The 57671-nt window shown below is 43.2% G+C and carries 49 protein-coding genes (2 of these 49 cut by a window edge); 36 read left to right on the plus strand and 13 right to left on the minus strand.

All coding sequences use genetic code 11. The annotated features are described in order from the left end of the window. Nucleotides 1-763 carry the 5' portion of a D-amino acid dehydrogenase gene (locus LIN78_RS01335; protein WP_227177702.1) on the minus strand. Its footprint begins 536 nt before the window's first position, so only the first 763 of its 1299 coding nucleotides appear in the window; the start codon lies at nucleotides 761-763; its stop codon lies beyond the left edge, outside the window. Between the two features lie 256 nt (nucleotides 764-1019). Between LIN78_RS01335 and LIN78_RS01340 the strand changes: the two genes are divergently transcribed. Next, nucleotides 1020-1508 (plus strand): Lrp/AsnC ligand binding domain-containing protein, encoded by a 489-nt coding sequence (locus LIN78_RS01340; protein ID WP_227177704.1) that lies wholly within the window; start codon nucleotides 1020-1022, stop codon nucleotides 1506-1508. 79 nt (nucleotides 1509-1587) lie between these two features. After that, nucleotides 1588-2163, plus strand: a complete 576-nt coding sequence (locus LIN78_RS01345) for an ANTAR domain-containing response regulator (RefSeq protein WP_227177706.1) — start codon at nucleotides 1588-1590, stop codon at nucleotides 2161-2163. 91 nt (nucleotides 2164-2254) lie between these two features. On the opposite strand, the gene LIN78_RS01350 is transcribed toward LIN78_RS01345, so the two are convergent. Continuing rightward, nucleotides 2255-2413 carry a hypothetical protein gene (locus LIN78_RS01350; protein ID WP_227177708.1) on the minus strand — a complete coding sequence of 53 codons (159 nt, stop codon included), beginning with the start codon at nucleotides 2411-2413 and terminating at the stop codon, nucleotides 2255-2257. Nucleotides 2414-2488: 75 nt separating this feature from the next. Here LIN78_RS01350 and LIN78_RS01355 point away from each other — a divergent pair, with 75 nt between their 5' ends. The 9 genes from LIN78_RS01355 to LIN78_RS01395 all read left to right on the plus strand — a co-directional run bounded on the left by LIN78_RS01355 (nucleotide 2489) and on the right by LIN78_RS01395 (nucleotide 18051). Continuing rightward, entirely contained in the window at nucleotides 2489-3601 is a 1113-nt protein-coding gene (locus LIN78_RS01355) for a CmpA/NrtA family ABC transporter substrate-binding protein (RefSeq protein ID WP_227177710.1), read from the plus strand. A gap of 383 nt (nucleotides 3602-3984) precedes the next feature. Continuing rightward, nucleotides 3985-5196, plus strand: coding sequence for a nitrate/nitrite transporter (locus LIN78_RS01360; protein WP_227177711.1), 1212 nt, complete (start codon nucleotides 3985-3987; stop codon nucleotides 5194-5196). A 4-nt stretch (nucleotides 5197-5200) separates the two neighbouring features. Beyond that, nucleotides 5201-6868, plus strand: a complete 1668-nt coding sequence (locus LIN78_RS01365) for a bifunctional protein-serine/threonine kinase/phosphatase (RefSeq protein ID WP_227177714.1) — start codon at nucleotides 5201-5203, stop codon at nucleotides 6866-6868. A gap of 34 nt (nucleotides 6869-6902) precedes the next feature. Then, nucleotides 6903-9341 carry a nitrite reductase large subunit NirB gene (nirB, locus tag LIN78_RS01370; RefSeq protein WP_227177716.1) on the plus strand — a complete coding sequence of 813 codons (2439 nt, stop codon included), beginning with the start codon at nucleotides 6903-6905 and terminating at the stop codon, nucleotides 9339-9341. A 77-nt stretch (nucleotides 9342-9418) separates the two neighbouring features. Beyond that, nucleotides 9419-9742, plus strand: coding sequence for a nitrite reductase small subunit NirD (gene nirD / locus LIN78_RS01375; RefSeq protein WP_227177718.1), 324 nt, complete (start codon nucleotides 9419-9421; stop codon nucleotides 9740-9742). A gap of 21 nt (nucleotides 9743-9763) precedes the next feature. Next, entirely contained in the window at nucleotides 9764-12481 is a 2718-nt protein-coding gene (locus LIN78_RS01380; protein ID WP_227177720.1) for a nitrate reductase, read from the plus strand. A gap of 20 nt (nucleotides 12482-12501) precedes the next feature. Further along, nucleotides 12502-13257, plus strand: a complete 756-nt coding sequence (gene cobA / locus LIN78_RS01385; protein ID WP_227177723.1) for a uroporphyrinogen-III C-methyltransferase — start codon at nucleotides 12502-12504, stop codon at nucleotides 13255-13257. Nucleotides 13258-13537: 280 nt separating this feature from the next. Beyond that, complete coding sequence (locus LIN78_RS01390) at nucleotides 13538-16597, plus strand: EAL domain-containing protein (RefSeq protein ID WP_227177725.1); 3060 nt, start codon at nucleotides 13538-13540, stop codon at nucleotides 16595-16597. Between the two features lie 110 nt (nucleotides 16598-16707). Further along, nucleotides 16708-18051 (plus strand): tetratricopeptide repeat protein, encoded by a 1344-nt coding sequence (locus tag LIN78_RS01395; protein ID WP_227177727.1) that lies wholly within the window; start codon nucleotides 16708-16710, stop codon nucleotides 18049-18051. Nucleotides 18052-18211: 160 nt separating this feature from the next. Here LIN78_RS01395 and LIN78_RS01400 read toward each other — a convergent pair whose 3' ends face one another. Then, nucleotides 18212-18364 (minus strand): DUF3563 family protein, encoded by a 153-nt coding sequence (locus LIN78_RS01400; RefSeq protein WP_227177729.1) that lies wholly within the window; start codon nucleotides 18362-18364, stop codon nucleotides 18212-18214. Between the two features lie 288 nt (nucleotides 18365-18652). On the opposite strand from LIN78_RS01400, the gene LIN78_RS01405 reads away from it, so the two are divergent. Together LIN78_RS01405 and LIN78_RS01410 are read left to right on the plus strand one after the other, a co-directional pair. Further along, nucleotides 18653-19477, plus strand: coding sequence for a dienelactone hydrolase family protein (locus tag LIN78_RS01405; protein ID WP_227177731.1), 825 nt, complete (start codon nucleotides 18653-18655; stop codon nucleotides 19475-19477). Nucleotides 19478-19482: 5 nt separating this feature from the next. Continuing rightward, nucleotides 19483-20040, plus strand: coding sequence for a hypothetical protein (locus tag LIN78_RS01410; RefSeq protein ID WP_227177733.1), 558 nt, complete (start codon nucleotides 19483-19485; stop codon nucleotides 20038-20040). Nucleotides 20041-20090: 50 nt separating this feature from the next. Here the strand turns inward: LIN78_RS01410 and LIN78_RS01415 are convergent, their stop codons facing one another. From LIN78_RS01415 to dapD, 7 genes are all read right to left on the minus strand, one after another. Then, nucleotides 20091-20486 (minus strand): FKBP-type peptidyl-prolyl cis-trans isomerase, encoded by a 396-nt coding sequence (locus LIN78_RS01415; RefSeq protein ID WP_227177734.1) that lies wholly within the window; start codon nucleotides 20484-20486, stop codon nucleotides 20091-20093. 81 nt (nucleotides 20487-20567) lie between these two features. Continuing rightward, entirely contained in the window at nucleotides 20568-21356 is a 789-nt protein-coding gene (locus LIN78_RS01420; protein WP_227177736.1) for a peptidylprolyl isomerase, read from the minus strand. 97 nt (nucleotides 21357-21453) lie between these two features. Continuing rightward, nucleotides 21454-21720, minus strand: coding sequence for a BolA family protein (locus LIN78_RS01425; RefSeq protein ID WP_227177739.1), 267 nt, complete (start codon nucleotides 21718-21720; stop codon nucleotides 21454-21456). Then, nucleotides 21717-22016 carry a YciI family protein gene (locus LIN78_RS01430; RefSeq protein ID WP_227177741.1) on the minus strand — a complete coding sequence of 100 codons (300 nt, stop codon included), beginning with the start codon at nucleotides 22014-22016 and terminating at the stop codon, nucleotides 21717-21719. Before LIN78_RS01430 ends, LIN78_RS01425 begins: the two co-directional genes overlap by 4 nt. Before the next feature lie 85 nt (nucleotides 22017-22101). Beyond that, nucleotides 22102-22662, minus strand: a complete 561-nt coding sequence (locus LIN78_RS01435) for a septation protein A (protein WP_227177743.1) — start codon at nucleotides 22660-22662, stop codon at nucleotides 22102-22104. A gap of 21 nt (nucleotides 22663-22683) precedes the next feature. Then, nucleotides 22684-23370, minus strand: coding sequence for a glutathione S-transferase family protein (locus LIN78_RS01440; RefSeq protein WP_227177745.1), 687 nt, complete (start codon nucleotides 23368-23370; stop codon nucleotides 22684-22686). 139 nt (nucleotides 23371-23509) lie between these two features. Further along, nucleotides 23510-24364: a 2,3,4,5-tetrahydropyridine-2,6-dicarboxylate N-succinyltransferase gene (dapD, locus tag LIN78_RS01445; protein ID WP_227177747.1), complete on the minus strand. Its 855-nt coding sequence runs from the start codon at nucleotides 24362-24364 to the stop codon at nucleotides 23510-23512. A 362-nt stretch (nucleotides 24365-24726) separates the two neighbouring features. On the opposite strand from dapD, the gene LIN78_RS01450 reads away from it, so the two are divergent. Beyond that, nucleotides 24727-25620 (plus strand): DMT family transporter, encoded by an 894-nt coding sequence (locus LIN78_RS01450; RefSeq protein ID WP_227177749.1) that lies wholly within the window; start codon nucleotides 24727-24729, stop codon nucleotides 25618-25620. A gap of 1 nt (nucleotide 25621) precedes the next feature. Here the strand turns inward: LIN78_RS01450 and LIN78_RS01455 are convergent, their stop codons facing one another. Next, on the minus strand, nucleotides 25622-26116 hold the full coding sequence (locus LIN78_RS01455) for a PilZ domain-containing protein (protein ID WP_227177751.1): 495 nt from the start codon (nucleotides 26114-26116) through the stop codon (nucleotides 25622-25624). 121 nt (nucleotides 26117-26237) lie between these two features. Between LIN78_RS01455 and smc the strand changes: the two genes are divergently transcribed. From smc to LIN78_RS01480, 5 genes are all read left to right on the plus strand, one after another. Further along, nucleotides 26238-29744 (plus strand): chromosome segregation protein SMC, encoded by a 3507-nt coding sequence (smc, locus tag LIN78_RS01460; RefSeq protein WP_227177753.1) that lies wholly within the window; start codon nucleotides 26238-26240, stop codon nucleotides 29742-29744. 157 nt (nucleotides 29745-29901) lie between these two features. Then, a complete protein-coding gene (locus LIN78_RS01465; protein WP_227177755.1) occupies nucleotides 29902-31158 on the plus strand; it encodes a cell division protein ZipA C-terminal FtsZ-binding domain-containing protein in 1257 nt (418 codons plus the stop codon). A 25-nt stretch (nucleotides 31159-31183) separates the two neighbouring features. Then, nucleotides 31184-33271, plus strand: coding sequence for an NAD-dependent DNA ligase LigA (ligA, locus tag LIN78_RS01470; protein ID WP_227177756.1), 2088 nt, complete (start codon nucleotides 31184-31186; stop codon nucleotides 33269-33271). A gap of 90 nt (nucleotides 33272-33361) precedes the next feature. Next, a complete protein-coding gene (locus LIN78_RS01475; RefSeq protein WP_227177758.1) occupies nucleotides 33362-34138 on the plus strand; it encodes an S-methyl-5'-thioinosine phosphorylase in 777 nt (258 codons plus the stop codon). Nucleotides 34139-34151: 13 nt separating this feature from the next. After that, the gene (locus LIN78_RS01480; RefSeq protein ID WP_227177760.1) at nucleotides 34152-35030 is read left to right on the plus strand and encodes a hypothetical protein; all 879 of its coding nucleotides are present in this window, start codon (nucleotides 34152-34154) and stop codon (nucleotides 35028-35030) included. A gap of 35 nt (nucleotides 35031-35065) precedes the next feature. Here the strand turns inward: LIN78_RS01480 and LIN78_RS01485 are convergent, their stop codons facing one another. Then, entirely contained in the window at nucleotides 35066-36367 is a 1302-nt protein-coding gene (locus LIN78_RS01485; protein ID WP_227177762.1) for a hypothetical protein, read from the minus strand. A 194-nt stretch (nucleotides 36368-36561) separates the two neighbouring features. Between LIN78_RS01485 and LIN78_RS01490 the strand changes: the two genes are divergently transcribed. The 15 genes from LIN78_RS01490 (at nucleotide 36562) to LIN78_RS01560 (ending at nucleotide 55025) form a co-directional block, all read left to right on the plus strand. Further along, entirely contained in the window at nucleotides 36562-37548 is a 987-nt protein-coding gene (locus LIN78_RS01490; RefSeq protein WP_227177764.1) for an SDR family oxidoreductase, read from the plus strand. Nucleotide 37549: 1 nt separating this feature from the next. Continuing rightward, the gene (locus LIN78_RS01495) at nucleotides 37550-38128 is read left to right on the plus strand and encodes an SIS domain-containing protein (protein WP_227177766.1); all 579 of its coding nucleotides are present in this window, start codon (nucleotides 37550-37552) and stop codon (nucleotides 38126-38128) included. A 17-nt stretch (nucleotides 38129-38145) separates the two neighbouring features. After that, nucleotides 38146-39663: a PfkB family carbohydrate kinase gene (locus LIN78_RS01500; RefSeq protein ID WP_227177768.1), complete on the plus strand. Its 1518-nt coding sequence runs from the start codon at nucleotides 38146-38148 to the stop codon at nucleotides 39661-39663. An 8-nt stretch (nucleotides 39664-39671) separates the two neighbouring features. Further along, nucleotides 39672-40772, plus strand: a complete 1101-nt coding sequence (locus LIN78_RS01505; RefSeq protein ID WP_227177770.1) for a radical SAM protein — start codon at nucleotides 39672-39674, stop codon at nucleotides 40770-40772. A 52-nt stretch (nucleotides 40773-40824) separates the two neighbouring features. Beyond that, the gene (locus LIN78_RS01510; RefSeq protein ID WP_227177772.1) at nucleotides 40825-41769 is read left to right on the plus strand and encodes a thiamine pyrophosphate-dependent dehydrogenase E1 component subunit alpha; all 945 of its coding nucleotides are present in this window, start codon (nucleotides 40825-40827) and stop codon (nucleotides 41767-41769) included. Beyond that, nucleotides 41766-42827 (plus strand): alpha-ketoacid dehydrogenase subunit beta, encoded by a 1062-nt coding sequence (locus tag LIN78_RS01515; protein WP_227177774.1) that lies wholly within the window; start codon nucleotides 41766-41768, stop codon nucleotides 42825-42827. The genes LIN78_RS01510 and LIN78_RS01515 overlap by 4 nt, the downstream gene beginning before the upstream one ends. Nucleotides 42828-42841: 14 nt before the next feature. Continuing rightward, on the plus strand, nucleotides 42842-44233 hold the full coding sequence (locus LIN78_RS01520; protein ID WP_227177776.1) for a radical SAM protein: 1392 nt from the start codon (nucleotides 42842-42844) through the stop codon (nucleotides 44231-44233). A 71-nt stretch (nucleotides 44234-44304) separates the two neighbouring features. Next, complete coding sequence (locus tag LIN78_RS01525; RefSeq protein WP_227177778.1) at nucleotides 44305-45183, plus strand: hypothetical protein; 879 nt, start codon at nucleotides 44305-44307, stop codon at nucleotides 45181-45183. Nucleotides 45184-45202: 19 nt separating this feature from the next. Next, the gene (locus LIN78_RS01530; RefSeq protein WP_227177780.1) at nucleotides 45203-49681 is read left to right on the plus strand and encodes a glycosyltransferase; all 4479 of its coding nucleotides are present in this window, start codon (nucleotides 45203-45205) and stop codon (nucleotides 49679-49681) included. 11 nt (nucleotides 49682-49692) lie between these two features. Continuing rightward, entirely contained in the window at nucleotides 49693-51378 is a 1686-nt protein-coding gene (locus tag LIN78_RS01535) for a tetratricopeptide repeat protein (protein WP_227177782.1), read from the plus strand. Between the two features lie 114 nt (nucleotides 51379-51492). Next, on the plus strand, nucleotides 51493-52389 hold the full coding sequence (locus LIN78_RS01540) for a flagellin N-terminal helical domain-containing protein (RefSeq protein ID WP_227177784.1): 897 nt from the start codon (nucleotides 51493-51495) through the stop codon (nucleotides 52387-52389). A gap of 80 nt (nucleotides 52390-52469) precedes the next feature. Beyond that, nucleotides 52470-52880 (plus strand): flagellar protein FlaG, encoded by a 411-nt coding sequence (locus tag LIN78_RS01545; RefSeq protein WP_227177786.1) that lies wholly within the window; start codon nucleotides 52470-52472, stop codon nucleotides 52878-52880. A gap of 34 nt (nucleotides 52881-52914) precedes the next feature. Then, complete coding sequence (gene fliD / locus LIN78_RS01550; RefSeq protein ID WP_227177788.1) at nucleotides 52915-54279, plus strand: flagellar filament capping protein FliD; 1365 nt, start codon at nucleotides 52915-52917, stop codon at nucleotides 54277-54279. A 25-nt stretch (nucleotides 54280-54304) separates the two neighbouring features. Continuing rightward, a complete protein-coding gene (fliS, locus tag LIN78_RS01555) occupies nucleotides 54305-54733 on the plus strand; it encodes a flagellar export chaperone FliS (RefSeq protein ID WP_227177790.1) in 429 nt (142 codons plus the stop codon). A 7-nt stretch (nucleotides 54734-54740) separates the two neighbouring features. After that, the gene (locus tag LIN78_RS01560; protein ID WP_227177792.1) at nucleotides 54741-55025 is read left to right on the plus strand and encodes a hypothetical protein; all 285 of its coding nucleotides are present in this window, start codon (nucleotides 54741-54743) and stop codon (nucleotides 55023-55025) included. Between the two features lie 27 nt (nucleotides 55026-55052). Here LIN78_RS01560 and nadB read toward each other — a convergent pair whose 3' ends face one another. Next, complete coding sequence (gene nadB, locus LIN78_RS01565; RefSeq protein WP_227177794.1) at nucleotides 55053-56618, minus strand: L-aspartate oxidase; 1566 nt, start codon at nucleotides 56616-56618, stop codon at nucleotides 55053-55055. Nucleotides 56619-56785: 167 nt separating this feature from the next. Between nadB and rpoE the strand changes: the two genes are divergently transcribed. Both rpoE and LIN78_RS01575 read left to right on the plus strand, forming a co-directional pair. Further along, entirely contained in the window at nucleotides 56786-57385 is a 600-nt protein-coding gene (rpoE, locus tag LIN78_RS01570; RefSeq protein WP_227177796.1) for an RNA polymerase sigma factor RpoE, read from the plus strand. A 5-nt stretch (nucleotides 57386-57390) separates the two neighbouring features. Continuing rightward, nucleotides 57391-57671, plus strand: the 5' portion of a protein-coding gene (locus tag LIN78_RS01575) for a sigma-E factor negative regulatory protein (protein WP_227177798.1). It continues 199 nt past the right edge of the window; only the first 281 of its 480 coding nucleotides appear in the window; its start codon is at nucleotides 57391-57393; its stop codon lies beyond the right edge, outside the window.

Consider the following 57671-nt stretch of genomic DNA (forward strand, 5'->3'; position numbering starts at 1 on the left):
AGTAACTACCTAGCGCAACCACGTAGTGATCGGCGGTGAGTGTCTCATTGCCACATTTTACTCCTTTGATTTCGTCACCTTCGGTGATAAGTGCATCAATAGCGGTGTTGTAGCGGAATTTAACGCCAAGTTTTTCTGCTTCTTTAGCAAGTTCAGTCGTAAAGATTTGGCAATCGCCGGTTTCATCATTTGGTAAACGTAGGCCACCAACTACTTGGTCTTTTGCTAGTGCAGGTTCGATGCGCGCACAACCTTCACGATCGAGTAATTCGTAGGCAACACCGCAACGCTCAAGTACTGCAACATCTTTGCCTACAGCATCCATTTGATACTGATGGCGGAATAACTGCAGTGTACCTTTACTGCGACCTTCATATTGAATGCCAATATCCTTGCGTAGATCACGGATGACATCGCGGCTATATTCAGATAAACGCATCATGCGTTCTTTGTTGATGTCGTAGCTTTCTGCATTGCAGTTTTTCAGCATGTCGATCATCCACTTCCATTGGTAAAGTGAACCATCGGGTTTGATTGCCAGTGGTGCATGGCGCTGAAATAGCCATTTGAGTGCTTTAAGCGGAATACCTGGGGCTGCCCATGGCGTAGAGTAGCCTGGAGAAATTTGACCTGCATTACCGAAGCTGGTTTCTAATCCCGGGCCTTCTTGACGATCGACAACGGTAACTTCCATCCCGTTTTTAGCCAAGAAATATGCGGTACTAACACCGATAACGCCACTACCTAGTACGAGGACTTTCATTGCTCTCTCCAGCGCTGACATGCAGCAAAAACTTCGAATGCGTCGCTTGCGAGGAATGGTTGCAATCTAAGCTTTGCAGAATTTGAAGAATCTGCCAACCATTCCGAACCCTTATCTTTCTGAAAAAGTTTGATCATTTTTCTAAAAAGATTTTTTACGAAGTATATTTAATAAAAAGCAGTTTTTTTAACTATTTAATTGAATCTATTTAGTGTAGATTTATAAAAAATTATCATTTTTTAGTGATGGAAATATTGTGCGTACTAAACATCAGACGATTAGAGAGTTAGATCGCTTAGACCGGAAGATTCTGCGTGTCTTGCAGCAAGATGGCCGGATTGCGATGACAGATCTTGCGGAAAAGGTGGGTTTATCGACCACACCTTGTAATGAGCGAGTGAAGCGCATGGAGAGAGATGGCGTTATTGAAGGATATTTTGCGAGGCTGAACCCTAAGGCACTAGGGGCAAATTTGCTAGTCTTTGTGGAAATCCGTTTGGCGTCTAAATCTGGTGATTTGTTTGAAGAGTTTAAACGTGAAGTCTTGAAGTTGCCGAATGTAATGGAATGCCATTTAGTGTCGGGTGACTTTGACTACCTGATTAAGGCGCGCATTGGGGAGATGACCCAATACCGTAAACTATTGGGTGATATTTTGTTAAAGCTCCCCGGTGCGACGGAATCTAAGAGTTATGTCGTGATGGAAGAGGTGAAAGAAAGCCTCGCCCTGCCTATTATGGATTAAGTAGGTTTTTTCTCTGTTTTTTGGTTCAATCTTGTTTCTTGCATGGATTTTGCTTTATCTCTAATAAGGAGATGGATGCGTGAAACCCAGCATATTGATTGTAAATGACACCAATCGGCCGATGGATGCAGCAAGACATGCATTAGAAGCGGCCGGTTATGAGGTGATTGATGAAGTCGACTCTGCAAAAGCGTTATTGCATGCAGTGTCTATTCGCATGCCTGATGTGGTGATCATTGATACGAACTCTCCCTCTCGCGATACCCTCGAACAATTGTCGGTGATGCATACAGAAGCGCCACGACCAGTCGTGATGTTTTCTAATGAAGCAGATCGCGACACTATTCGCAAAGCCGTTGCAGCAGGCGTGTCTGCTTATATTGTAGATGGATTATCTACTGAGCGGCTTGCACCCATTTTAGAAGTGGCGAAAGCACAATTTGAGCAAAAACATGAGATGGCCGTTCGGCTTGCTAACGCTGAACAGCAATTAGCTGATCGAAAGTTAATTGAAAAGGCAAAGGGTATTCTCATGGCGAGAAAAGGGCTGAGTGAGCAAGAGGCCTTTGAACAATTGCGCAGTTTGTCGATGAAGCAGGGACAAAAATTAGTCGATTTGGCGCGTCAGTTGGTATCGATGGCGGATTTGTTATGAGTGAATGGATCTGCTTTTTTGCACAATTGCAGTGCGCGCTATGTCGTTTATGCACTATACCGAGTCGTAATTTACTAGTGGTCATACGTATTTATGCGGTTTCTGGCTTGGCACGGGAATTGCTTTTAATCTCTTCAGACAGGAGAGAGTCTCGGACAAGCTCTGCACCATGGCTTCCCCCCATGGTGCATGAGCAGTCTGGTTTTGCTAGCAGTGCAATGAGGTGCTGCGCATGGATGTTTACATTCACAATGAATACCAAAGAAGGTGATAAGTGCCGTGAGCGCTTGTCACCTTTTTTTATGCCGGAAAGGCGTGGTGAGCCATGGTAGATAATGTTTCTGTGATGCGAAGTAAATCGAACCTAGAATTAGAAAAAACGGAATTGGTGATTGGCTATATTCCGTTAACCGATTGTGCACCATTGGTCACTGCTGTGAAGTTGGGGCTTGATCAAAAGCATGGATTGAAGATTCGATTGCAATCTGGCTCTTCATGGGCATCCATCAGAGATCGTTTAATTATTGGTGAATTGGATGCCGCACATATTCTGTATGGCATGGTCTATGGCATTCACCTAGGCATTGGCGGTATTCAGCAAAAAATGTCTGTCTTAATGACGCTGAATCAAAATGGGCAGGGGATTACGCTTTCTAAGCAATTGCTTGGTTTAGGCATTCATGACGGCGCTAGCTTGGCTGAGTATATCCATGCGCATCCTCGCGAGTTACGTTTTGCGCAAACATTCCCAACCGGTACCCACGCGATGTGGTTGTATACCTGGCTAGCCAGTTTAGGTGTCGATCCACTCAATGAGGTGGAGTTAGTGGTTTTACCACCGCCTGAAATGGGGAATCACATGCTGTCGGGCCAAATCCATGGTTTTTGCGCGGGAGAACCGTGGAATGCCAGAGCCATACGAGACGGTGTTGGTTTTTCGGTGGTGGCGTCACAAGATATTTGGCCAAACCATCCTGAAAAGGTGCTGGGTACGACAAAAGAGTTTGTGAGTAAATTTCCAAATACCGCTCAGGCCTTAGTCGAGTGCATTTTAGAGGCGTGTCGATATATTGACGAACCCGCGCACTGTGAAGAGGTGGTGCGTTGGATGGTGGAAGATGGTTATGTTAACGCCACAATGGCGGATATTCTGCCGCGCTTTTTAGGTGTTTATGAAAATGGTTTAGGTGGATGTACGGTGACAAAGCATCCGATTCGTTTTCATGATGAAGGTAGTGTGAATTTTCCGTATTTATCGGATGGCGCTTGGTTTGTAGATCAATTTAAGCGCTGGGGAATGTTTAGTAAGAATAAAGATGCCTTAGCGGTTGCCGCTGAAGTGAGTGAAATTGCGCTTTATAAAAGAGCGGCGCAATCCATGGGGGTTGCGTTACCGGACTCTGAAATGAGATCGGTGAATGTGGTAAATGGCAGTTAAGACCGCTGCTATTAGTTGTATTGCACCATGAATATGCACCAGCTTTGTCGAGAATGCACAAATTCGGAGCGGATTTAGTCAGTTAGTTAAATGCATGTTTCTGAGTGTTTTGTATAAAAGTTAATTAATTCAATAAGTTAGGTGTTTTTATAAAAGCTGGCACAGTTAATGCTTAAGTAAAAGTACTGACGACTTCGAGAGAAGTTTGTTAGCGCCAACGACGGCAACAATTTGAATTTGAAAGTCTGATTGATCAATGAAGATCAATTAAGACAATAAGGACAAAGGCGTCCATTTGTTTCAGGAGGAGAGAACTGAAGCGAATGGACGCCTTTTTTATTTGGCTTCTTTTTCGTGCAGTTTCAACTAAAGGATGGACGAACATGGATAAAAGATTCTGGCAGGCTGGACATACACCCACCTTACTGATGGCTTTTCTATATTTCGATTTAAGCTTTATGGTTTGGTATCTACTAGGTCCATTACAGCTTCAAATTGCTGCAGATCTTCATCTAAACCCACAGCAGCGTGGTTTGATGGTGGCAACACCGATTTTGGCGGGTGCTGTCCTACGCTTATTTATGGGTGTTTTGGTTGACCGAATCAAGCCAAAAATGGCGGGTGCCGTAGGCCAAGTCATTGTGATTGCTGCGTTACTAGGTGCTTGGATTCTAGGTATTCACTCCCTTCAACAGGCTTTGATTTTAGGGGTGTTTCTAGGTGTAGCAGGCGCGTCTTTTGCAGTTGCATTGCCGCTAGCATCTCGCTGGTATCCTGCTGAACACCAAGGCACTGCAATGGGTATTGCTGGTGCGGGTAACTCTGGCACGGTATTGGCGGCGCTGTTTGCACCTGCTTTGGCAATGTTGGCTGGCTGGGGCAATGTGTTTGGTTTTGCGGTGATTCCGTTGGCAATTACCTTTGTGCTTTATATGGTGTTTGCGAAGGATGCGCCTGGTGAAGCACCGAAGAAAACCCTGAATGACTACCTAAAAGTACTTGGTGACAAAGATTCATGGTGGTTCATGTTCTTCTATCTGATTACTTTCGGTGGTTTCTCTGGTTTCGCTAGTGGCTTGCCTGCTTACTTCCACGACCAATTTGGTTTCGATCCGAAAACTGCCGGCTTATATACCGCTGCTTGTGTGTTTGCTGGTTCTGTGATGCGTCCTTTAGGTGGCACATTAGCAGACCGCATTGGTGGTGTGAAAGCGCTACTGATTGTTTATACCGCTGCTTCTCTTTTAATTGCTGCCGCTGGTTTTGGTTTTGGTGGCGCAGGTACCGCTGTGACCTTGTTCGTACTAGCGATGTTGTTCCTAGGCATGGGTAACGGTTCTGTTTTCCAACTTGTTCCTCAACGTTTCCGCAAAGACATTGGTGTGATGACTGGCCTGATTGGTATGGCAGGCGGTGTGGGTGGCTTCTTGTTGGCTGCAGGCCTAGGCGCGGTGAAGCAAGCAACTGGTGGTTACTCGGTTGGTTTGTGGTTATTCGCAAGTTTGGGACTAATTGCCTGGATTGGATTAAGCAGCGTGAAACAACGTTGGAGAACCACATGGGGTTCTGCAGCAGTGACTACTGCTAAGGTCTAAGACCATGCTACCGGTCATCCAGTGGTTTGCTGAAAGTCGTGCGGGTTTAAAAGACCGCAACGAAGATGCCTGGATGGTAGTGGAGCCTGAGGCGCCACTACCAAAAGATAAAGGTGTTCTTGTCTTGCTTGCTGATGGTGTCAGTGATTGTGCCGATGGTGCAGAAGCTGCAACCAGTACAGTGAGACAAATGGCCGCTGATTACTACGCGTTGCCAGACACTTTAGATGTAGTGCCAGCGCTAGAGAGACTAATTAATGCGCAAAACCAGCGCTTAAGAATGTCTCCTATCAAACCACTGATGACCACTTTGTGCGGTGTCATCTTAAGAGGACAACGGTTGACCGTTGTGAACTTGGGAGACACCCGTTGTTACCGTATCCGTAATGGTGCGATTACCCAGTTATCGGTGGATCACAGTTGGGATCAGCCAGGTTTACAGCATGTGTTAAAGCGTGCACTGGGATTGGACTCTCAAGTTATTCCTGATTTTGTTGAGTCAGAGTTGTTAGTTGGTGATCGCTACGTATTGGTTTGCGATGGGGTATGGGAGCCGTTAGGCGATGCTCGCATGCAAGAAATCTTAAGCCACTTTCCCGATGCGAAAGGGGCTGCCCAATCGCTAGTGCGTAACGCCTTGCAGATGGGGTCTACCGACAACGTTTCTGCGATTGTGGTGGATGTAGAAGGCTTACCGGCTAGATCTCTTGGTGATGAGTTGGTTGGCTTAGGTGGTTTACCTGTCCCTGCACGATTGAATGCGGGTGAAAAAATTGATGGCCTGACAGTGAAATCACTGTGGCGTGAATCGCGTAACTGCCTGTTGTACCGCGTAGAAGACGAAACGGGTCAGCCTTGGTTGATGAAAACCTTGCCTCCCATTTCTGCTGGTGATGTGCAAGCAGAACGTGCGTTGCTGACAGAAGAATGGATTCTACGGCGTTTGGGAAGCCATTACTTCCCTGAGTTGTGCGTAAGAACTGAACGTCGTCACTTGTATTTGTTGATGAAAGAGTATCAGGGGAGCTCCTTGGCGGAATCTCCTGAAAACCAGCAGGGCTGGAGTATTCCTGATGTGATCCAACAAGGGATCCGGATGGGGAAGGCGCTTGGTATCTTGCATCGTCGCAATATTTTGCATCGCGATGTCAAACCAGAGAATCTGCATTGGGGCGTAGATAAGCGTTTACGGTTGCTCGATTTTGGTGCGGCGTGTTGCCCTGGTGTGACGGAAGATCGCCCTGACAATATGCCGGGGACCCCTAGTTTTATGGCGCCAGAGTTATTGGCTGGTGAATTAGCTACCGCACAGTCTGATTTGTACGCAGCCGGTGTAACGCTTTACTGGTTATTAACTCACCATTACCCATATGGCGAAATTGAACCGTTTCAAAAGCCAGTGTTTGGAGAGCCAGTGTCACCAGCGCGATACCGTCCAGATACACCTGCATGGTTAGAAAGTGTGTTGCTAAAAGCGGTGGCAACCACCCCAGAAAGACGTTTCGAAACCGCAGAAGAATTTGTCATTGCATTAGAAAGAGGTGAAAGCCTTTCTCTGATGCCAAAACGGTTGCCGCTTATGCAGCGACAACCATTAAGAGTTTGGCAGTCCATCGCATTGGGATCACTTTTACTGAACCTCTTGCTTTTATACACCTTGTTTTTGCAGTAATTGCCGTAGTTAGAACAGAGTCAAAGGAACCGAGATGAGCAAATCTAAACTGGTACTAGTTGGTAACGGGATGGCGGGGGTGAGAACCCTTGAAGAGTTATTTGCTTTAGCGCCAAACCAATTTGAAGTCACTGTATTTGGTAGCGAACCCCACCCAAACTACAACCGCATTTTGCTTTCCCCTGTGTTGGCTGGTGAACAAACCATTGAACAAATCATTTTAAATGAAGTGTCTTGGTATGAAGAAAACGGTATTACGCTACACATGAACAAGACAGTGACAGATATCGACCGTGAGAATAAGCGCGTGATCGCGTCTGATGGTACGGTTGCTGACTATGATTATCTGATTCTTGCTACGGGTTCTAATCCATTTATCTTGCCTGTGCCAGGAAAAGAACTAGCAGGCGTGATTAGCTATCGTGATATCAAAGATACGCACGAGATGATTGATGCAGCAACTAAATACAAGGATGCTGTCGTGATTGGTGGCGGCCTGCTTGGGTTGGAAGCAGCAAACGGCCTAAAACTTCGCGGCATGAACGTTACCGTTATTCACCTAGGCGATTGGCTTCTAGAGCGTCAGCTAGATAAAACTGCCGGTAAATTACTAGAAGCATCATTAGTCGATCGTGGCCTTAATTTCCGTCTTGGTGCACAAACTCAGGCGCTAATTGGTGATGAATCTGGCCGTGTGAAAGCGCTTCAACTAGCGTCTGGCGAAGAAATTCCAGCGCAGTTAGTGGTGATGGCGGTGGGTATTCGCCCTAACTTCGAATTAGCAGCCAAAGCAGGTCTTGAGTGTGATCGTGGCGTGAAAGTCGATGATGCACTTCGTACATCTGACCCAGCCATTTTCGCGATTGGTGAATGCGCAAACCACCGTGGTATTGCTTATGGTTTGGTTGCACCGCTGTATGAAATGGCAAAAGTAGCTGCGAACCATCTATCAGGGATTGGCGAAGCGGCGTATCAAGGTTCGGTGCTGTCTACCAAGCTAAAAGTCACCGGTATTGATCTATTCTCTGCTGGTAATTTCTCTGGTGGGGAAGGCACGGAAGACATCATCTTGTCTGATCCTGCTGCCGGTGTTTATAAGCGCCTAGTCATTCAAAATGAAAAACTAGTCGGTGCTTGCCTATATGGCGATACAGCGGATGGTAGCTGGTACTTCAAGCTACTGCGTGAAGGCCGTGAAATTGCCGATATTCGTGATCATTTGATGTTTGGTGAGCAAAGCAATCTAGGTGATACCGGTCACCAAGGGCAAAACCGTGCGATGGCCATGCAAGATAGCGATGAAGTTTGCGGCTGTAATGGCGTTTGCAAAGGCACCATTGTGAAGGCGATCAAAGAAAAAGGTCTGTTCACGCTGGATGATGTGAAGAAAAACACCAAAGCAGCTAGCTCATGCGGTTCTTGCTCCGGCTTAGTTGAGCAAATCCTAATGAACACTTTGGGTTCTGATTTCCAAGAAACACCAAAAACCAAAGCAGTTTGCGGCTGTACAGATCATTCTCATGCAGAAGTCCGCCAAGCGATTCGTGATCAGCATCTGATTACCATTCCATCGGCAATGAAAGCCATGGGATGGAGAACATCAAACGGTTGTAGCACTTGCCGTCCAGCGCTGAACTACTACCTCATTTCCACTTGGCCAAAAGAGGCGGTGGATGATCCGCAATCTCGTTTCATTAATGAACGTGCGCACGCCAACATCCAAAAAGATGGCACTTTCTCGGTGATCCCTCAAATGAAGGGTGGGGTAACCAATCCTTCTGAACTGCGCAAAATTGCAGATGTGGCAGATAAATACCATATCCCAATGGTGAAAGTGACTGGTGGTCAGCGTATCGATTTACTAGGTGTGAAAAAAGAAGATCTAGTAAGCGTTTGGAAAGATCTGGGTATGAATTCAGGCCATGCTTACGGTAAATCTATCCGTACCGTTAAAACATGTGTGGGGTCTGAATTCTGCCGTTTTGGTACCCAAAACAGTACGCAAATGGGGATCGATCTCGAAACCATGTTGGCCAATATGTGGAGCCCTCACAAGGTGAAACTGGCGGTATCTGGTTGCCCACGTAACTGTGCAGAAGCGGGTATTAAAGACGTTGGTGTGATTGCGGTGGATTCTGGCTGGGAGCTTTACATTGGCGGTAACGGCGGTATCAAAACCGAAGTGGCGCAATTCTTGTGCAAAGTAAAAACTGCAGAAGAGGTGAAAGAGTTTAGCGGTGCTTTCTTGCAGCTTTACCGTGAAGAGGCATTCTATCTAGACCGCACGGTTCACTATCTACATCGCGTGGGCATGGACTACATCAAAGAACGCGTGGTGGACGATAGCGAAAACCGTAAAGCCCTGTACGACCGGTTGTTATTCGCACTAGACGGTTTGCAAGATCCTTGGAAAGCGCGGATTGAAGGGGCACGTAAGGAAGAATATACCCCGATTATCCCAATGCCTGCCTAAGCAAGTATTGAAAAGCAATTTCACCAAAATAAGCATACAACCCTCTATCTGATTCGATAGAGGGAAGGAGTAAAAAAATGAGCGAATGGTTCAAAATTTGTTTGGTAACAGAAATCCCGGTGTTGGGCGCACGCGTGGTGCAAATCAATGGTCATGACGATATTGCAGTGTTTAGAACAGAGAACGATAAAGTCTTTGCCTTAACAGACAAATGCCCGCATAAAGGCGGCCCGTTGTCTCAAGGCATTGTGTATGGCGAAAACGTTGCCTGCCCACTTCATAACTGGCATATCCAGTTAGAAACAGGTGAAGCATGTAAGCCAGACGAAGGTTGTACCGGTAAGCACCCTCTAAAAGTAGAGGGTGGCATGGTGTACTTGAAGTCTCCTTTGTCTCGTTAAGCGTTTGCTGGGGTGAGTCGTATGAATCAACGCACAGAATTTGAAACCCGTTCAACCTGTTGCTACTGCGGTGTGGGTTGCGGCATGGTGATCCGTTCGGATGGTGAGAAAATCATCAGTGTAGAGGGAGATGCGTCTCATCCTGCTAACCTTGGCAGGTTATGTACCAAAGGCCGCACGCTGCCATTAACCATGGCCAATGATGGTCGTGCGCTTTACCCAGCGCTTCGAGCCTCTCGCGACGAAGCTCGCCAGCGCGTTAGCTGGGATGTTGCGCTAGATACCGCGGTAAATCGTTTTGCCGATATTATCGAAGCACACGGTCCTGACAGCGTTGCTTTTTACTTGTCTGGTCAATTGCTGACCGAAGACTATTACGTCTTCAATAAATTGGCTAAAGGCTTAATTGGTACAGCGAATATCGATACCAATTCTCGTCTCTGTATGTCGAGTGCGGTGATGGGCTATAAAAAAGCCTTTGGTGCCGATGCTCCTCCAGGCAACTACGAAGACCTGGAATTAGCCGATTTGCTCATTATTGCCGGTAGCAATATGGCTTACGCGCACCCAGTGCTTTTCCGCCGTATCGAAGCCGCAAAACAAGCCCATCCAGAAAAACGCTGGATTGTGATTGACCCAAGACGTACCGACACTGCCGCAATGGCCGATTTGCACCTTGCGATTAACCCAGGTACGGATGTGGCACTGTTTAACGGTATGCTGCATCTACTGTTATGGGATGGTTACGCAGATCGTCGGTATATCGATGCTAGCACCACCGGTTTTGACGACGTAAAAGCATTGGTTCGCGACTACACACCAAAGCTGGTAGCGGATATTTGTGGCATTGCCGAACAAGATTTAATTCTTGCCGCGAAGTGGTTTGGCGAATCAAAAAATGTCACTTCTTTGTACTGCATGGGGTTAAATCAGTCTGTTCAAGGCACAGATAAAAATCTTGCCTTAATCAACCTACATTTGGCGACTGCTCAAATTGGACGACCAGGCGCAGGCCCATTCTCCTTAACTGGCCAACCAAACGCGATGGGCGGGCGGGAGGTTGGCGGTATGGCAACGATGCTGGCAGCGCATCGTGATTTACAAAATCCCGAGCACCGTGCAGAGATGGCCAAGTTCTGGGCATCTGATGTTATTCCTTCCCAACCAGGGCTTTCTGCAGTTGGTTTATTTGATGCGGTGAAATCCGGCAAGGTCAAAGCGGTTTGGATTGCCTGTACCAACCCGGTTCACTCTATGCCTGATCAACAGTTAGTCGAAGCCGCCCTAAAGAATGCTGAGTTTGTTGTTCTACAAGAAGCCTTTACGACTACCGATACTGCACCATTTGCTGATTTGTTATTGCCAGCCACCAGCTGGGGAGAAAAAGAAGGATCGGTTACTAATTCAGAGCGACGCATTTCTCGTGTACGTCCAGCCATTGCGGCACCAGGAGAAACTAAAGGAGATTGGTGGATTGCCACTCAATTTGCCAAACGCCTAGAAGCTAGACTTAGCCCGCTTTCCACTGGTCGCTTTGAATATGAAAACACAGAAGCAATCTTTGCTGAACATTGCCTGACTACCGAAGGTAGAGATCTTGATATCTCTGGTCTTTCATACGAAATTTTGGAAGCAAAAGGCCCGCAACTGTGGCCATTCCCTAAAGGGGCGACAGAAGGACTGGCCAGAAGATATACCGACGGTCAATTTGAAACTGCAGACGGTAAAGCCAAATTCCATGCAGTAAGACACTTGGGTACCGCAGACAAAACTAGCGCCCGTTTCCCATTTCACCTGCTAACTGGCCGTTTGCGTGATCAATGGCACGGAATGAGTAGGACGGGGCGTGTTAGCCAATTGCTGGAACACGTTGCATCCGCCGCTGTTAGCATGAATCCAAGCGATATGGAACGCCGTGGTATTAAAGCTGGCCAGTTATTAAAAGTATCCAATACGCGTGGTGCGATTCTTTTGCCGGTTGAAGCATCTGATGAACTGGCTTCAGGCTCAATATTTATCCCTATGCACTGGAATACTCGCTTTTGGAGCGAAGCAGGGGTAAATCGCTTAACAACAGCCAAAGTGGATCCTATTTCCTTTCAGCCAGAATTAAAGCACGCAGCCGTTCGTGTGGAAGTTGTGGATCTACCATGGCAATGTGTTGCTGCCAGAATGGGGCCAACAGAAATCTATCTCGATAACCTTGGGCCTTTACTAAAAAAAGTAAAGTTTGCCACCGTTACACTCATTGGCCGTGAAACGCCTGCAGTGCTGGTGCAGTTTGCTGATGAAAAAGCGCCAGAAGGGTTCATCGAAGCGTTAGATGCCGCCTTGTCATTAGAGGCATCAGAAGCAACGCAAGACTATGTTGACCAGGCAAAGCAAATTTATAAACGTGGACGTTGGGAAAATAGCCAGCTGACAGGCTTCCGCCTTGCGGGGGAAACCAAAGCAGCCGGTTGGTTAGGCGAGTGTGTGAAACAAGGCGGGGGATGGAGTTGGCCAAGATTGCAAGCATTTGCGCCTCGCGCTACTCCGCCAAATGGCGCTTTAACTGTCTCTAAGACCATTTGTAATTGCGTTGGTGTAACAGACACTGCAATCAAAGCGGCTATTGAAGGTGGTGCAGATTTCCAAACGCTGCAAAAAGAATTGAAGTGCGGTACGCAATGTGGCTCTTGTGTGCCAGAAATTAAACGCATGTTTTTGACTCAGCCAGCTACACCTGTTGTGGTTTGACTTCACGTAAAGGACAAAAAATGAATCAAGGTTCCGTCGTATTAATTGGTGCTGGTCCTGGTGATTTAGACTTACTAACGCTAAAAGCAGTCAAAGCCCTCGCGAAAGCAGATATTGTGATGTTAGATGATTTAGTGAATCCAGAAATCATCCAGTTCGCACCACAGGCGAAAGTCATCAAAGTGGGTAAGCGCGGTGGTTGCCGTTCTACACCACAGCCTTTTATTTTGCGACTCATGCGCCGCTATGCAAAGCAAGGTAAACAAGTCGCACGTGTCAAAGGCGGCGACCCGATGATTTTTGGTCGTGCCGGTGAAGAGATCCAATATCTTCAAGTCGAGGGCATTGCCGTTAGCGTGATTAATGGCATTTCATCTGCCTTGGCTGCTTCTGCTAGCTTAAATACATCGCTTACACAGCGTGGCATGGCAAATGGCGTGACCTTCATCACCGCACATTTACAAGACGATAGCGAACCAGATTGGCAGGCATTGGCTAGGTCTGGCTGTACCTTGGCTATTTATATGGGCTTACAGCGTGTAGCCAGTATTTGTGCAGAACTCAGCCAACACTTACCAAAAGATACGCCGGCTGTGGCCGTTTCATCTGTGAGCACCGCCAAACAACAGCAACTGGTTAGTTCTATTTCTAACTTACCCCAGTTAATTCAAGAAACTGGTTTTCCTGGGCCTGCGATCATTTTAGTCGGCGAAGCAATGGGGCTGGTGAATGCAAGCTTTGCAGAAATGGAAACCCTTCACCAAGCGGCTATGTAATTTCCCAATACGATGTTGCCCACATCGTTGTCTTTAGCGGGGTTCTCCCCGCTATTTTTTTGTTCAAATCATCAAGCTTTGATCTATAACAAAATTTAAACATCAAAAATAGTAATAACACTAATCATCAAAGCAGATCGACCTGATAGACTAATCGCTTGTGATTTATCGAGCTTGCGTAGTAGGTCTTTGCATTTATCTAAGTCACATTAGTTGTCCTTTTTTTAGGAAACAATTCTTATTCACGAAATTCTGGCATAGGATCAACAGGAACGCGCAGATGAAGCAACAGGTCAGAGACCGATTTATTTATTTAGTCATTACTAGTTATCTAGTCTTGGCGCTTGGCTGGATTTTATTATCCGATGCTGTGTTACTCGTGTTTACTGATCCTCAATCATTGATGCAATTTTCGACCGTAAAAGGCATCTTTTTTGTTGTCGTTTCTGCTGCCTCTTTTTATCTTGCTTTAAGGGCTGTGCCCAATACGGGGACTGCCGCAGGCATTTCAGATGAAACACGGGGCTGGCAAGCGCTTTTACTCAACGCAGTCACACCGACCTATCTATCACGTTTTCGTGTCTACGCCTTATCTATCTTGCTAACCCTCATTATGTATTGGGTTCGGCTTTTGTTGCCCGGGGATGTGCATAGTCATCCAATGCTGATTCTCTATATGCTTCCCATTATTCTAGCGGCCATTTTTGGTGGCTTTGGACCGGGGATAGCATCTACATCCGTTGCTGTTGGATTGCTCATTGTGCCAATGCTCATGCACATGAAACCTTCAGAGTTACCTCCACAATACAGCCTCCAAATTGCCTTTTTATTAGTCAATGGCACGGCGATTAGTGCCTTAACGGGCTTGCTTCGTGAAGCTCTTAAAAGGCTTGAAATTAATCGTCACATTTTAGAATCAATCGTTGCGGGTTCAAAAGACGCCATCCTAGTGAAGAATAAGGAAGGTAAGTATGCGCTGGTGAATCAGGCTGCAGCAACAACGATTGGAAAACCCTCCGCCGATATTATTGGCAAGTTCGATTTTGAAATATTTGATCAAGATACCGCTGCCAGAATGGGCCGGAATGATGCAGAAATGTATGCCCTAGGACAGGTAATCTTAAAAGAAGAAATCGTACGCACGCTTAGTGGCAACATGGCTCATTTTTCATCTGTGATTGGCCCTTTAAAAGATGATCAGGGGAATGTGACCGGCTTATTTGGCATTTGTAGAGATGTCACAAAAGAAAAAGCGGCAGAAAAATTATTGCAAGAACGCGAGCAACGTTTATCTCGGGTGATTGACGGCTCAGAGCAAGGCTACTGGGAGTGGAATATACAGAGTGGCGAAATTGAAGTTAGCACCCGCTGGATGGCCATGCTTGGTTATACTCCCAATGCCTTAGTGATTGATCAACAAATGTGGTTAGACCTTATCCATCCAGATGATGCATCCATGGTTAAGAAGGCTTTTTCAGATCATCTTAATGGCTACTCTCAAGGGGTATTAACTGAGTATCGAATCAGAAAAGTGGATGATTCGTGGCTCTGGATAGTCACAAGAGGCAAGGTCGTAGAGTTTGATGAACTAGGCAAACCGCTATTAATGTCAGGTACAAATGCCGACATTACGCAGCGAAAAGCCGCAGAACAAGCCTTAAGAGAAGTAGCAGTCGTCTTTGATAGTAGCCATGAAGGTATTTTGGTAACGAACCAAGATCGCATCATTACCAAAGTAAACCAAGCTTTTACACGTATTACGGGTTATCAACCAGGCGAGGTCATCGGTCAAAAGCCAAAGCTGCTAGCCTCCGGCCGCCAAAATGCACTTTTCTACCGAGAACTTTGGGAGTCTCTTAAAAAAAATGGGTTCTGGCGCGGTGAACTATGGAACCGCCGTAAATCTGGAGAGATTTATCCAGAGTTACTTTCCATTTCTGTGGTCAAAGACGAAGAAGGAAAGATTAAAAACTACGTGGGTTTCTTCATTGATATTTCAGAACGGAAAATGCATGAAGAAGAACTCGAGCGGGTGGCAAAATACGATAAATTAACGGGTGTGCCAAACCGCCAACTGTTATCTGATCGTTTTACCGACTCTGTCTTACGATCAGCAAAACAAGGGCATACATGCGCGGTTTGTTTCTTGGATTTAGATGACTTCCGACAAATTAACGAATGTTATGGCAACCAAGTTGGTGATCATTTACTTGTTGGTGTCACTGCCAATCTAAATAAGGTATTACGTGCAAATGATACGCTGGCACGTTTGGGTGGCGATGAGTTTGTGCTAGTGCTCTCTGATATTAGCTCGCAAAAAGAATGTGCCTGGATGCTAGAACGCATTCAATCAGCCATTGCGCAACCCGTGATTATCGGTGATTTAGTATTAACTATTACAGCAAGCATTGGCGTGAGTCTATATCCTGAAGATAATGTCGATCCGGACACTTTACTAAGGCATGCCGACCAAGCCATGTTTATGGCAAAAGAGGCAGGTAAGAATCGCTACCAATTGTTTGATCCAGAAAGCGACCGCAAGGCCCAAGCGCAAAAACTCATTCAGCAGCAAATGTTAGAAGCGCTAAATAATGAAGAGTTTGAGTTGTTTTACCAGCCAAAAGTAAACCTTCAATCAAAAGCGATTATTGGCATGGAAGCATTAATTCGTTGGCGCCATCCACTAAAAGGGATTATAAGTCCCGCTGAATTTTTGCCGCACATTCAAGGACATGATTTAGAGGTGACGTTTGGTAATTGGGTGTTAAAAACCGCTGTCAATCAAATGGCTAGTTGGCGCTTAATCGGGCTAGATTTACAAGTGAGTGTCAATATTAGTGCAAGACACTTACTCTACCCCGGGTTTCACGACAAACTAATGAGCCTACTTACCCAATATGGAGATATCCTCCCCCAACGTTTGGAGCTTGAAATTCTAGAATCAGCTGCGATTGAAGATATGGAACAAGCAATTGTTGTTGTTGGAGATTGTCGTCGATTGGGCGTTCGATTTGCGCTAGATGATTTTGGCACCGGCTACTCGTCATTGTCTTACCTACGTCGTCTGCCCGTAGATATTCTAAAAATCGACCAAAGCTTCGTTCGCGATATGCTAACAGATCCCGATGATATGCGGATTGTCGAAGGAGTTATTCAGCTCGCTTCTGTTTTCCATAAAGAGGTGATCGCAGAAGGGGTAGAAACCGTCGCTCATGGTAATTTACTAGAGAGAATGGGTTGTCACCTTGCTCAAGGCTATGGCATCGCAAAACCAATGCCAACTGAAATGGTTGCCGAGTGGTGTCAAGATTGGAATCAACGCTACATGATGTTTAGCTAAGCAACACCGCTACATTTCATGTTAGTTGTTAATCTAGGTAAAACCGCAGTCAGTTTCTTTTTGCTTCGCTAAGCTATCTACATTTCTTGTATTTGATGTGTAGATAGCCCGTGATTAACCAGTTAATTCAACAGGCACAGCAATTTGTGAAAGAAGAGGCTTGGACACAAGCTTCAGCGGCTTTGCAAAAACTGATCCTGTTTTTCCCCAATGAAATTAGCCTGCAGGTAGAGTTAGCATGGGTAGCAGAACAACTCAATGATCTAACACTAGCAAAGGCGGCTTATCTTGCCGCGCTTAAATTACAATCATCCGCTGAGTTATGGATTAATCTGGGTCGTATTTATCTTCAAGAGGCAAACACGGCAGAAGCTACTACGGCCTATCTTTCAGCGATTCAGCACACGCCAGATTCTGCCTTGGCATGGACACATTTAGGGGCTGCTTATCAATACTCAGGGCAATCTCAAAAAGCAGAAGAAGCCTTAAGTAAAGCAATTAAGCTTTCCCCATCACCATCTGCTGCAGAATACAACTTAGGGTATTTATATTTGCAAATGGGGGCGTGGGAAAAAGGATGGCCCTTATTAGAAGCAAGAGACTGGTATAAGCCGTTTGAACAGCATTTTACATTTCCTAAATGGCAGCAATGCTCACTAGAGGGGAAACGTTTACTGATTGTGCCAGAAGCTGGGCATGGCGATCTAATTCAATTCATTCGGTTTATACAGCAAGCAGATGCGCTTGGCGTTAAGCAAATCGATATCTTATGTCATCCAGCATTAGTGACATTATTCCGTATTTGCTTTCCATCTTCTAACATCCTAGATCTTTCATTACCCGTACCGAAAGAAGGTTGGGACTACTGGGTGCCTGCAATTAGCCTAGCAAAGCATTTCAATATATTGCCGGATACTCCCAATTTAAATCGTCCCTATCTATTTCCCATTGCCTCTAAACAAGCTATCCCACATGCACCACTGAAAAAGAATGAAAAGCGAAAAGTAGGCTTAGCATGGCGTGGTAACCCATTATTTGAAAATGATCGCTTCCGTTCGATTCATGATTTTCAGCAAATGAAACAACTTGCCGAGCTTAAAAATGTCACATGGTGCTGTCTACAGCATGATGTCCGTGAAGAAGAGAAACAATGCTTTCACGCGTTAGGGTTGGATATTGACTATCCCATGATTCATGATTTCTTGGATATGGCTAATCAAATGGTGGGATTAGATGTGGTTGTGTCTGTCGATACGGCTGCGGCACATTTGGCTGGGGCAATGGGAAAGCAGACGTACTTGATGCTACCTGCTTATAAAACCGATTGGCGGTGGTTGTTAGGGCGAGAAAGCACGCCCTGGTATCAACAGATGCATCTAATTCGACAATCAAGCGTGGGAGATTGGGAAGGGGTGATACAGGTATTAAGAAATAAACTCTTTTCGATACCCTAAAAAGACAAAAAGGGGCTGATTCTTCATCAGTCCCTCGTCTTCTCAATACAGGGCCATCGGTGCCCGATCTTCTCTTTGGTGTAACTCTACTACATTATATATTGCTTAAATATTATGCATCATCAAGTTGGAAGATGATGTTGACAACAGTGGGTATTGCTTAGAAATTGCTGTACTGGCTATCCCATTTTTTCATGCGATATTCTAGTTCATAAATGTCTTCAGCCTTTGCTAGATAAGCATCACGCGCTTCTCTTTCAGAAACTTCATCAGATTTTAAGATCCAGTTAATAAATGCGATTACTTGTAACATGATTGGCTCCTTGCCTTGTTTGTTGTGCGTTGCATCAATTATTTTACTACAGCGATTTTTAGTCAATATATATTTTGCAGGCTAATAGTTTGTTGGGTAAATGTAACACTTGGTTGAGTTGTTGAGCGCTGAATAATTGAAAACTGAAATTTCTTTTTATAAATGCTGTTTTGACATCCTTTTTTACAAAAAGACCTGAACCACATTGGCATACACGAGTCATAATTAACAATGAAAAAGATGTATGTCTTCGAGCCGTTAGTTGTTACGCCAAAGGGAGTTTAAATAATGAATCGACGCGATTTTATTGCCGCCACCGCGGTGACAGGCTTTGCCGCAGCCGTTACCCCAATTTCAGCCGCTAGCTTAGTGACGACGCCTTCTGATGGTTTAGATGCTGCGTGGACAAATATTTCAGTGGATGGTTTTTCATTGCCTGTATATGTCGCTAAGCCAGCTGGTAAATCGAATTTGCCAATTATCTTAGTGACATCAGAAATCTTTGGTGTGCATGAGCACATTGCAGACGTTGCAAGACGCTTTGCGAAGCAAGGCTATCTAGCCCTTGCGCCTGAGCTGTTTATCCGTCAGGGCGATGTCAAAACCATTAGCGACATTCCAACGCTGATGAGCACTGTGATTACTAAGGTGCCAGATAATCAAGTGATGCGAGATTTGGATGTCTGCGTGGAATGGGCGCAAGCAAATGGCGGCGACAGCAACCGCTTGGCGATTACTGGTTTCTGCTGGGGTGGTCGTATTACTTGGCTTTATAGTGCACACAACCCAAAAGTAAAAGCGGGTGTGGCATGGTATGGCAAACTAGTTGGGCAAATTAGCGAGCTTAACCCTAAGCAGCCAGTAGACATTGCAGCGCAACTCACCGTTCCAGTGCTAGGGCTTTATGGTGGGAAAGACACTGGTATTCCATTAGATACCGTTGAACAAATGCAAGGCTTATTAAAAGAAGGAAAGAGTGGTTCCGAGTTTGTGATTTATCCAGATGCCGGCCATGCTTTCCATGCAGACTATCGTCCAAGTTATTTAGAAAGTGCAGCAAAAGACGGTTGGACACGATGCTTGGCATGGCTAAAAGCACATGGAGCGGCATAAGGCGAATGCAAGCTTATGAATATATGATCGAGATGTGGAGAGACGGCCTAGTTACAGAGGCCGTTTTTTCTGAATGGTTAGCGGCATACCTTAAAGTAAATGAAGCGAACGCGCCATTATTAAAGCATCTGCAAATCACACTAAATGAGCATGGCCATTTTAATGGTCCGCTATTAAGTAAAGCCTTAGCCGATTTTGCCATTCAACCAGTGTCATTTTTTGATCGCTTAGCCATACAAATGTATTGCGTGCCATCAGACGCAATTGAAAATGAGTTATTAGCTTGGATCATCCAGCATGCGGGTGATGCGAGTTGCCCACCTGATATCCGAAGTGCAGCGCTAAGAGCGGAGCATTATTGGCTAGATAATCTAGATCGGCATAAGGCCATTTTAGAAATCCAATCTGCCTTAGCTAATCACCAGCTACATTTAAAAGCAAAATTAGCCGTAATGAAAGAGGCGTTGGGTGCTGGCATCGCTTTTGATCAGCGTGAAGCGGTGTTTAGAGAACCGATGCAAACAAAAGAATGCCTATCCCATCGGATTGGTTGGGAAGGTTAAGCAACATGGCGCGTTGATCACACGCCATGTTTCGCTTGATTAATTCAAGACTAATTCAAGACTTTAAGCAGTTCAACTTCAAATGTCAGTGTGGCATTTGGCGGAATTACATTACCGGCACCTGCCGCACCATAAGCAATCGATGGTGGGCAAACAAGCTTCGCTTTTCCGCCTTCTTTCATCTTGCCTACGCCTTCAGTCCAGCAAGGAATCACTTGGTCTAAAGGAAAGCTGGCGGCTTCCCCACGCTTGTAAGAGCTATCAAACTCGACGCCATTGGCTAATACACCACGATATTGCACTTTGACCATCGAATTAGCTTTTGGCTGTTTGCCAGAACCATCTTTCAGCGATTGGTAAATCAAGCCAGAAGGAAACTTCTGTGCAGGTGCGGCAATAGAAAGCAGTGGGAGAGCCAATAGGGTAAGCGCTAAAACACGTTTCATACGAATTTCCTTAAATTACAAAATAAAAGCCAGCACAATGAAAACACTGTACTGGCTTTGGTCAAGCTATTGGGCAAAAGCTTATTCTACTTTTGCACCTTTCTTCACATCTTCCAAGAATTTTTGAATTTGTTCTTGTTGAAGTTGTTGTTGAATCTGGCCTTTTGTCTCTTCATAAGAAGGGATTGGTTGTGCTTTGATGTCATCTACCTGAATCAAGTGCCAGCCGAATTGGGTCTTGATTGGTGCATCGCTAATTTTGCCTTTTGGCATTTTACGCAATGCATCTGCAAATTCTTTTACATAATTGCCTGGTGCTGCATAGTCAAGTTGACCACCATTAACAGCAGAACCTTTATCAATTGAGTATTTCTTCGCTAGCTCAGCAAAGTTAGCGCCTTTTTTCAACTGAGCAACTAGGTCTTTCGCTTCTTTTTCTGATTTCACCAAAATATGGCGTGCTTTGTAAAGCTTTTCTGCACCAGCAGCTTCTTTTTCCCACTCTGGTTTTAGCTTGTCGTATTGTGCTTTAACCGCTACTTCAGTAATTGGGTTTTTACCTAGGTAATCTTGAACATAGGCTTGTGCCAATAGATTGATTTTTGCAACTTCCATTTGTTCAATGAACGCTGGTTGTTTGTCAAAGCCTGCTTCCGTTGCTTTCTGAGATAGGGCAACAGTCATTACCAAGCGGTCTTTAATTGATGCACGTAGCTCAGGGGTATCTTGCTGACCACGAGCAACAGCTTCTTTTACCATTGCTTCTAAACGAGCTTCAGGTACAACAACACCGTTTACTTTCACGTCTGCAGCGTTGGCAACCGACAAAATGCCTGCTGATAGTGCGACTGCCAATAGGGTTTTACGCATTATTATTCCACTCCAGGGAAGTTAATTGTTCATCTGACTTTTATGAAGCGAGTTCAGATATTTCAAACATCAAAAAGCTAAGATTTTCACACCGCAGTTATAGTTCCGTCGGTGTATAAGCTGTAATGCTAAGAGCATGTATTGTAGCTGGAATTAAGTCCTTAAAACAATCTAACACCATACGGTGTCTAGCCAATCTACTTTTTCCTTCAAAAGCAGCAGAGACCACTGTCAGAAAATAATGCCCACCACCATTACTACCTGCATGACCAATATGTGAGCCGCTATCATCCGTTAAGGTAAAACTCTCTGGCGATAAAACAGCTAATCGATCTTTAAATAATGTTTCTACTTGATCACTCAAGGAAGTACTTTCTTGAACGGTTTAACAGTTACTTTGGCATACACGCCAGCTTCAATATATGGGTCAGTATCCGCCCAAGCTTGTGCGTCTGCTAAAGAAGCAAATTCAGCAATCACAACACTCCCTGTAAAGCCAGCTGCACCAGGATCATTGCTATCAATTGCAGGGTTAGGGCCTGCAACTAATAGGCGATTTTCATCTGCTAATGCTTGTAAACGGGCTAGGTGAGCAGGGCGCACAGATAGTCTTTTTTCAAGACTGTTTTCAATATCTTCGCCAACAATGCTATATAACATGAGGTCTTCTTTCTCAAAATTCAATGTTTCAAAACACTAGTAATAGAAATTTTTACTTTTTTATATCACTAGTTAACGTAGCCTTTTATGCACTTGGCGGTTCTGTTGGCTTCGCTTCTTGAATGTATTTAGCAAGATATAAGCCCTGTGCAATCATAAATACCAGCGTTAATCCTAGTACGCCAAATAACTTGAAGTTCACCCAAAAAGACTCCGGATAGTTAGATGCCACATACAAATTGGCACCACCCATCACCACAAAGAAAATCGCCCAAACCAGATTCAGCGATCCCCATACTTTTTCTGGCAGGGAAATCTGCTGCTTCATCATGAGTTCAATGAGGTTTCTGTGGAAAAGATATTTCGCAACAAGAAGGGCTGCCGCGAATCCCCAGTAAAGAATACTAGGCTTCCACATGATGAAAGATTTGTTATGAAAAAGCAGTGTGGCACCACCCATGACAGTCACTAGGCCTGTACTAAACCACAGTGCACCGTCTACTTTTTTCTTGCGAAGTGTTAGCCAAATGATTTGCGCAATGGAGGCGGCGATAGTGACACCAGTTGCGATATAAATATTTTGGTTCGTAAATTTATAGGCAACAAAAAACAGAATAACCGGAAATAAATCAAAAAGAATTTTCATTGTATGTATCAGTATGACGAATTAACTATCAGCTGTATCTTTAGCAAGGCTGGATTGGGCATAGGGTTCTGCCGCACTGATTGTCCATGGTTCTTTTAATGCGTCAGCTACCCATTCTTGCATACTTGGGTGAGACAACAAGGTATTTAAATAAGTTTCCGCTTCAGTAGGGAGTTTCACGCCGTAAGTTTTAAACCGGAAAGCAATTGGTGCGTACATCGCATCCGCAATCGAAAACTGGCCGAATAGCCATGGGCCAGCAGCCCCGTGCTTTTGACGGCAATCCTGCCAGATTGTCACAATACGGTCGATATCTTTTTGGACATCGTTTGATAAACCTTCGCCCGGATAGCTGCCTTTTACATTCATGGGCATGTGTTGACGCACGGACATAAATCCAGAATGCATTTCTGCACTAACAGATCGTGCAACTGCGCGTGCAGCACTGTCTTTTGGCCATAAACCTAAAGTTGGAAATTGCTCGGCTAGATATTCGCAAATAGCCAATGAATCATTTACTAATAATGAGTCATCTTTTAGGAGTGGCACTTTTCCGCTTGGTGACACATTGCGTAGGCTCACCGTACCTTCAGGCGTGTATAACGGAATCATCTGTTCTTTAAAAGGAATGCCAAAATGCGCCATGACTAGCCATGGGCGTAATGACCAAGAAGAATAGTTTTTGTTTCCGATATAAAGTGTCAGCATGTAATGGCCTAATTGTGCAATCGTCGTATCATTTGTGTTAGCAAAATACTATAACATGCTTAATCGCTTTGCATAACAAAATGGCCTGCATATCGCAGGCCATTTTGTATCTCACTTAGTCAAAAAATTGACGGGTGAATTAGATGCCACGTAGTAATTCGTTAATACCTACTTTACCGCGTGTTTTTGCATCTACTTTCTTCACAATCACTGCGCAGTATAGGCTGTATGAACCATCTGCAGATGGAAGGTTGCCACTCACTACGACAGAACCTGCTGGCACACGGCCGTAAGTCACTTCACCCGTTTCACGATCGTAAATTTTGGTGCTTTGACCAATGTATACGCCCATAGAAATCACTGCACCTTCTTCAACAATCACGCCTTCAACGATTTCAGAACGTGCGCCAATGAAGCAGTTGTCTTCAATAATGGTTGGGTTTGCTTGTAGCGGCTCCAAAACACCACCGATACCAACGCCACCAGACAAGTGAACGTTTTTACCGATCTGAGCGCAACTACCAACGGTTGCCCATGTGTCTACCATGGTGCCTTCATCCACATAAGCACCGATGTTAACGTAAGAAGGCATCAATACAGCGTTTTTCGCAATGAAAGAACCTTTACGCGCTACTGCTGGTGGCACTACACGGTAGCCACCTTGTTTGAAGTCTGCTGTAGAGTAGTCTGCAAACTTGTTATCTACTTTATCGAAATAGCGGTTATAGCCATCTGACATGACTTCATTGTCGCGAATACGGAATGAAAGTAGCACCGCTTTTTTAACCCACTGATTAACAACCCATTCGCCAGTTGTTTTTTCTGCTACACGCAAGCTGCCACGGTCTAATTCGCCAACAACTTGTTCAATTGCGCTTTTCAATTCAGGGCTAACAGTCGCTGGGGTGATATTTGCGCGATCTTCGAAAGCGGCTTCAATCACTGCTTGCAATGGATGTTGGTGGCTAGGTGTGATTTTTACATCAACAGACATGGTTAACTCCAAAAATAATATTGCGCCATTCTATTTGGCAAAGTGCTTGTTCACTCGCTTGAACTAACGACATCGTTTCTCAAGCGTGCATGATTAATCGTGGGGGCTTTGTCTTCAAAGAAGTTAATTTAAGCTAACCCTAGTCGTCTTCACATAAAAGCTGGGGGCAAATCTTTTGTAGACTGACATCGCCCAAACAACACATGAAAACGAGTACTACAGAATAATCCAAGATTATATGTGTCTTTTGCGATTTTGCTAAATACATTTATTTAGAGATCACTATCCGTGAGTCGCAATTGGAATAATTGCGTGCGAAAATCCGCACGGGCAAGATGAGGCATAAAAACAAGGTGATAAGAATGAATGCACGGTCAAACCGTCAAATTGGAATACTTGGCTTGCTATTTGCAGCAGCCCTATGGGGGGCTATGTGGTACCCGTATCGATGGTTGCATACGCAAGGTTTAACCATGGACCTTGCCCAGATTGCAAATTACGTGATTGCTATCTTGATTGGCGGAGTACTTCTTTTTGGCGTACTTAAACGTCCATGGGAGTTTAACTGGCGCGTTGCCTTAATGGGGCTTTCTGCCGGCTGGTCTAATGTGAGCTATGTATTTGCCGTGCTTCACGGTGAAGTCATGAGAATAAGTCTCCTTTTTTACTTGGCACCAGTATGGACGCTTATCTTGGCTTGGATTTTTCTAGGTGAAAAGCCGAATAAGTTCGGCTGGCTAGTGTTTGCATTTTCATTTGCTGGTGCTGCATGCATGCTATGGCAACCATCCCTTGGTTTACCGTTGCCGCAAACTGAATATGAGTGGGCGGCTTTATCAGGCGGTGTATGTTTTGCTTTAAATAACGTGCAATCTAGGCAAATTCCGCATATCGACCCTGCGGTTAAATCGTTTAGTGTGTGGTGTGGTTGCCTGCTAATGGCTGTTGGCGCCATGTTTCTGTTTGATGGGCAACCCGCAAAATTGCTGGATCTAAGTGCCTCTGTTTGGCTAGTCCTGCTCTTAATTGGCGGCGCTTTGGTAATTGCGAGTTTGGGAATGCAGTTTGCACTCCGCTACATTGGCGCAACAGAGGCAATGGTGATTATGTTGTTTGAACTGGTGGTGGCTGCAGTATCTGCCTGGTGGTTGGCAGGGGAGGTGTTGTCACTGAGAGAATGGACTGGTGGCGCAATGATCCTCGCGGGTAGTTTGTTCTCCGGACAATTGGCGCACACAGAAGAAGAGCATGCTTAAGCTATTTAGATTGCTGATCTCGCAACTGTTTTCTGTGCTCTTTAAAGAGTAACTGACCAAGCCAGTGATCTTCATCATCTGTTAGTGGGGCAAATTGAATAAACTGAGTTCCTTGCTCATGTTGTCCGAACTGTCCTTGGAATGTAATAGGAAGCGGGATAGAAGGGGCTAGAAAAAGTGAAATCTGGCAGGTGCCTTCCGTCGGTTGAGGGGCTGGTATCCAAATCCCCGACCTTCCTAAGCGGATGTTTTCGGCGATTGGCAGCGGGGATTGCTGCAGGCTAATTTGGCCCAGTAGCAAAAGAATTAAATCTAGTTTGCCTTCAATGCGGGTTTCTTCATCTTTATTTGACTCATAATGATCTTTAATTTCATTGCTGAGTTGAGCAAATGCTTTTAACAGCTGCAGGTTATTAGATGATTGCAGTGTTTTCAGTGTAGGAGCGGAGACAACATAAGAGCATCTCAGCGGAATGAATAAGTCATTGTTTTGCATGGTGAGAGATTATAGCGAAATCTTCTAAATCTGTTTCAATAAACTGTTTGTCATTTCTTTGAAATAGCATAGTCTATCGGTGTTTATTATCAATTAAGTAGCACGTCGTACGAAGATTATTGTGCATCTAAAGCAAATCAAACTCGCTGGTTTTAAATCGTTTGTTGATCCTATGCAGATTCATTTGCAAGGACAACTCGTTGCCGTGGTGGGGCCGAACGGTTGTGGCAAGTCGAATATTATGGATGCTGTTCGTTGGGTCTTGGGCGAATCCTCTGCGAAGCAATTACGCGGGGAGTCCATGCAAGATGTGATTTTCAATGGCAGTAATACCCGTAAACCTTTATCACGTGCGAGTGTTGAATTAGTTTTTGATAACACCCTTCAACGTGTCACGGGCCCTTGGTCTCCTTATACCGAAATCTCCATCAAACGCACTTTGCTGCGAGATGGCACTTCCTCTTATTACATTAATCAGCAAGCGGTTAGACGGCGTGATATTACTGATTTGTTTTTAGGAACAGGTGTTGGTGCTCGTGGATATGCGGTGATCGAACAGGGAATGATCTCTCGGATTATCGATGCAAGGCCTGAAGAGTTGCGTGGCTACCTAGAAGAGGCTGCTGGGATTTCGAAGTATCGGGAGCGTCGAAAAGAAACCACCAGCCGCTTACACGATTCGAATGAAAATTTACTTCGGCTAAATGATATTAGGCACGAACTGCATCAACAAATCGAACGGCTAGAAAAACAGGCAGAAGCAGCAAAGGCCTATCGACAGATACAAACAGAAATTCACCAAACAGAACGTTTGTATTCCTTATCGATGTACCAACAATTACGAGCCAAGATCCAACAAAACAAAGCGATGTTGGCGAGCCTGTTGATGCAAAAAACGAAGTTGGATTCCGAACTCACTCGGCTAGATGGCATTTTACTTCAGGGCAAACAGCAGGAGTTCGAGTTAAACCAAGCACAGCACGAGCAGCAATCCGAATTGTTCCGGATCAACAACGCATTATCCCTGCTAGAACAAGAAAAGCAGCTGTCACAACAATTGCTGACGCAATTGCAAGAAAGACTGACGCAGGCGGAAACTCAAATTGCTAACTTAAATCAAAAATTACAGCAGTGGAAAGAAGAGAAAGAGGCTGTTTTACAGCAAATACATGATGAAAAACAAACCCTGCAAGACGAAGAAATGTCTTATGCAGCGGTTCAATTGCAACTGTCCGCGCTGACCCAAGCCCTGCAGCAATTATCTGAAGAGAAGCAGGCGTTGACGATGGCCCTAAATCAGCGCCAATCTACCTTAGCGGCAAATAACAACCAGCTGCAACGATTAAAGAACAAACAAGAAACGCTTGCTAGCCAACTTCTCAAAGTGAATGAGGTTTTAGAAAAACAACCTCCAGCAAATGACGAGATGCTAGTGCTAAGCCAGCAACGTAATCACAATCAGGATGAAATACGGTTAGTAGATATAGCGTTAGAAGATATACATGCGAACTTGGCTAACCTTGAGCGAGAAAAGCAGCAAGCACAAACGAATTATCTGGAGGCCAAGCATCAGTTATCTACCTTGCAGGCCAAAAAAGAGAGTCTAGACTCCTTAAAACAAATGGTCGCAGGTGGAAGCCAAATTCATGGGTGGTGGTCTGATAACTATCCTGATGCGCCTGCTTTATGGTCAGTTTTAGCGGTGGAAGAGGGGTATTCGACGGCTGTTAATGCCGTTTTAAATGATTGGTTATATGCTCGCCCCTTGTTGTCCAATTGGAAAATCCCAGACCAAATCCCGCCTGGTTTGACGAAGTGGGTACGTGAGTTAGATGCAGATATAGTTAGTGAAGTAGAAACTAATATTCCCTTTCCTATCATGCCGCTCGCTAGTGTTATTCGCTGTGAGCATCTCCTTTTTCATCCTTTTGTTTCTGCTATGGTGCGTGATGTGTTTTTGGCAGCTTTGCAAGACGCACAGATTGGCTATGCGCAATTGCCTCCTCATGTCCGGTTAGTGACAAAAGAAGGGTGGATTTTTTCGAGCACGACGATTCAATATTTTCCAGAGCAAGCAGAAACCAAGCTCATTGATTATCCAAGGTTAATAAGCGCCTTGGAAAAAGAAATGCCTATTTTGCAAGCACAAGTCGATCAACATCATCTGGACCTTCAAGCGCTAGATGCACGTATTCAATCTGCGAGAGAGAGTGAGCAATCCTTTCGAACAAAACGACGAGACATCCAAGCGAAAATTATTAAACTGGATGGGCAAATCGAGCGCATGACAGCGGAAGAGAAGAAAGCAGAATTTGCAAAACAACAAATGCTGCATGAAAAAATCGAATTAACTTCTTCTATCGAATGGACTTTGCAAGAAATAGCGCAACTCAATATAGAAGCAGGTGCGTTTGAGCATTTGGATGCTGAACGTACGTTAGTGCAGCAGGCAACTGAGAAGTACCAGCAATTATTAGCGCAGGTAGAAGCACTGAAAAAAACGGACCGTCAACAGCAGCAGGATGTGATGCAACGCAAAGGTCAGATCGACCGTTTAACCATGCGTTTAGCACATATTGAAGAAAGACTAGTCGAATCCTCGCAATCCCTCGAATTACTTGCCGATACGAAGATCGAATTGTTAGAAGAAAAACTGTCTGTTGAAGGAAGTGATAATCGAACAAAGGTTGAAGAAACCCTAGCAGAACAAGGAAATGCAGAGAGCGGATTGGCCGTGATTCGACAATCTATTGTAGTGTTGCATGAATCCTTACTGTTAGCGGAAAAGGATAAGGCTGTATTTGTAGAGCAATTAAAGCCAATTGACGCCCAAATAAAGCAGATCGAAATTCAGTTAACAGCAGATGAGCAAAGGGTTGCGGAATTAACCGCCCAAAATGAAGTTGAGGTTAGCCAATTAAATGAAGAAGCACTGCAATTAGTTGGATCGTTGTCTGCCGAGCAATTGGCAGCTAAGTTGCCTAAGTTACAGAGGTCGCTACTGCAACTCGGCGCAGTCAATCTTGCTGCTTTAGATGAGTTGGCCGATACCATTGCAAGGCAGGGCTATTTAGATGCGCAAGTGAATGATATCAATCAAGCAATTGATACGCTTGAAGCAGCCATTCGTAAAATTGATCGTGAAACAAGAGCACTATTAAAGGAAACTTTTGAGCAGGTGAACCAGTCTTTGAGTGCGTTATTCCCCTTACTCTTTGGCGGCGGTGTCGCACGGCTTAGCTTTTCAGGTGATGAAATTTTAGACGCAGGCATTCTATTTACCGCGCAACCACCAGGAAAGAAAAATAGCTCTATTCAATTACTTTCCGGTGGCGAGAAGGCCTTAACTGCGTTAGCGCTCGTTTTTGCACTCTTCCAGCTGAATCCTGCTCCATTTTGCTTATTGGATGAAGTGGATGCACCATTAGATGATGCAAATACTGGACGATTTGCAGAAATGGTCAAACATATGTCTAAAGCAACCCAGTTTTTGTTTATCAGTCATAACCGAATTACCATGGAAATGGCAAATCAACTAGTGGGGGTGACAATGCAAGAGCAAGGGGTTTCTCGAATTGTGACGGTGGATATGGAAAAAGCGCTTACATTTAGCGAAGAAGGTGCATGACGATTGATTTTGTGACTGTGCAATTTAGCGGTGGTTAGGCTAAAATGCAGTAAAAATCCGTAAAGTGACTTGGCAAGTGATCAACAAAACGTTATTTGCTTAAGCAAAAGTTATATCGACAAACAAAAATCAACAAGAAAGCCCGTGAGGACTTTACATGACAGATTTGCAACTGGTTTTGCTTGGTGTGGGCGCAATTGTCATCCTGCTAGTAGTGTTATACAACTGGTGGGATCAACAACGTTATAAAAAACGAGCACAGGCAGCGTTTGCCAGTTACCAACAAGATGTGCTGCTTGATCCATCCATGACCCCAATGGATGCAGATACTCGTATGGCTGGTGAAGACGACCTGCCAGATGATGACGCGCTGGCGACTGCACGCCGTCAAACGAGTACGAATGATGAAATGACGTATGGCCGTCCGACGATCAAAATCCAAGATGATCGCACCGAACCGGTAATCGCCAGAAAAGAACCTGTCATTCAGCCAAAAGTTGAACCAGCTAAGGCAGAAAATAATCTGTTTTCGCCTAATGCGGCTAGTGCGGCAGCACCAACGAATACACTAAAAACAGCGCGTGAAGTATTAACGTACCCAAGCCAGCAAGATGAAAAAGCGGACATGTTGCTAGAGGTACTCTCACATACTGCACTCGATGTCGATTTGATCCGCTCTTTGCATCGTCAGCTAAACCGAAGTGGAAAACGAATCTCATGGTTAGCTTTAATGAGTAGCGGTGAGTGGTATCCTCTTGATGTTGATGCAAACTTAGCCATTATGGGGCTAAAAATTGGTGTGCAAATGGCAGACCGTCGTGGTCCGCTAGATGAGCCTTCGCTTCGTCAAATGGTTGGCGCATTAGAGACATTTGCTGCTGAAACTGGCTCGGAGTTACGCTTGCCTTCGCTTGCCCATGTGTTGGCGAATGCACAAAAACTAGATACTTTCTGTGCAGATGTCGATGTAACAATCGGCCTGAATGTCTTTGCCGATAGCATGCCGTTTTCGATGATGACCTTGCGTGATCATATGGAACGTAATGGCCTAAGACTAATGGCAGACGGTGCATATCATATGGTGAACGATAAAGGGGTACACCTCTTTAGCGTCATTAACTTTGATAACTCTCCATTCCCTGCTCATCCAAGTCCAAAAGACACCAGTGAAGGCGTCACCTTCTTGTTTGATGTGCCCCGTGTGGCTGATGGTATCAATGTGTTTGGTTTGTTATCCGATTTGGCGTTTGAACTCAGTAGCCAATTAGGCGCAAGGCTAGTGGATGATAACCGTCGTCCGCTTACCGATCATGGTATTGCTAGCATTCGTCAGCAATTACGCGCCATTTATGGCACCATGAATCTGAAGGGTATTGAACCCGGCGGCCAAACAGCACTACGCTTATTCTCCTGATCTCCTCTTTTAGTTTCCTATCCCCATGACTCAAGCTGATTTGTTTGATACTCCACCGAGTGATTCTTCACCGGTGGAGGAAGTGGCTTTGCTAAAGCAAACGCTACAACGTTACGCCCATGCCTATTATGTGTTAGATGCGCCGCTGGTGCCTGATGCAGAGTATGACCGCCTATATCAGCAGCTTGAGCGTTTAGAAGCGGAATATCCCGAGCTAAAAACACCAGATTCTCCTACCCAGCGGGTGATAGGCACTGTGTTAGATGGTTTCCAACCAGTCAAGCATGTGATTCCGATGTTGAGTATTCGAACAGAAACCGATACAGAGGCAACCGGTGCGATTGCCTTTGATAATCGGATTCGAAAAGAGTTGGAATTAACCGATTTACTCTCGGAAGTCGAATACGCTGCAGAACTAAAATTTGATGGTTTAGCCATTAGCTTACGCTATGAAAATGGAGTGCTTGTGCAAGCAGCAACCCGTGGCGATGGCGAAACAGGCGAAAACGTTACCCATAACATCCGTACGATTGGACAAATACCGCTTAAGTTAATGGGCTCTGCGCCTACCGTACTAGAAGTGCGTGGCGAAGTGTATATGCGACGTGATGATTTTGAGGCATTAAACGAAAAACAACGCGAACAGCATGATAAAACGTTTGTTAATCCTCGGAATGCGGCGGCTGGTGCGGTTAGGCAGTTAGATTCTGGTATTGCAGCAACTCGTCCACTTAGTTTTTTTGCCTACGGCTTAGGTGAAACGGTAGATTGGGATGTGCCAACGACACATAGTGGCGTGCTAGATGCGCTAGCAGACTATGGCTTTCCGGTCTGCAAACATCGAGAAGTTGTACGCGGCGCCACTGGATTAGCCGAGTTTCATCAAAAAGTAGGGGCATTGCGCGACCAACTGCCATACGATATTGATGGCGTTGTCTACAAAGTCAATCGCCGAGATTTGCAAGCTAGGCTAGGATTTGTCTCACGTGAACCGCGTTGGGCTGTCGCTCATAAGTATCCCGCCCAAGAGCAAATGACTACCGTGCTCGCTATTGATGTTCAAGTAGGCCGTACAGGGAAACTCACTCCGGTTGCCAAATTGGAACCCGTTTTTGTGGGGGGAGTCACGGTTTCTAATGCCACGCTTCATAATGAAGAGGAAACCCAACGCAAAGACGTACGAGTAGGCGATACAGTCATCGTTCGCCGCGCAGGGGATGTGATTCCTGAAGTAGTATCCGTGGTGCTAGAAAAACGCCCTAGCCATGTGGGTGGCGTTTTTAAAATGGATGAGTGGCTGTACCATGCTTGTCCTGTTTGCGGTAGTGAAATTGCAAAAGAAGAAACAGAGGCAGACTGGCGCTGCACAGGGGGCTTATTTTGCTCTGCTCAGCGTAAACAAGCCTTACTTCACTTTGCACAACGTCGTGCAATGGATATCGAAGGTCTTGGCGATAAACTAGTCGATCAATTGGTAGAAGAGGGAATTATCCGGGTTCTGCCAGATCTATATAAATTAGGTATTTTGAAACTCAGTGCACTAGCGCGTATGGGTGAGAAAAGTGCTCAGAACTTAGTCGATGCCATCGAAAAGAGCAAACAGACCACGCTGCCAAGATTCCTCTTCTCGCTTGGTATTCGCCATGTAGGGGAAGCAACCGCTAAAGATTTGGCAAAGCATTTTGGCAATATCGATAGATTGATGGATGCTACGGAAGAAGAGCTGCTAAGTGTAAATGATGTAGGTCCTGTAGTGGCAAGTAGCATTCGCACCTTCTTTGCTCAATCACACAATAAAGAAGTGGTTGAGCAATTAAGAGTCGCAGGCGTCACTTGGCCGGAAAGCAATGGCCAAGATGACAACTCACCTAAGCCATTTGCAGGCAAAACGATTGTACTCACAGGTACACTGCCTACCCTTGGCAGAGATGATGCAAAAGCGCTTATTGAGAATGCTGGTGGCAAAGTAAGTGGTTCTGTTTCGAAGAAAACGTCGTTTGTCGTTGCTGGTGAGGCGGCTGGAAGTAAACTAGATAAAGCAAATGAATTAGGAGTGACAGTGATTGATGAGGCTGGTTTGCTTGCCTTGTTAGCCACGCCAGAGACTGAATAGCCGGCAAATCCATAGTGCTTCTGCTATGGTGAAAAGAGGAGCATGCTCCACAGAGATCCACAACAATAACGAGAGAAAAAGGACACGAACATGTTAGCGATTATTGGCGGAAGTGGGCTAAGTGAATTACCAAATGTCAGTATTACTCGTCGGCAAGTGGTTAGAACCCCTTATGGAGAACCATCGTGCGGGCTAACATTTGGCGAAATTAATGGACTAGAAGTCGTATTCTTAGCCCGTCACGGTTATGCCCATACATTGCAACCCCATGAAATTAACTACCGTGCCAATATCTGGGCGCTAGCCGAACAAAAAGTTTCTCGAATTATCGCCGTTGCTTCCGTTGGTGGTATTCGCACAGATCTCACGCCAGGCACGCTAGTTGTTCCTGATCAGTTGATCGACTATACCTACGGTCGATCTAACACCTATTTTGAAGGTGCGATGGAAACCATCCGCCATATCGATTTTACCGACCCATACAGTCCTGATGCCCGCGCCTGCATTTTGTTGGCAGCAAAAAGACAGAATATTACTGTTGTCGATGGCGGAACCTATGCATGTACTCAAGGGCCAAGACTGGAAACTGCCGCTGAGATTCGACGGTTAGAAGGCGATGGAGCAGATATGGTCGGCATGACAGGAATGCCAGAAGCCGTCTTGGCGCGAGAACTAGGTGTTCCGTACGCTAGCCTATGCTTGGTCGGAAACTATGCGGCAGGAAAAGGGAATAACCAACACCGGATCGATGTTTCTGCCGCTAGCCAAGTGTTATCAAGCAATATGGAAAAATTACTTTCGATTTTGGGTTCTATTTGTGCAGATGAGTTCTGCTCTCTTGGTGGTACCGCGCCAGCCGTAGAATAAATTAGGACGTGATATGCGATCAGGGCTTCTTCAATCGTTAGCCATATTTTTTACGCTAGCTGTTTGCTTAACATTATCAGCAAGAGATTTGCCCAAGTCAGATCCTGATCGCAAAGCCATCCTAGATGCAATTCGGTCTGAACCAGATGAAAAGATCGTTGTAAAAGATCTCTTTCGGGCAGGCGATTTTGCTTGGACGTGTACATTAAAAACTACTGACACCGGTGAGTATTACCGAACAGATGAATCCATTGAAGTCTATTTTTCAGTATTACTAAAGCAAAATGGTAAATGGTTAAATCAATCTGTTGGTGGTAGTTTTACCGAATCAGCGGCCAAAGTAGACTGTAGTTGGCCACAGGGGAAAATCGCATCTGGAAATGCCATCCCTCAATCCCAAGAGAATATTCAATCCATTTGGAAAAAAACATTACAAGCTGAATGGCTAGATGGGCTTCATTGGGGCAAGCTTCCCAAAATGACAGCGGAAATGCAATCACTCGCCAAATATGGATTGATTGAAGACATTTCTGCGGAAACGCCAAAAGAAGGGTTAGATCATACGCAGATTAGCATTATGCTAGATCGCTGTAAGAAGAATAGCAGTTGTATTACACAAACGAAGCAAGCTATCCAACAACTCGCCATCCTCCAAAAAGATAAAAGTGTCAGTTCCGTTATTTGGAATAACTGTAACTACGGACTTAGACTGTTTAATCCAATATTGATTGCGCAATGCGTTTCAAAACAATCAACCCGCCCAGAATGTAAGCCAGGGCAAATGGTTCTGAAACATCAAACGACGCTGTCTCAATGTATTGATGGCATTCATAAGCAATGTAAAGAAGATGTAAGAGATGCGCAGACAAGTAAGTTGGCTTGTTCTTGGTAAGAAACGTCCTCACATCTGTTTTGATAAATATCCTACTATTTATTCCAAATTAAAGGATGCTGTCCTAATTTTTTTGCAGCGGCGCTCACATAATCATTCCTAATTGTTGGATTGTAAACACGATTATCTGTTAATTCGCACCAAAAGAATTCAGAACTATTGTCCACAATACCTAATCGATTCTGGCTAAACATGTAGTCGACTAACTCATGGTCGATGGACTCGAATGGACTATACCTAATATCACCATGCATTACACTGATCATGTCAGGCGAACCATGAAAACAAAGAGGTGGTGGTTCTTTAAAATAGGTTACATAGTTCGAGGCATTTTCAAGAGCGTGCCAATAATTCTCTTGATTTTTTAATCCATGTTGTACCATGGGATGTGGATGTAGTGACATGGCAAACTTCACTAGTTCTTCGTTTGATGCAAAGTAGGGAAGTTTAGAATATTCGCTTGCAATTGACTGCATATCTACTCTTGGATGTCCACAAACGATGTAATCGTAAGGGTTCATCCTATCAATAGTATTCTTAAGCCCTAATCCGAAAATATGATCCGGTTGAGCAACTACAACAATTGACCCGTCTTCATAAGAGCGAATAATTGATTCTTCAACAGGGATATTTAAATATTTTTTACTAGTAGAGTCTGCATTGTTTAAGATTTTTGTGTCTACCTCTATTTCAATACCTAAAGATGCATAGGTTTTAAGCGCATTTTGAAGGTGGGGATAGTCAGCGTCTTTGCAATAAACAAAATGGCAAACTCTTCTTTCATTTTGAATGGTTGGAATGTTTGCCTTATTCATTAAGCTAGGAAGGAGATATTTTTCAAATAAATTGCAGTAGTTTTTTCCATAAAAGAAAGAAATTAAATGAATCTCTCTTCCAAACTTCTCTTGTGTAGGTAAAAAAATTTGAAAATTGCGTAGATTTGTTTTTATGTTCCATTTAGATGGAATGTTTTTAAACCCATTCTTATATATGTGACTTCCTGAGAATATAAAACCTTCATCTAGAGTAATGTCTAGAATTACTTCGCTATTTAAACTAAGTATCAGTGAATGTTGCTTACGTTCAATTTTGAGATTGTACTCGACAGAATATTTTAAAATATGTGAACACGCTAATTGTTCTAAATGACACCAAGTTGTTCCGTCCCCAATCCAGAAAGCTAACTCTAAATTTTCGTTTACACCAATGCACCAAGTAAAATCTAGACCTCCAGTGAGAATATAAGCATGATTACTAAGCTGAAAATTAGCGTTTTCAATCAAGAAGGTTGCTTCAATCAGAAAGTCATTTGAACTAGGTGCAAAATATTCACTCATTGAAAGAGTTCTTTCTTGTAATCTGGTATTCTCAGAAAGATAGCAAATCTTCAATAGATATAAAAGTCTTGAAATCTTTCACAAGCTTGAGATGATTGTTACGACTGTTTTCAGTCATTTGTTCAAGTTATACTTGATTTTGCCGATACTAGAACAGGGTCTTTGCTTAGTTTGAAATGGAAGAAAGGAAATTCATGAGAGTGCTGGTTACAGGTGGGGCGGGGTTTATAGGAAGTCATCTCACTGAATTGCTTGTCGCCAATGGGCATCATGTAACCGTGATAGACGATCTCTCATGCGGGAAACGGGAAAATATTCTGCATCTTTTATCAACTGGTTTGGTTGATTTTCATCATCTAGATATTCGTCAAAAAGAAGCGATTTTTCCACTATTTCAAGAAGTTGACTGGGTTTTTCATCTCGCAGGAAAAGCTGATATTGTCCCTTCAATCGAGCAGCCTGAAGATTACTATTCAGTTAATGTAACTGGGACATTTAATGTGTTGCAGGCGGCAAGAGCTGCCGGGGTTAAAAGATTCGTTTATGCCGCATCATCGTCGTGTTACGGACTTGCGACTAAGTTTCCAACTCCAGAGACTGCACCTATTCAGCCGCAATACCCATATGCTTTAACCAAAGAAATGGGAGAAGAGCTGGTCCTTCATTGGTCAAAGGTCTATCAATTGCCATGTGTTTCACTCAGGCTCTTTAATGTATATGGTCCAAGAGCAAGAACATCTGGAGCATACGGTGCCGTATTTGGCGTGTTCCTCGCCCAGTTAAGTCAAGGTCTTCCTTTAACTGTGGTTGGTGACGGTTCTCAAACACGTGACTTCACGTTTGTTGCTGATGTGGCAAATGCTTTCTTCACTGCAGCAAAATCCGATATTTCAGGTGAAATTATGAACGTGGGTAGTGGTGGTCATTATTCAGTGAATTACTTAGTGCAATTGTTAGGCGCTGAATATTGCTACATCCCTAAGAGACCAGGTGAGCCAGATTGCACGTTTGCCGATACGACTAAAATTTCTCAACTTCTCGGCTGGAAGCCAAAGGTTTCTTTTGAACAGGGGGTAGAGATTATGAAAACCTGTGCAAAAGACTGGCAAGACGCACCTCTCTGGACGCCAGATTCAATCTCTCAGGCGACTGCAAGTTGGTTTAAGTATCTTGGAGATTAGCATGATCAATTCAACGCTTCAGGAGGCGCTCGCTTCCTTTTCCAATGTGATTGAACGGGTTGCTTTTTCAGATGCAGCAGGCGAGTCAATTTCTGAATCACATACGTTTTCTCAACTTCGAGAACTGTTTTCGAAAGTCAAACAAGAGCGTAAAACGATATACTTTATTGGAAATGGCGGCAGTGCGGCTATCGTTGCCCATGTTCAGAATGACTTAGTGAATAAATGCAAGCTAAAGTGTCATGTACTGCAAGATGCTTCACTATTAACCTGTATGAGTAATGACTACGGATATCAGGTTGCTTATTCAACTATTTTGGATACATGCTTTGATGAGGGCGATGTTCTTGTCGCCGTGAGTAGTTCAGGCAACTCTGCAAATATGCTTGAAGCAAGTAAAGTGGTAAAACATAAAAAAGGATTTTTGCTTACCTTAACCGGGTTTTCTGAAGATAATCATTTAAGAAAATTGGGCAATATCAATATTTGGTTACCTTCAAAAGACTACGGTGAAGTAGAGGTCGGACATCAGTTTATTCTTCATCTTTTAACTGATCGACTAGCATTAGAACTAAATTAACTAACCGAGGTAAAGTGATGTCAAAAGAAAAAATTATCACCTTGGATGAAATTTCTGCACTCCTAGCTGCTCCTGAATTTGTTGGTAAAAAAATTATCCACTGCCATGGCACATTTGACCTAATGCATGCCGGGCACATTAGACATTTGCAAAAGGCAAAGTCTTTAGGTGACGTTTTGGTTGTCACCGTCACGTCAGATCGTTATGTGAGAAAAGGTCCTGGTCGTCCTGTATTTAGCCAGCAACTTCGAGCTGAGTATTTATCTGCTCTTGCCGCTGTTGATTATGTCTGTATTAGTGATTATGAAACTGCGAATGCTGCGATTGAAAGTGTAAAGCCTTCTTTATATGTAAAAGGCAGTGACTACGTCGATGAGTCAAAAGATGTTACCGGAAACATTAGTAAAGAAATTGATGCGGTTCGACAGTTTGGTGGTGATGTTTACTTTACCGATGAAATTACTTTTAGCTCTACCAAACTATTAAATGAGCATTTTGACGTGTTTTCTCTGGAAACACGTGAGTTTCTAAATAGTTTTAAAGAGAAGTGCAACTTATCGGACTTTTTAAATAACATTAAGCGATTGAAGTCACTAAACGTATTAGTCATTGGTGATGCAATACTTGATGAATATCATTATGTGTCTGTACTGGGGCAAACGGGCAAAGGGAATACACTCGCTGTTAAATATGGTTCTGAAGAACAGTTTTTAGGTGGATCAATTGCAGTTGCAAAACATGTGGCAGGTTTTGCTGGAAACGTAACGCTACTAGCAGCATTAGGCAATGAAGCCGGTACGGCTGAAAAGATTCAACATAAGCTTCCAGAGAATATAACGACAAAATTTGTTCACTATAAGTCAGCGCAAACACTACTTAAACGTCGTTTTGTTGATCAAGAGATGCAAAGGCTTTTTGAAGTTTATTATGGCGGAGAAGAGTCAGACAGAGAGTTGTTAGATGCTGAGTTAAATACTTGGATTACTGCGCATGCAGCTGAATTTGATGTGGTCATTGTTCCCGATTTTGGTAATGGAATGATCTCAAAATCCGTAGCAGAAACCATCTCTAAAGAATCTAAATTCTTAGCCGTCAACACGCAAATTAATAGCGGAAATCGCGGCTACCATGTCATTACACGTTATCCGCACGCAGATTTTCTTTGTTTAAATGAGCCGGAAGCTAGGCTTGCTGCACATGATAAGCAGTCTGCAATCGAAGAAATTGCAGAAGAGCTTCGGACAAGACTAAATGGAAAGTCGATTGCCATTACTCGTGGCGTAAAAGGTGCGTTGTTGGTTGATAAAGATGCGGCGTGGTCTGTTCCTGCGCTTTCATCGAAAGTGATTGATCGAGTGGGTGCTGGCGATGCCTTTCTTTCTGTTGCTGCCTTGGCAGCATTTGCTGAATTCTCCCCTGAAGAGGTGATTTTGGCTGGCAGTATCGCTGCTGCACTCGATGTACAGATTGTATGTAACAGGGAATCTGTGGATCCTGTATTGTTCGCAAAATATGCGACCACGTTATTGAAGTGATGAGATAAATGGACAAATTCCTGATTGATAGTCACAAGCTGATTTATCACCCACGCCGTGTCGCAGATCTGACGGAGTCAATTAATAATTGGGAACTTGCCAAATCGGTATATCCCATTTACTTAGAAATGTCTCCTGTTGGCGCCTGTAATCATCGCTGTACATTTTGTGCCGTAGATTACATCGGTTATAAAGCGGTGATGTTAGATGCCGATTTGTTAGCCACGCGTCTGCAAGAGATGGGACAGTTAGGTGTAAAAAGTATTATGTATGCGGGCGAAGGTGAGCCACTTTTACATAAAAAGATCAACAAGATTGTTGCGGATACCAAGGCGGCAGGCATTGACGTTTCTTTTACGACAAACGGCGTGCTTCTAAATCAGAAGTTCGTTGAGGAGTCTCTCGATAAGGTTTCGTGGATCAAAGTATCTCTGAACGCGGGTTCAGCAGAGTCATATGAGAAAATCCATCGAACCAAAGCATCTGACTTTGATAAAGTCATTCAAAACTTGCGCAAAGCGACAGAATATAAGCAACAGCATCATATCAACTGCACCATAGGGGTGCAGTCATTACTGTTACCAGAAAATAGTCATGAAATGGTTACTTTGGCAAAAATCTGCCGTGATGAAATTGGTGCAGACTATTTGGTGATTAAACCATACTCACAGCACATGTATAGCGAAACACGCATGTATGAAGGGATCGATTACAACCCGTACTTGCAGATGTCAGAAGAATTAAAAGCAATTTCTAATGAATCATTCCAGGTGATTTTTAGAACTCACACGATAGAAAAGTATCTGGAATCATCTGAATCACGTTACAAAAAGTGTTATGCAACGCCATATCTTTGGGGATATGTGATGGCAGATGGCCGTGTGTACGGTTGCAGTGCTTACTTGTTGGATGACAAATTTGAATATGGAAATTTAAACGAGAAGACCTTCAAAGAAATCTGGGAAGGTGAAAAGCGCAAGGCAAATTTTGCGTATATCCAAAATGAACTGGATATTAGCAACTGTCGTAGAAATTGTCGTATGGATGAGGTGAATCGTTATTTAGATAAATTGGTTCATCAAAATATCCCTCATATTAATTTCATTTAAGTGATAGTTTAGTATGCTGGCATTCAACGTCACAGATAACTTGCTAAGGCGAATGCTTTTTATTCGTCTTCTAGAGCAAAGAATTGCAAAAAAATACCCAGAGCAGAAAATGCGATGCCCTGTGCATCTATCTATCGGCCAAGAGGCTGCTGCAGTTGGAATTTGCTCTGCACTTGAAGTAACAGATCAAGCAGTGAGTACCCATCGCTCCCATGCTCATTACTTGGCCAAAGGAGGAGATCCTAGGGCGTTTATTGCCGAGTTATTTGGCAAGGTTACTGGTTGTGCCAAAGGTCGAGGAGGGTCAATGCATTTAATTGATCGCTCGGTTGGCTTTCTGGCCAGTACCGCGATTGTTGGGAATAGCATTCCAGTTGGTGTTGGGATGGCCCTTTCTCAGTCGATGCAGCCCAGTAACACTGCATTGACGACAGTATTCCTGGGGGATGGAGCGCTAGAAGAAGGTGTTTTCTACGAGGCGGCGAACTTTGCGCTTGTCAGAAACCTACCTGTATTGTTTGCTTGTGAGAATAACCTTTATTCCGTTTACGCAGGTTTAGAAAAGCGCCAGCCAGTAGGACGAACAATTCAGCAATTAGTAGAAGGCATTGGCCTTACTTATATGTATGCTGATGGCAACAACGTAACAGAGGTATCTAGTATTGCAGCAAAGGCAGTAGCTCATATTAGAGCAGGCAATGGTCCTGTATTTATAGAAATGCCTACTTATAGGTGGTTAGAGCATTGCGGCCCTTTTGATGACGATCACCTAGGGTATCGTCCCAAAGGTGAGTTAGCAGATTGGATGCAAAAAGATCCAATTACGCTTGAAATTAAGCAATCAGGTATTTCTGAGTCTGAGCTTAATAAGCTAACTTTAGAACTGTCGAGATTGGTCGATAATATATTTGAAACGGCTGAATCAGACCCCTTTCCTGATGCTGCCACCGTGTTTGATGGCGTATATAGCGACGCCCTAGTCAAGGAGGCACGATGACTAGGGAGATGATAAATAGTGCCGAAGCAATCAATGAAGCCATGCATATTGCAATGGACCTAGATGCGTCGGTCATTGCATATGGCTTAGGCATTGATGACCCCAAAACCATTTTCGGTACAACCAAAGGTTTAAAAGAGCGCTTTGGACCTAATCGAGTATTCGATACACCAACGTCGGAAAATGCCATGACAGGTATTGGTGTTGGTGCCGCATTAGGTGGACTAAAGCCCGTGATGTGCCATCAGCGTTTAGATTTTTTTCTATTGGCATTAGATCAGTTAGTAAACAATGCGGCAAAATGGCATTACACCTTCGGCAGTGGAAACAATGTTCCAATTACGATTCGATTAATTTTAGGTCGTGGTTGGGGGCAGGGGCCCACGCATTCTCAAAACTTACAAGCATGGTTTGCCCATATTCCAGGCTTAAAAGTGGTGATGCCATCGAATCCCATTGATGCAAAGGGATTACTGCTCAGCGCTATTTTTGATCCGGATCCAGTTATTTTCCTAGAGCATAGATGGATACATCATGCATTAGGTGATGTGCCAGAAGGCGATATTAGAACGCCAATTGGTAAGGCAAGAGTTGCACGTGCAGGGAGTGCGATTACTATTGTCGCTATGTCTTATTTAGTGGCGGAGGCACATCATGCATGTGCCGCCTTATCTAAAATTGGAATTGAGTGCGAATTGATCGATTTAGTTTCGATTAAACCACTAGATGTTGAAACAATCAGATGTTCACTTGAAAAAACTGGACGGCTACTTGTCTTGGATACAGGTCCTGAGATGTGCTCCGTCTCCAGTGAAATCATTGCGCATTTTGCGATGAACCACTTGAGTTTGTTAAAAGTATCTCCGCAGCGATTAGCTTCTCCTGATTGCCCAGAACCAACGAGTTATGGGCTAAGTAAGGCATTCTATATCGATGCAAAGAAAATTATGTCGAAAGTATGTGACGTGCTAAAGGTAGCAGAAGCACCGTATCACTTACTTCCAGCTGAGCGGCCATATCATGATGTTCCAGGCGACTGGTTTACTGGGCCATTTTAAGTAAAGGAACCAAAATGAGTGACAACGAAAAAGATAAACAAATGAACCGTTTTGGTCATGAAGCTAAGACAATGATTCCAGATGATGCCCCGCTAGCAAGGAATCCTGGTCATAAACTACGTACCTCAAATGTCATTGTTAACCGCAAGGCGTTAACAGATGAACAAGCACTTTTAGATAGTTATAAGCTAGATAAGCCTACAGGGCAAAAAATTCAGTTTTATAGTGAAGGAAACCAAACAGGTGTAATCAGGCTCGGAGAAGTTGAAGAGCATGATGTACCCAATCAATTTACTGGGCCTAGCTACAGAAACCCACCTCAGCGCTTTCGATTTGATGGTCACAAAATGATGCATCATCTAGATCGAATTCAAGCTTGGCAAAATGGTGAGCGTTTTGCTCCTATCCATATTGATATGGGATTAACCAAGTTTTGTAATACCGCCTGTATTTATTGTTACGCGGTCGTCCAAAACATGACCAAAGGTACAATGATTGGGCGTGATGCATTATTAAACTACATTCGTGATTGCGGCAAATTAGGGGTGCGGTCATTAGGCTTTATTGGTGATGGAGAGCCAACACTCAACCCTGCTTTATATGATGCAACAGTGTTAGCGGCAGAGGTGGGGGTAGATACATCGATGGCAACTAACGGTTTGCTAATCGATATGGACCGTGCACATGATCTACTCAAAAATATGAGCTGGATCCGATTCAATCTTTCTGCAGGAACCAGAGAGGGCTTTCGTCGTGTCCATCAATCTAAAGAAGAGAATTTCGATCTATTAGTAGAGAAGATCAAAGCACTTGTAAAAATCAAAAAAGAATATGGTTATAAATGTACATTAGGGCTTCAGATGGTGTTAGTGCCAGAATGCTTTGATGAGGTGATTCCAGAGGCTAAGCTGGGTGCCGAACTAGGGGTTGATTACTTTGTGATCAAACACTGTTCAGATTCCGAGTATAAAGAAATCGGTATCAATTATGATGAATATCTCAAAGTTGGTGATATTTTGAAAGAAGCAGAGTCTTATTCTAATGATAGCTATGTTGTCCAAGCTAAATGGAATAAGATCAATGCAGCTAGCGAATCTTCTTTATATAAGAATGGTTTTAGAAAGTACGATGTCTGCCATGGCACACCATTTCTATTGCAAATTTCGGGGAACGGTAAAGTTTATCCTTGCGGTCCATTCTTTAATAAAGAACGTTTCTACATTGGTGATTTGCATGAAACCTCATTCTTTGACATGGTGATGAGTGATCGATACTGGGCTGTGCACCAAGACATTGCAAATTCAGTTGATGTGCATAAGGATTGTGCTATTGGTTGTCGCCAAGATTATGTGAACAAGTTTTTGTGGGATCTGAAAAATCCTCCTGAGCATATCAATTTTATCTAAAAGATTTTAATCGCGAGAATATATTCTAAATAATGGCAACCTTTGGTTGCCATTATCAATTGGGCGTAATAATGAATAAAAGAAAATACATTACATTTACGTATGTGTATGGTGAAAAATTTTGGATGTTAATGTGCCAGATACTCTTGAAGTCACTGCTATGCCCTGATTTTGTTAGTTTTATAAGGCAAGGTCGATGTGAAATTTATATATTTACATCTGATGCTGATATACCCGAAACCGCTCGCCCGCTAATTGAGCAATATAATAAGATATTTAATTTCAAGGTGTTATCTGCAAAAAATCAAACAGAGGCTTTATTGTTAGCAATTAAGCACTGTTCAGAGAATAATACAAGTTTAATTATGCTTCCACCTGATACGTATTTTGCATCAGGCTCTATAACAAGACTAGTTGACCTAAATGACCTCACACAAGCGGAGCACTGCTATGCAGCCCCTCACATTAGAGTTGATAGTGAAAAATTTATAAATGGGTTATCTTATTTTAATGGAGTTCTAGACTCAGCATCATTGGTTGAGTTGGGCTTAAAAACACTTCATTCAAGTTGGGATAAATGTATTCTTGATGAGACTAGTACACCTGAAAAATCCTACTTAACCGGTGCTATGCTGTTAAATGTTGGTAAAAAATATTATATTCAACACAGATTACCAACCTACTGGTTGGTGAATTTTAGAAAAAGTGATTTTGATCATTTCTTTAGAGGTGATTTTTACCACTGGGATTGCTATTGGCCAAATAAAATAATGGCTGAAAATAGGCATAAAGCAGTCGGATCTTCATCCGTTTTTTGTGCAGTTGAATTGACAAGCGAAGATACGCATGAGCCACTCGCATTTTCTGATCAGGAGGAGCGTTATGATGATTATGTTCATCGTTCTCACTCTACAGATATCAGTGGTATGTTTATTTACGAACTTAAATAATAATGAAGATAGATAAAATATGATCTCTGTAATTATTCCTGCATTTAACTACGCACATTTCCTTCCTGACGCAATTAATAGTGTATTGTCGCAAGGAGTGAGTGATATAGAGATCATTGTCTGTGATGATTGCTCCTCAGACAATACTGAATTTGTAGTAAAAGAACTACAATCAAATCATCCAGATAAGATTCGATATATTCGCCATTCGGAAAATATGGGGGCAATTCCTAATATTAATTTTGGAATAAGGCAAGGTAGTGGAGAATATATTTTATTACTAGGTGCCGATGATTTACTCTGCACGGATGTGCTTAAAGACTTACTGTTCGTGCTAGATAGTAAGAAAGAAATTGATTTTGTATATGGGAAATATAATTTTTTAGATGCAAATGGGATTGTTCATCCATTGCAACATCCGGGGTGGTTCACTGAAAGCTACTTTGGTACAAGGGACGAATTTCCCGACTTATTGTCATCTGATTGTTATATCAATATTGGCACAACATTATTTAGACGTTCTTTATTTTTATACTCAGATTTTTTTGATGTCTCACTTAATGTTGTATCTGAAGAGAAGTTCTTTAGGGCGACAGATTGGGATTTAGAGTTAAGACTGAGTCTCGAAGGTAAAAAATCGGCTTTCTTAAACAAAACAATCTCATTGTTCCGCGTTCATTCAAGCCAAGCTTCATCCGGTGATAAATATTTTCTTTCTGGGCTTGCAATATTAGAACATGGAAAACTAATTGAGCGATATGTAGTAGAAGAAAATTTCAATCGTCTGCAAGGCCATATAGAAAGAATTAAAAAACTTTTTATATCAAAGTATGAAGGCTTTAAGTTACATCATAAAACTGATCAATCAAGATATGAAATGGTTGAGAATTTTGCTGGTTGTATCATCTCTAAACTTGATGAGGCTCATGAAGCAATACTGTCAAAATATAAAGATTTTTCAGTTTCTGGGCATTTAGATGTTTCTGTAATTATCCCTACTAAAAATAGACCTGGCTTATTGGCTAACGCACTTGAAAGCTTGCTATTTCAGAATTTTAAAAACTTTGAAGTAGTCATTCATAACGATGGTGGTTGTGATATATCTGATCTAATAAATTTTTATGGCCAAAAACTAAAAATAGTTTATATCAAGTCTAACGAGTCTGGTGGTGCTGCATCCTCTAGAAATAAAGCACTAAAAGTAGCACACGGTGACATCATTACCTATCTTGATGATGATGATATTTATTTGGATAACCATCTAGAATTAGTCGTTAACGCATTTAAAAAGACCGATGCACTTTTTGTTTATACTGGTGCTGAATATTCAATACAAGAGCGAAAACAAGGTAGATTAGTAGAATTAGCACGTGAAAATATCTTTGAAAATTTTGAATTTTCTAGAGATCGTCTGCTTGCTAATAATTTTATACCTACGCCAACTTGGGCACATAAAAAGTCATTATTGCAGTATGTAAGCGGATTTAACGAGTCTCTTCCAATTCTAGAAGATTGGGATTTCCTGCTAAATGCCTCTAAGTTTACAGAGTTTAAATCAATAAGAGAGGTTTCGGTCGAAATTCGAAGTGACCGTTCTAGAGATGACCATACGTTAAGAAGTTATGATGATAAGTTTATTCAATATCATGAAGAGATTTATCGACTACACCCAACCTCTAATCCAGAAGTGTTGAAAGCGAGAAAACGCTTCCTTGCAGATTTAGAAAGAAAACAAAAAGGGTTATCTCCTGTTTCTTATGATTATGAGCAATGGGTGGAAGCACTTTGTACTACCGAATTAACCGCCCAAATTCATGCAGAACGAATGATGTTGAGATGGCCATCGCGCTATCAATTTAATCTTTTGATGGTTGTCGGTGAAGATGATTTCGATTTACTTTCAAAGACAATCGACTCTCTATGCGAGCAACTCTATAAACATTGGCGACTCATTGTGGTATCGGATCAACCGATCCCAGATGCTAGTTTTGAGGACAATGAAACCTTAGGATGGCTAACCATTGATTCGTTAGATGCAATGGATGTGGCGAATGCCTTAAATGGAATCATAGAGGCAATTCCAGCGGATTGGGCAACTCTAATTGAACCTGGGACTAAATTAGATTCTACTACTTTGCTAAAAGTGGGCGATCGCTTGCTGCTAAATCCAACAGCCTGCATCATTTATACGGATCATGATGAATACACCCCTGAAGATGTTCGGGTAAATCCTGCGTTTAAACCAGACTTCAATTACGATTTGTTGCGATCTGAAGACTACATTGGAAATAGTATTTTCTTTAGAACCGAACAACTCGCACTTGCCGGAGGTTTTCAACCCTATCAAGGGGCTCAAAATTATGAGGCAACCTTCCGAGTAGTAGAAATGTTTGGCAAGGACAGTGTTAGCCATGTTCCATTTCCTTTGATGACGTTACCAATTTCATCAACAAAAGATCATACAAGGATTGCTGCATCTCAAGTGGCGATCGAATCGCATCTAGCTCGGTTAGGTATCAAAGCAGAAGTAGCAAGTGGTTACATTGACGGTACATATCAAGTGTTCTACCGGCACGAATTGAAGCCAATGGTTTCAATTATTATCCCTAACAAAAATAAGCTTGAATTCCTTGCGCCATGTATAGATTCTCTTTTTGAAAAAACAGATTACACAAACTTTGAAGTTATTATTGTAGATAACCGGTCAACCGATCCTGATCTTTTTGAGTATTACGATGCGCTATTGAAGCGGTATCCAGGACAAGTACAGATTATTAACTACGATGCGCCATTTAATTTTGCTCATCAATGCAATATTGGTGCAGACCTAGCAAAAGGTGAATACCTATTAATGCTGAATAATGATATGGAAATTATTCAGCCTCAGTGGTTAGATCGCATGCTAGAACACGCCTTGCGTGAAGAAGTTGGCGTAGTTGGGGCAAAGCTAATGTACCCAGAAACGGCTAAATTGCAGCATGCTGGCGTTGTTCTAGGTTGTGGGCATCCAGAGGGTTTGGCACACCATATGCATCTTAAAATTCCAATGGAAAAAGATGTAATGTTAAATCGTACGAAAGTGGTTCAAAACTACTGTGCGGTGACGGCAGCATGCTTAATGATTCAGAAAGGGCTTTACTCCAGTATTGGTGGTATGGATGCTGAGAACTTTAGCATTCTATTTAATGATGTTGACCTGTGCTTAAGAGTCTCTCAACTCGGGAAGTCCGTTGTCTGGACACCGTTTGCCTCCTTAATTCATCATGCGCATAAATCATTAGATACCAAACATGATGATGAAACTTACTTGTACCTACAGAAGAAAACAAATCAGGAAAGAAAAAACTTTTCAAACAAGTGGCTATCTCTGATTGCTAACGATCCTAACTATCATCCATTACTTTCAAAAGTAAATGTAGGGGACCAATGGGATACTGCATTTGTTGTTCCTTGGGATAACATTCCAGATTCTCGACCTAAAATGATGGCATTACCGCTATCTGGTGGAAGTGGTGAATATCGTATTCAAATGCCACTACGTGTATTAGAGAAAGCTGCATTGGCTCAACATCAAGCGTACGTTTCAAATAGTCATCCAAGACTGCCAATGTTGTCAGAAATGGCCAGAAACAATCCAGATGTATTTATCATACAAAATGCATTGGCATCAGATTACGAGAAGATGCTGGCTATTTACGGTGAATATCTTCCTTCTCTATTTAGAGTGCAAATGTTAGATGATCTTTTGAGTGACATTCCAAAAGACAGTAGTATGCATCGGCATTTCCAAAAGCATTGGAAAGATGCAAAAAGCCGTTTAAGAAATACACTCAAACATTGCGATCGATTAATTGTATCTACCCAACCGCTAAAAGATTTTGCAAAGGACATGATTGAAGACATTATCGTCATGCCGAATATGCTTGAAAAATCGGTGTGGGGGACACTCGTCTCTAAAAGAAAAACATCGAAGAAACCACGCGTAGGTTGGGTGGGGGCTCAGCAGCATGGTGGAGATCTGGCGCTTATCTTTGATGTAGTGAAGGCAACCGCGAGTGAGGTAGATTGGGTGTTTCAAGGGATGTGCCCGGAAGAGATCCGTCCTTATGTCAAAGAGTGGAATACAGATTGGCTACCTATCAACAAGTATCCTGAAGCAATTGCAAAGCTCAACCTAGATTTAGCGATTGCCCCATTGGAAGTGAATCCGTTCAATGAAGCGAAAAGTAACCTTAGGTTGTTAGAGTATGGCGCGCTAGGTTGGCCTGTAATTTGTACAGATATTTATCCATACCAAGAAAATAATGCGCCAGTTTGCCGTGTGCCAAATGAAGTTGACGCATGGATAAGCGCCATCAAGGAACACATTGCCGATTTAACAGCAACAGCTAAGAAAGGTGATCAACTGAAGGTATGGGTTCATAAGCATTACATGATTGAAGACCATGCCCAAGAATGGTTAGCCGCACTGACCCCTAGAACGAAAAAAAAGTGTTAAGGGCAAGCTAATTGCAAGACTTAAATCGACTATTTAAACAGGCAGTTTCTGCTCACAACGCTCGGCCTGAAGAGGCTGAGCGTTGTTATTTAGCCATCTTACAGCGTGTGCCAACACATTCAGATTCTTGGCATAACTTGGCAATGCTTTACAAGCAGCAAAGAAAACACGAATCAATTATTCACTTGATAGAAAATGCTTCCGCCCATGTGAATGTCTCATCGTTAGTACTGGTTTTAGCCGAGTCATTGCTAGAGGATGATCTTTGGGCCGAAGCCGCCGCAATGTTTGGTGAATATCACCAATTAGCAGGTTTGCAATTAAACACTTTATCATTACAAGGTAAGTGCTACACCGAGCTAGAACAATACGACAAAGCGTTTGATTGCTATCAACAGGCGCTTTCTTCCTTTCCTGACTCTCCAATTCCATATGCACGCCTGGCGTCGCTATGTATTGAATTAGGCGAGTATGCCCAATCTAATCAATTAATCGAGCAAGCGCTGTCTATCCAAAAAGATGATCCTGAATTTTCAATGATCAAAGCGATGAATTATCGCTATCAAGATCGTTGGTTCGAAGCTGAACAATTACTAGAAAAAGCATTGGCTAAGGCGCCTAACGAAGCGGGTATCTGGTGTGATTATGGGATTGTATTGCAGGGGCAACAAAAACTTCATGCTGCAATCAACGCATTTGAGAAGGCACTTTCTTTGTCCCCCAAACATGCCTTGGCGCATTGGAACAGAGGCCTCGTCCTTTTGCAATTGGGTAAGTTTAAAGAGGGATGGATCGAATATGAATGGCGTTGGAGAGCTGGTATCAATGGTTATTTACCAGAGCTTAGCATCCCGAGATGGAAAGGTGAAAATCTGAATGGTAAACAGGTAGTTATTACAGATGAACAAGGGTTGGGAGATTGCCTTCAGTTTGTTCGTTATGTAGCACAATTAATTCACTCTGGCGCATCTGTGACGGTATGTATGCCGGCGCCAATGCAAAGCCTTGTAAAAATGAGTTGGCCAATTGTCAATTTGATTAATAAGCCCGATTTGAAATTACAGGGTACTTCAAAATTTGATTATTATTGCCCTGTCATGGATTTGCCAAGATGGCTTGATGAGGATAGACCTGCCCCGTTTAGCCCTTACTTAACGGTAGATGAAGTTCAGTTAAGAAAGTGGACAGAAAGGTTTAGCGCTATCGTTTCAATGGCTAATTTACAGATCGGTTTGGTCTGGCAAGGAAGTCGACGTAAAGGATATGCCCGCTCAGAATGGCTAGACAATCGTAGAAGCTTAAAGCTTCAAAATTTTGCAGAACTGTTTGAGATCGAAGGTGTAGAGTGGCATTCCTTACAGAAAGGTGCTGCCAGCGAGATTGTCCACGTATTTAATAAAGTTCAATTACATCACTTGGCGGATGAATTTGATAGTTTTGCAGATACTGCTGCGTACATTTTGCAGCTTGATGTAGTGGTCGCAGTAGATACCGCTGTAGCGCATTTAGCCGCTGCGCTAGGGAAAAAGGTCTTTCTACTCAATAGATTAGATACAGATTGGCGCTGGGGAGAACACCCTGGTGAAACGTGCTGGTACAGCACAATCACCGAGTTTAGGCAAAGCAAAATGGGGGATTGGAGTCTTCCTCTTTCAATGCTTAAAACGGCAATCCAAAAAGAAATTAAAAAATTTTAAAAAAAGACTAAAGTTTTTTCTGGCTGGTCCGATAAATGAATCAAAGAGTAGGGCAAACCACCCTAACACGAGTCAGCTAAGTTCGGTAGTTACCGACAAATTAGGAGAAAGATCATGGCCTTAACCGTAAACTCAAACATTGCATCGATGAATGCTCAACGCAACTTGAACAAATCATCTTCTGCATTGAATACTTCATTGCAACGCTTGTCATCTGGTTTGCGTATTAACAGTGCAAAAGATGATGCAGCAGGTCTAGCGGTTAGCCAAGGTATGACTTCTGCAATCCGTGGTGACCAACAAGCGGTTAAAAATGCAAACGACGGTATCTCTTTAGCGCAAACAGCTGAAGGTGCATTGGGTCAAGTTAGTGATAACTTACAACGTATTCGTGAGATTTCTGTACAGGCTGCTAACGGCTCAATTAGTGATACTAACCGTTCACAACTTCAAAAAGAGGTCGACCAGTTAACACAAGAAATTTCACGTATTGTGACCACAACAGAGTTTAACGGTACAACTCTATTGTCAGGTAATAGCTCTTTAACATTCCAAGTGGGTTCTGAAGGCTCTGCTTCCAACCAAGTATCAATCGCTTCATCTTCATTGAACTTGGCAAGTGGATTGGCAAATGCCTCGGGTATCGGTTCTACTGCTTCAGGTTCAACTGGCCTGAATACATTCAACACTAATTTGACTGCAGTACAAACAATCAGTGTTTTAACATCAGCAGCAGCCTCTGCAAACATTGAAGCGTTGGATGCAGATATTTCAACCGTAACAAACTCACGTGCGACTTTCGGTGCAGTACAAAACCGTTTCGAAGCAGTGATTGCTAACTTGCAAAACTACGTAGAGAACTTAGATTCAGCACGTAGCCGTATTCAAGATACTGACTTTGCTGCAGAAACTGCGGCTTTAACTAAGAACCAGATCTTGCAACAAGCAGGTACATCAATCTTGTCTCAAGCAAACAAACTGCCACAACAAGCATTGACGCTGCTACAATAAAATTGAGTGGCTAGTCATTAGCAAGTGAGAAAAAGGACATGGCCACGGGTCATGTCCTTTTACGCTAATACTGGAGAGAGATGATGGATATCCGTAAAGCAGCGACAAATGTGCAGTTGCAAAATACAATCCAAGCTGAGTCGGTTAAAAACCAACTGGCCCCATCAACAAATAATGGATCAAATCTAACCGTTAATGCGGTGAGTGGTGTTGATTCATCTAATGACGTCAAAAATGCTGAAGAAAATAAGCAAAAGTCACCATTGGATAAAGATGTCTTAAAGCAATCAGTAGAAGACACTAATAAAGCATTGGCAATGATGTCTACTTCACTAGAGTTATCCATTGATGATCAAAGCGATGAAGTAGTAACAAAAGTCATTGATAAAGATACAAATAAAGTGATTCGGCAAATTCCATCTGAAGAGATGATTGAATTGGCAAAACGGGTAGAAGAGTTTAAAAGCATACTGACTAGCCAAAAAGCATAGTCTTTAGCGAAGCGTTGGTTGTAAGGAGATTGTCATGGGCGTTAGTTCTAGTACTGGCTTAATTAGTGGTATTGATACCGCAACCCTTATTTCAGGGTTAATGGCTGTCGAAAAAGTTCCATTGACGACGCTTCAGACAAAGCTATCCAGTTACTCAACCAAAATTTCTGCATTTGGCACAATCAAGAGTAACTTATCTACCATCCAAACAGCTGCAGCCGCTTTAAAAGATTCTAGCAGTCTCGCGTTAAGCGCTGTTTCTAGTAGTGATACAGCAGTAGCGACAGCTACGACATCGGGTGGTGCGTCGGTCGGAAACTATAGTTTGTCCGTTAGTAAATTGGCGCAAGCAAATAAGATTATCACGAATAGCTCTACGGTATTTTCAGATACTTCTACCGCTATTTCTAATACAGCAGGTTCATTGCACCTATCTTCTGGTGATAATAGTTTTGATGTGAATTTGTCAGCAGACTCATCTCTAGAAGAAATTAAGAATGCCATAAATTCAAACAACGATAATACATCTATCGTTGCTTCTATTATTAATGATGGTACAAGCTATCGCCTTACGCTGACAGCCAAAGATTCTGGTGCAGATTCTACAATAGCCGTTACCAATACGAGTACTAGTGGTGGTGCTGGGCTTGATGTATTTGATACAACAAAAAGTGCATATTCGACAGTACAAGAAGCTCAAGATGCCTCTTTCAAAGTTGATGGTATTTCATTTACCCGCTCAAGTAATACGTTTTCAGATGTGATTGACGGTGTGACGCTTACCTTAAAAGCTGCAGACTCAACTACGCCTAAAACTTCGAGTATTTCCGTTACAACGGATATGGATTCAATTAAAGCAAAGGTAAATACGCTAATCGATGCCTACAATGCCATGAAAAGTAACGTTGATACTTTACGTGCGAAAGATGGGCGTTTGGAGGCTGACAATACATCATTGGAAATTGAAGAGCAGCTCAAGTCTCTATTTGCATCAAGCACAAGTGCGAGTGGAAGTTCTTATTCATATCTTTCCGAAATTGGTATTTCATTTCAAAAAGACGGCACCTTGTCATTAGACAGCACTAAGTTTGAAGAGGCTGTTAACTCAGATCCATCGTCAGTTCAGAATTTATTTTCTGATGCAGATAATGGGTTTGCCTATAAGATATATAATGCGTCTTATGATATGACCAAAACAGGTGGCTTATTGGCAAACAAAACCAAGAGTCTAACAACCTTGCAAACAACCACCCAAGATCGTATTGATAGCATGACGACGCGATTAACCAAGTACCAAGCAAGGCTAGAAGCGCAATTTGCTGCAATGGAAACAGCTCTGTCTAAATTAAATACGATGTCTAGTTATATTTCTGGATTGTCAACTACCACATCGTCATAAGATATGTTTTGATAGGTAAAATAATATGTCTAAAGCTTTAAATGCCTACCAATCTGTCAATGTAAATGCTGCTGTTTTAGGGGCGTCCCCGGCTGAGTTGATTGTTATGCTCTATGAAGGAGCGATGAGTGCAATACAGCGAGCGAAATGGGGTATTGAAAACAAAAATTACTCCTTGAAGTCAGCAATGATTACCAAAGCAAATAATATTGTCATGGCTTTGCGTGCAGCACTTAATCATGAAGTTGGTGGTGAGTTGACTCAAAATTTGCAGGATTTGTATCTATATATCGAAAAGTTATTATTAGATGCCAACCTCAAAAATGATGTTGAGTTATTAGAGCAATCTTATAAGTTACTTGCTGAACTACATAGTGCTTGGGCTGAGCTTGCTAAATCTGGTGTGGGTGCAGAAATGCCTGATGCATCTCAATCAGCGGTGTTGAAAGTATAGAAAATATATGTCTGCAAATTGGGCGCAACTGATTGCGATAATTGAAAATATTCAATCCACAAAATCGCAGGAAGATTTGCAGAATTTCTGCGATTTGCTTCCAGAGCTTGAGTCCATCATGCAAGCTATCCAGTCTGAAAAACTCGCAGCACCTGATCAGGCGATTTTAGAGCAAGTGCAATCAGGATTAGATGATTTAAGTGAATTTATAAAGTCTACCTTGCCTCAAATACAAGTTGGCATTCAATCCACTCAAACTTCCGCAAAACTTAATAAATTTTACGGTAGTTAAAAAGCCAGCATAGCGCTGGCTTTTTAACTATGGCTTCAAAATTGTATTTTTTGCTTTCGCGTTCATTTCTGGGTAGTCCCTACTAAAGTGGAGTCCTCGACTTTCTTTTCTAGTCAACGCACTTCTTACGATAAGCTCGGCCGTATCTACAAGGTTCCGCAATTCCAATAAGTCATTTGAGACCTTGAAGTGTCTGTAGTATTCCTGAATCTCTTGCTTTAGTAGATGAATTCGATTTAACGCACGCTCGAGTCTTTTCGTTGTTCTAACAATGCCCACATAGTCCCACATAGCATGGCGAAGTTCATTCCAGTTATGAGAAATGACAACTTCTTCATCAGCATCCGTTACTCTGCTTTCATCCCAATCTTTAACAGTCGGAAGAACTTGCTTTTGTTTATTGAGAATATCTTTCGCAGCGCTATCAGCAATCACAAGACATTCTAATAGTGAATTGCTAGCTAAGCGGTTTGCACCATGTAAACCAGTAAATGAAACTTCACCCGCGGCATATAGGTTGTTGACGGAAGTCTTGCCATTTAAATCTACAACTAAACCACCGCATGTATAGTGAGCGGCAGGCACAACTGGAATTGGCTCTTTGGTAATATCAATACCAAGCGAGAGGCATTTTGCTTGGATGTTCGGAAAGTGATGGGTAATAAATTCGGGTGATTGATGCGAGATGTCTAAATAGACACAATCAATACCATGTTTTTTCATTTCCGCATCAATCGATCTCGCCACTGTATCGCGAGGGGCTAACTCTGCTCTTTCATCGTATTCAGGCATAAATCGATGACCATTTGGCAATTTTAATATGCCGCCTTCACCGCGTACCGCTTCAGAGATGAGAAACGATTTAGCATTTGGATGATATAAGCAGGTAGGGTGAAATTGAATAAATTCCATGTTGCCTACTGAGCAACCAGCTCGCCATCCCAGCGCAATACCATCACCAGTAGAGGTGTCCGGGTTTGTGGTGTATAAGTAGACCTTCCCAGCGCCACCGGTCGCTAATACGGTAGAGCCTGCCGTGACCGTTTCAACTTTCCCCGTTTCATTATTTAAAATATAAGCCCCATAAACACTAGGGGCAGTCTCATTTGCTTGTTGGCTTTTGATCAGCTCAACGGCGATATGATTTTCGAAAATCGAAATATTTGGATGTTTTGCTACTTTGTCACTCAGTGTTGCCTGAACAGCAGCGCCAGTTGCATCTGCTGCATGAATAATTCGACGGTGGCTGTGCCCACCTTCACGTGTTAAATGAAATCCAAACTCGCTGTCATCTTTGGTAAATGGGACGCCTTGGTCAATTAGCCATTGAATGCTTTTCGCCGAGTTTTCAATAATAAACTTGGTAGATTCGGGGTTACAGAGTCCTCCCCCTGCGATGAATGTGTCTTGTACATGATCTTCCACAGAATCTTCATCCGCTAAAACAGCTGCGATGCCACCTTGTGCCCAGTTGCTAGCGCCATCGGTTAAGTGTTTCTTCGTGAAAAGCCCAACTTTCAAGTGGTCTGCTAATTTGAGTGCTAGTGTTTGCCCTGCTAAACCACTACCAAGAATCAATACATCAAAGTGCATGAACTTTACCTGCAACGGTTGTCTGAATGTAAATGTGATTTTATCAGAGCTTGGTAGGAAACTTCTTGTATTCTTCTTAGTCCTAATTAGCACAAAGCACGAAAATGTGAATAAAATCGTAGCTTAGAAAAAAATTACACCCGAAAACGGGAATCAGGGATGAAAACATGAGCGATCGCGAAGTCGATCAGCAATTGGTAGAGCGTGTTCAAAAAGGAGATAAACGCGCATTTGATTTGCTTGTTAGCAAATATCAAAGAAAGTTATCTCGTTTGTTGTCACGCTTCGTAAGAGACCAAGATGAAATTGATGATGTTGCACAAGAGGCATTTATTAAAGCCTACCGTGCCCTACCATCCTTTCGTGGTGAAAGTGCGTTTTACACTTGGTTATATCGAATTGCGATCAATACTGCTAAGAATTACTTAGTTTCGGCTGGACGTAGGGTATCCACATCTTCTGTGACTGAAATCGATGAAGATGAATCCTTGGATATGGCAGAGCAAGTACCTGATCTGAATACACCAGAAACTGATTTAGCGAACAGACAAATTATTAGTACGGTTAACGAAGCAGTTGAAAGACTGCCGGAAGAGCTAAGGACAGCCATTACACTTCGTGAAATGGAGGGCCTTAGTTATGAAGAAATTGCTGAAGCAATGGGATGTCCAATCGGAACAGTACGTTCTAGGATTTTTCGGGCACGAGAAGCGATTGCAAACGATTTAAAACCGCTAATCGAGCAGAAGCAAAATAGAAGATGGTGATGAATATGATGAACGAAAGAATTTCTGCATTAATGGACGGTGAGTTATCAGGTGAAGAAGCTGCCGCTGTTCTTGAATGGATAAAACATAATCCAGAAGCAGCAGAGGTTTGGGCTTCTTACCATGTCATTGGTGAGTCATTGAAACATCACGACTTCTTGGCTAGCAATATACGCTCTCGTGTAGCGAGTCGATTGGAACAGGAGCCAACGATTCTTTCCCCTGCGAGTTATTCCAAGCCGGTGAAAAGAACGTGGATTGCACTTTCTGCGGCCGCATCTATCGC

This window comes from Leeia speluncae (assembly GCF_020564625.1).
Lineage (GTDB): Bacteria > Pseudomonadota > Gammaproteobacteria > Burkholderiales > Leeiaceae > Leeia > Leeia speluncae.

What these genes read in the sequence shown, in the direction of transcription:
- LIN78_RS01475 (WP_227177758.1), top strand. Translation starts at nt 33,362, where the DNA reads ATGTTAGCGATTATTGGCGGAAGTGGGCTAAGTGAATTACCAAATGTC.
- LIN78_RS01510 (WP_227177772.1), top strand. Translation starts at nt 40,825, where the DNA reads ATGCTTTTTATTCGTCTTCTAGAGCAAAGAATTGCAAAAAAATACCCA.
- fliD (WP_227177788.1), top strand. Translation starts at nt 52,915, where the DNA reads ATGGGCGTTAGTTCTAGTACTGGCTTAATTAGTGGTATTGATACCGCA.
- LIN78_RS01360 (WP_227177711.1), top strand. Translation starts at nt 3,985, where the DNA reads ATGGATAAAAGATTCTGGCAGGCTGGACATACACCCACCTTACTGATG.
- LIN78_RS01415 (WP_227177734.1), bottom strand. Translation starts at nt 20,486, where the DNA reads ATGAAACGTGTTTTAGCGCTTACCCTATTGGCTCTCCCACTGCTTTCT.
- LIN78_RS01520 (WP_227177776.1), top strand. Translation starts at nt 42,842, where the DNA reads ATGAGTGACAACGAAAAAGATAAACAAATGAACCGTTTTGGTCATGAA.
- LIN78_RS01400 (WP_227177729.1), bottom strand. Translation starts at nt 18,364, where the DNA reads ATGTTACAAGTAATCGCATTTATTAACTGGATCTTAAAATCTGATGAA.
- ligA (WP_227177756.1), top strand. Translation starts at nt 31,184, where the DNA reads ATGACTCAAGCTGATTTGTTTGATACTCCACCGAGTGATTCTTCACCG.
- LIN78_RS01490 (WP_227177764.1), top strand. Translation starts at nt 36,562, where the DNA reads ATGAGAGTGCTGGTTACAGGTGGGGCGGGGTTTATAGGAAGTCATCTC.
- LIN78_RS01380 (WP_227177720.1), top strand. Translation starts at nt 9,764, where the DNA reads ATGAATCAACGCACAGAATTTGAAACCCGTTCAACCTGTTGCTACTGC.
- nadB (WP_227177794.1), bottom strand. Translation starts at nt 56,618, where the DNA reads ATGCACTTTGATGTATTGATTCTTGGTAGTGGTTTAGCAGGGCAAACA.
- LIN78_RS01455 (WP_227177751.1), bottom strand. Translation starts at nt 26,116, where the DNA reads ATGCAAAACAATGACTTATTCATTCCGCTGAGATGCTCTTATGTTGTC.
- LIN78_RS01420 (WP_227177736.1), bottom strand. Translation starts at nt 21,356, where the DNA reads ATGCGTAAAACCCTATTGGCAGTCGCACTATCAGCAGGCATTTTGTCG.
- LIN78_RS01485 (WP_227177762.1), bottom strand. Translation starts at nt 36,367, where the DNA reads ATGAGTGAATATTTTGCACCTAGTTCAAATGACTTTCTGATTGAAGCA.
- LIN78_RS01430 (WP_227177741.1), bottom strand. Translation starts at nt 22,016, where the DNA reads ATGTTATATAGCATTGTTGGCGAAGATATTGAAAACAGTCTTGAAAAA.
- LIN78_RS01500 (WP_227177768.1), top strand. Translation starts at nt 38,146, where the DNA reads ATGTCAAAAGAAAAAATTATCACCTTGGATGAAATTTCTGCACTCCTA.
- dapD (WP_227177747.1), bottom strand. Translation starts at nt 24,364, where the DNA reads ATGTCTGTTGATGTAAAAATCACACCTAGCCACCAACATCCATTGCAA.
- LIN78_RS01545 (WP_227177786.1), top strand. Translation starts at nt 52,470, where the DNA reads ATGATGGATATCCGTAAAGCAGCGACAAATGTGCAGTTGCAAAATACA.
- cobA (WP_227177723.1), top strand. Translation starts at nt 12,502, where the DNA reads ATGAATCAAGGTTCCGTCGTATTAATTGGTGCTGGTCCTGGTGATTTA.
- LIN78_RS01365 (WP_227177714.1), top strand. Translation starts at nt 5,201, where the DNA reads ATGCTACCGGTCATCCAGTGGTTTGCTGAAAGTCGTGCGGGTTTAAAA.
- LIN78_RS01435 (WP_227177743.1), bottom strand. Translation starts at nt 22,662, where the DNA reads ATGAAAATTCTTTTTGATTTATTTCCGGTTATTCTGTTTTTTGTTGCC.
- LIN78_RS01560 (WP_227177792.1), top strand. Translation starts at nt 54,741, where the DNA reads ATGTCTGCAAATTGGGCGCAACTGATTGCGATAATTGAAAATATTCAA.
- LIN78_RS01515 (WP_227177774.1), top strand. Translation starts at nt 41,766, where the DNA reads ATGACTAGGGAGATGATAAATAGTGCCGAAGCAATCAATGAAGCCATG.
- rpoE (WP_227177796.1), top strand. Translation starts at nt 56,786, where the DNA reads ATGAGCGATCGCGAAGTCGATCAGCAATTGGTAGAGCGTGTTCAAAAA.
- LIN78_RS01530 (WP_227177780.1), top strand. Translation starts at nt 45,203, where the DNA reads ATGATCTCTGTAATTATTCCTGCATTTAACTACGCACATTTCCTTCCT.
- fliS (WP_227177790.1), top strand. Translation starts at nt 54,305, where the DNA reads ATGTCTAAAGCTTTAAATGCCTACCAATCTGTCAATGTAAATGCTGCT.
- LIN78_RS01505 (WP_227177770.1), top strand. Translation starts at nt 39,672, where the DNA reads ATGGACAAATTCCTGATTGATAGTCACAAGCTGATTTATCACCCACGC.
- LIN78_RS01440 (WP_227177745.1), bottom strand. Translation starts at nt 23,370, where the DNA reads ATGCTGACACTTTATATCGGAAACAAAAACTATTCTTCTTGGTCATTA.
- nirB (WP_227177716.1), top strand. Translation starts at nt 6,903, where the DNA reads ATGAGCAAATCTAAACTGGTACTAGTTGGTAACGGGATGGCGGGGGTG.
- nirD (WP_227177718.1), top strand. Translation starts at nt 9,419, where the DNA reads ATGAGCGAATGGTTCAAAATTTGTTTGGTAACAGAAATCCCGGTGTTG.
- LIN78_RS01405 (WP_227177731.1), top strand. Translation starts at nt 18,653, where the DNA reads ATGAATCGACGCGATTTTATTGCCGCCACCGCGGTGACAGGCTTTGCC.
- LIN78_RS01540 (WP_227177784.1), top strand. Translation starts at nt 51,493, where the DNA reads ATGGCCTTAACCGTAAACTCAAACATTGCATCGATGAATGCTCAACGC.
- LIN78_RS01450 (WP_227177749.1), top strand. Translation starts at nt 24,727, where the DNA reads ATGAATGCACGGTCAAACCGTCAAATTGGAATACTTGGCTTGCTATTT.
- LIN78_RS01480 (WP_227177760.1), top strand. Translation starts at nt 34,152, where the DNA reads ATGCGATCAGGGCTTCTTCAATCGTTAGCCATATTTTTTACGCTAGCT.
- LIN78_RS01525 (WP_227177778.1), top strand. Translation starts at nt 44,305, where the DNA reads ATGAATAAAAGAAAATACATTACATTTACGTATGTGTATGGTGAAAAA.
- LIN78_RS01390 (WP_227177725.1), top strand. Translation starts at nt 13,538, where the DNA reads ATGAAGCAACAGGTCAGAGACCGATTTATTTATTTAGTCATTACTAGT.
- LIN78_RS01355 (WP_227177710.1), top strand. Translation starts at nt 2,489, where the DNA reads ATGGTAGATAATGTTTCTGTGATGCGAAGTAAATCGAACCTAGAATTA.
- LIN78_RS01410 (WP_227177733.1), top strand. Translation starts at nt 19,483, where the DNA reads ATGCAAGCTTATGAATATATGATCGAGATGTGGAGAGACGGCCTAGTT.
- LIN78_RS01465 (WP_227177755.1), top strand. Translation starts at nt 29,902, where the DNA reads ATGACAGATTTGCAACTGGTTTTGCTTGGTGTGGGCGCAATTGTCATC.
- LIN78_RS01495 (WP_227177766.1), top strand. Translation starts at nt 37,550, where the DNA reads ATGATCAATTCAACGCTTCAGGAGGCGCTCGCTTCCTTTTCCAATGTG.